55 protein-coding genes, 1 tRNA gene and 1 riboswitch (2 of these 57 only partly in view) are annotated in these 55227 nt (G+C 61.0%); of the genes, 28 read left to right on the top strand and 28 right to left on the bottom strand.

Translation table 11 applies throughout. From position 1 onward, the window contains the following. A protein-coding gene (locus HZC36_14090; GenBank protein MBI5708107.1) for a carbohydrate ABC transporter substrate-binding protein crosses the window boundary here: on the bottom strand, positions 1 to 360 show its beginning. Its footprint begins 1191 nt before the window's first position; the window shows 360 of its 1551 coding nt (coding positions 1–360); the start codon lies at positions 358 to 360; its stop codon lies beyond the left edge, outside the window. A gap of 54 nt (positions 361 to 414) precedes the next feature. Further along, positions 415 to 765, bottom strand: coding sequence for a PEP-CTERM sorting domain-containing protein (locus HZC36_14085; protein MBI5708106.1), 351 nt, complete (start codon positions 763 to 765; stop codon positions 415 to 417). A 266-nt stretch (positions 766 to 1031) separates the two neighbouring features. On the opposite strand from HZC36_14085, the gene HZC36_14080 reads away from it, so the two are divergent. Then, positions 1032 to 1523: a hypothetical protein gene (locus tag HZC36_14080; GenBank protein MBI5708105.1), complete on the top strand. Its 492-nt coding sequence runs from the start codon at positions 1032 to 1034 to the stop codon at positions 1521 to 1523. A 22-nt stretch (positions 1524 to 1545) separates the two neighbouring features. Here the strand turns inward: HZC36_14080 and nadE are convergent, their stop codons facing one another. Further along, positions 1546 to 2406, bottom strand: a complete 861-nt coding sequence (nadE, locus tag HZC36_14075) for an NAD(+) synthase (protein MBI5708104.1) — start codon at positions 2404 to 2406, stop codon at positions 1546 to 1548. Between the two features lie 60 nt (positions 2407 to 2466). On the opposite strand from nadE, the gene HZC36_14070 reads away from it, so the two are divergent. From HZC36_14070 to HZC36_14050, 5 genes are all read left to right on the top strand, one after another. After that, positions 2467 to 3402 (top strand): ParB/RepB/Spo0J family partition protein, encoded by a 936-nt coding sequence (locus HZC36_14070; GenBank protein ID MBI5708103.1) that lies wholly within the window; start codon positions 2467 to 2469, stop codon positions 3400 to 3402. Between the two features lie 4 nt (positions 3403 to 3406). Further along, positions 3407 to 4060 (top strand): GNAT family N-acetyltransferase, encoded by a 654-nt coding sequence (locus tag HZC36_14065; protein MBI5708102.1) that lies wholly within the window; start codon positions 3407 to 3409, stop codon positions 4058 to 4060. Positions 4061 to 4120: 60 nt separating this feature from the next. After that, on the top strand, positions 4121 to 4999 hold the full coding sequence (locus HZC36_14060; protein ID MBI5708101.1) for a hypothetical protein: 879 nt from the start codon (positions 4121 to 4123) through the stop codon (positions 4997 to 4999). Positions 5000 to 5070: 71 nt separating this feature from the next. Continuing rightward, positions 5071 to 6558 (top strand): Asp-tRNA(Asn)/Glu-tRNA(Gln) amidotransferase subunit GatB, encoded by a 1488-nt coding sequence (gene gatB / locus HZC36_14055; GenBank protein MBI5708100.1) that lies wholly within the window; start codon positions 5071 to 5073, stop codon positions 6556 to 6558. Between the two features lie 62 nt (positions 6559 to 6620). Then, positions 6621 to 7193, top strand: coding sequence for a tetratricopeptide repeat protein (locus tag HZC36_14050; protein MBI5708099.1), 573 nt, complete (start codon positions 6621 to 6623; stop codon positions 7191 to 7193). Between the two features lie 111 nt (positions 7194 to 7304). Here the strand turns inward: HZC36_14050 and HZC36_14045 are convergent, their stop codons facing one another. Then, the gene (locus HZC36_14045) at positions 7305 to 8804 is read right to left on the bottom strand and encodes a proteasome accessory factor PafA2 family protein (protein MBI5708098.1); all 1500 of its coding nucleotides are present in this window, start codon (positions 8802 to 8804) and stop codon (positions 7305 to 7307) included. Positions 8805 to 8916: 112 nt separating this feature from the next. On the opposite strand from HZC36_14045, the gene HZC36_14040 reads away from it, so the two are divergent. Both HZC36_14040 and HZC36_14035 read left to right on the top strand, forming a co-directional pair. After that, positions 8917 to 9702: an acetyl-CoA carboxylase carboxyl transferase subunit beta gene (locus HZC36_14040; protein MBI5708097.1), complete on the top strand. Its 786-nt coding sequence runs from the start codon at positions 8917 to 8919 to the stop codon at positions 9700 to 9702. After that, positions 9692 to 10684, top strand: coding sequence for an acetyl-CoA carboxylase carboxyltransferase subunit alpha (locus HZC36_14035; protein MBI5708096.1), 993 nt, complete (start codon positions 9692 to 9694; stop codon positions 10682 to 10684). The genes HZC36_14040 and HZC36_14035 overlap by 11 nt, the downstream gene beginning before the upstream one ends. Before the next feature lie 219 nt (positions 10685 to 10903). Here the strand turns inward: HZC36_14035 and prmA are convergent, their stop codons facing one another. From prmA to rpoZ, 3 genes are read right to left on the bottom strand one after another with little or no spacing between them, the layout of a single operon-like run. Next, the gene (prmA, locus tag HZC36_14030) at positions 10904 to 11770 is read right to left on the bottom strand and encodes a 50S ribosomal protein L11 methyltransferase (protein ID MBI5708095.1); all 867 of its coding nucleotides are present in this window, start codon (positions 11768 to 11770) and stop codon (positions 10904 to 10906) included. Then, positions 11767 to 12876, bottom strand: coding sequence for a molecular chaperone DnaJ (dnaJ, locus tag HZC36_14025; GenBank protein MBI5708094.1), 1110 nt, complete (start codon positions 12874 to 12876; stop codon positions 11767 to 11769). The genes prmA and dnaJ overlap by 4 nt, the downstream gene beginning before the upstream one ends. Positions 12877 to 12927: 51 nt before the next feature. Further along, the gene (gene rpoZ, locus HZC36_14020; GenBank protein ID MBI5708093.1) at positions 12928 to 13440 is read right to left on the bottom strand and encodes a DNA-directed RNA polymerase subunit omega; all 513 of its coding nucleotides are present in this window, start codon (positions 13438 to 13440) and stop codon (positions 12928 to 12930) included. Positions 13441 to 13559: 119 nt separating this feature from the next. Here rpoZ and HZC36_14015 point away from each other — a divergent pair, with 119 nt between their 5' ends. Together HZC36_14015 and HZC36_14010 are read left to right on the top strand one after the other, a co-directional pair. After that, the gene (locus tag HZC36_14015; GenBank protein MBI5708092.1) at positions 13560 to 14741 is read left to right on the top strand and encodes an aminotransferase class I/II-fold pyridoxal phosphate-dependent enzyme; all 1182 of its coding nucleotides are present in this window, start codon (positions 13560 to 13562) and stop codon (positions 14739 to 14741) included. 221 nt (positions 14742 to 14962) lie between these two features. Continuing rightward, a tRNA-Pro gene (locus HZC36_14010) sits at positions 14963 to 15039 on the top strand. A gap of 139 nt (positions 15040 to 15178) precedes the next feature. On the opposite strand, the gene HZC36_14005 is transcribed toward HZC36_14010, so the two are convergent. Next, positions 15179 to 15943 (bottom strand): prepilin-type N-terminal cleavage/methylation domain-containing protein, encoded by a 765-nt coding sequence (locus HZC36_14005; protein MBI5708091.1) that lies wholly within the window; start codon positions 15941 to 15943, stop codon positions 15179 to 15181. Positions 15944 to 16012: 69 nt separating this feature from the next. Beyond that, positions 16013 to 16116: riboswitch (TPP riboswitch) on the bottom strand. 174 nt (positions 16117 to 16290) lie between these two features. Beyond that, the gene (locus HZC36_14000) at positions 16291 to 17922 is read right to left on the bottom strand and encodes an NFACT family protein (protein MBI5708090.1); all 1632 of its coding nucleotides are present in this window, start codon (positions 17920 to 17922) and stop codon (positions 16291 to 16293) included. A gap of 39 nt (positions 17923 to 17961) precedes the next feature. Between HZC36_14000 and HZC36_13995 the strand changes: the two genes are divergently transcribed. After that, positions 17962 to 18939 (top strand): hypothetical protein, encoded by a 978-nt coding sequence (locus HZC36_13995; GenBank protein ID MBI5708089.1) that lies wholly within the window; start codon positions 17962 to 17964, stop codon positions 18937 to 18939. Between the two features lie 62 nt (positions 18940 to 19001). On the opposite strand, the gene HZC36_13990 is transcribed toward HZC36_13995, so the two are convergent. Further along, positions 19002 to 20117, bottom strand: coding sequence for a hypothetical protein (locus HZC36_13990; protein MBI5708088.1), 1116 nt, complete (start codon positions 20115 to 20117; stop codon positions 19002 to 19004). A gap of 542 nt (positions 20118 to 20659) precedes the next feature. On the opposite strand from HZC36_13990, the gene rfbD reads away from it, so the two are divergent. After that, positions 20660 to 21535 (top strand): dTDP-4-dehydrorhamnose reductase, encoded by an 876-nt coding sequence (gene rfbD / locus HZC36_13985; GenBank protein MBI5708087.1) that lies wholly within the window; start codon positions 20660 to 20662, stop codon positions 21533 to 21535. Positions 21536 to 21638: 103 nt separating this feature from the next. Here rfbD and HZC36_13980 read toward each other — a convergent pair whose 3' ends face one another. The 3 genes from HZC36_13980 to HZC36_13970 all read right to left on the bottom strand — a co-directional run bounded on the left by HZC36_13980 (position 21639) and on the right by HZC36_13970 (position 28142). Then, positions 21639 to 22364 (bottom strand): hypothetical protein, encoded by a 726-nt coding sequence (locus tag HZC36_13980; GenBank protein ID MBI5708086.1) that lies wholly within the window; start codon positions 22362 to 22364, stop codon positions 21639 to 21641. A 67-nt stretch (positions 22365 to 22431) separates the two neighbouring features. After that, positions 22432 to 25905: a DNA polymerase III subunit alpha gene (locus HZC36_13975; protein ID MBI5708085.1), complete on the bottom strand. Its 3474-nt coding sequence runs from the start codon at positions 25903 to 25905 to the stop codon at positions 22432 to 22434. A gap of 209 nt (positions 25906 to 26114) precedes the next feature. After that, the gene (locus tag HZC36_13970; protein ID MBI5708084.1) at positions 26115 to 28142 is read right to left on the bottom strand and encodes a glycogen debranching enzyme N-terminal domain-containing protein; all 2028 of its coding nucleotides are present in this window, start codon (positions 28140 to 28142) and stop codon (positions 26115 to 26117) included. 163 nt (positions 28143 to 28305) lie between these two features. On the opposite strand from HZC36_13970, the gene HZC36_13965 reads away from it, so the two are divergent. Further along, a complete protein-coding gene (locus HZC36_13965) occupies positions 28306 to 28512 on the top strand; it encodes a hypothetical protein (GenBank protein ID MBI5708083.1) in 207 nt (68 codons plus the stop codon). Here HZC36_13965 and HZC36_13960 read toward each other — a convergent pair. Continuing rightward, a complete protein-coding gene (locus tag HZC36_13960) occupies positions 28509 to 30152 on the bottom strand; it encodes a hypothetical protein (protein MBI5708082.1) in 1644 nt (547 codons plus the stop codon). The genes HZC36_13965 and HZC36_13960 overlap by 4 nt on opposite strands. 116 nt (positions 30153 to 30268) lie before the next feature. On the opposite strand from HZC36_13960, the gene HZC36_13955 reads away from it, so the two are divergent. From HZC36_13955 to HZC36_13940, 4 genes are read left to right on the top strand one after another with little or no spacing between them, the layout of a single operon-like run. Beyond that, entirely contained in the window at positions 30269 to 30829 is a 561-nt protein-coding gene (locus HZC36_13955) for a sigma-70 family RNA polymerase sigma factor (protein MBI5708081.1), read from the top strand. Then, entirely contained in the window at positions 30826 to 31275 is a 450-nt protein-coding gene (locus HZC36_13950) for a hypothetical protein (protein ID MBI5708080.1), read from the top strand. The genes HZC36_13955 and HZC36_13950 overlap by 4 nt, the downstream gene beginning before the upstream one ends. Continuing rightward, a complete protein-coding gene (locus tag HZC36_13945) occupies positions 31272 to 32825 on the top strand; it encodes a hypothetical protein (protein MBI5708079.1) in 1554 nt (517 codons plus the stop codon). Before HZC36_13950 ends, HZC36_13945 begins: the two co-directional genes overlap by 4 nt. After that, on the top strand, positions 32822 to 35203 hold the full coding sequence (locus HZC36_13940) for an HD domain-containing protein (protein ID MBI5708078.1): 2382 nt from the start codon (positions 32822 to 32824) through the stop codon (positions 35201 to 35203). Before HZC36_13945 ends, HZC36_13940 begins: the two co-directional genes overlap by 4 nt. A gap of 13 nt (positions 35204 to 35216) precedes the next feature. On the opposite strand, the gene HZC36_13935 is transcribed toward HZC36_13940, so the two are convergent. Beyond that, positions 35217 to 37061 carry a hypothetical protein gene (locus tag HZC36_13935; protein MBI5708077.1) on the bottom strand — a complete coding sequence of 615 codons (1845 nt, stop codon included), beginning with the start codon at positions 37059 to 37061 and terminating at the stop codon, positions 35217 to 35219. 84 nt (positions 37062 to 37145) lie between these two features. On the opposite strand from HZC36_13935, the gene hrcA reads away from it, so the two are divergent. Continuing rightward, positions 37146 to 38174, top strand: coding sequence for a heat-inducible transcription repressor HrcA (gene hrcA, locus HZC36_13930; protein MBI5708076.1), 1029 nt, complete (start codon positions 37146 to 37148; stop codon positions 38172 to 38174). Positions 38175 to 38192: 18 nt separating this feature from the next. On the opposite strand, the gene HZC36_13925 is transcribed toward hrcA, so the two are convergent. The 3 genes from HZC36_13925 to HZC36_13915 all read right to left on the bottom strand — a co-directional run bounded on the left by HZC36_13925 (position 38193) and on the right by HZC36_13915 (position 41112). Then, positions 38193 to 38795 carry a phosphatase PAP2 family protein gene (locus tag HZC36_13925; GenBank protein MBI5708075.1) on the bottom strand — a complete coding sequence of 201 codons (603 nt, stop codon included), beginning with the start codon at positions 38793 to 38795 and terminating at the stop codon, positions 38193 to 38195. Positions 38796 to 39005: 210 nt separating this feature from the next. After that, a complete protein-coding gene (locus HZC36_13920) occupies positions 39006 to 40040 on the bottom strand; it encodes an ABC transporter permease (protein ID MBI5708074.1) in 1035 nt (344 codons plus the stop codon). Positions 40041 to 40074: 34 nt separating this feature from the next. Continuing rightward, positions 40075 to 41112, bottom strand: coding sequence for a substrate-binding domain-containing protein (locus tag HZC36_13915; protein ID MBI5708073.1), 1038 nt, complete (start codon positions 41110 to 41112; stop codon positions 40075 to 40077). A gap of 173 nt (positions 41113 to 41285) precedes the next feature. Here HZC36_13915 and HZC36_13910 point away from each other — a divergent pair, with 173 nt between their 5' ends. Beyond that, a complete protein-coding gene (locus HZC36_13910; protein ID MBI5708072.1) occupies positions 41286 to 41969 on the top strand; it encodes a PEP-CTERM sorting domain-containing protein in 684 nt (227 codons plus the stop codon). A gap of 81 nt (positions 41970 to 42050) precedes the next feature. Here the strand turns inward: HZC36_13910 and HZC36_13905 are convergent, their stop codons facing one another. Then, positions 42051 to 42872: an MBL fold metallo-hydrolase gene (locus HZC36_13905; GenBank protein MBI5708071.1), complete on the bottom strand. Its 822-nt coding sequence runs from the start codon at positions 42870 to 42872 to the stop codon at positions 42051 to 42053. Between the two features lie 111 nt (positions 42873 to 42983). On the opposite strand from HZC36_13905, the gene HZC36_13900 reads away from it, so the two are divergent. Further along, positions 42984 to 44006 carry an arabinose ABC transporter substrate-binding protein gene (locus tag HZC36_13900; GenBank protein ID MBI5708070.1) on the top strand — a complete coding sequence of 341 codons (1023 nt, stop codon included), beginning with the start codon at positions 42984 to 42986 and terminating at the stop codon, positions 44004 to 44006. A 25-nt stretch (positions 44007 to 44031) separates the two neighbouring features. Continuing rightward, positions 44032 to 44982, top strand: coding sequence for an L-arabinose ABC transporter permease AraH (gene araH, locus HZC36_13895; GenBank protein MBI5708069.1), 951 nt, complete (start codon positions 44032 to 44034; stop codon positions 44980 to 44982). A gap of 444 nt (positions 44983 to 45426) precedes the next feature. Here araH and HZC36_13890 read toward each other — a convergent pair whose 3' ends face one another. From HZC36_13890 to HZC36_13880, 3 genes are all read right to left on the bottom strand, one after another. Continuing rightward, positions 45427 to 46182, bottom strand: coding sequence for a hypothetical protein (locus HZC36_13890; protein MBI5708068.1), 756 nt, complete (start codon positions 46180 to 46182; stop codon positions 45427 to 45429). Positions 46183 to 46341: 159 nt separating this feature from the next. Next, positions 46342 to 46680: a hypothetical protein gene (locus HZC36_13885; GenBank protein ID MBI5708067.1), complete on the bottom strand. Its 339-nt coding sequence runs from the start codon at positions 46678 to 46680 to the stop codon at positions 46342 to 46344. Positions 46681 to 46700: 20 nt separating this feature from the next. Beyond that, positions 46701 to 47039, bottom strand: coding sequence for a hypothetical protein (locus HZC36_13880; protein ID MBI5708066.1), 339 nt, complete (start codon positions 47037 to 47039; stop codon positions 46701 to 46703). Between the two features lie 295 nt (positions 47040 to 47334). Between HZC36_13880 and HZC36_13875 the strand changes: the two genes are divergently transcribed. Together HZC36_13875 and HZC36_13870 are read left to right on the top strand one after the other, a co-directional pair. Beyond that, positions 47335 to 47688, top strand: coding sequence for a helix-turn-helix transcriptional regulator (locus HZC36_13875; protein MBI5708065.1), 354 nt, complete (start codon positions 47335 to 47337; stop codon positions 47686 to 47688). 221 nt (positions 47689 to 47909) lie between these two features. Continuing rightward, complete coding sequence (locus tag HZC36_13870; GenBank protein ID MBI5708064.1) at positions 47910 to 48947, top strand: HlyD family efflux transporter periplasmic adaptor subunit; 1038 nt, start codon at positions 47910 to 47912, stop codon at positions 48945 to 48947. Here HZC36_13870 and HZC36_13865 read toward each other — a convergent pair. Then, on the bottom strand, positions 48934 to 49506 hold the full coding sequence (locus tag HZC36_13865) for an RNA polymerase sigma factor (GenBank protein ID MBI5708063.1): 573 nt from the start codon (positions 49504 to 49506) through the stop codon (positions 48934 to 48936). The two genes, HZC36_13870 and HZC36_13865, sit on opposite strands and share 14 nt — an antisense overlap. 364 nt (positions 49507 to 49870) lie before the next feature. On the opposite strand from HZC36_13865, the gene HZC36_13860 reads away from it, so the two are divergent. The 3 genes from HZC36_13860 (at position 49871) to HZC36_13850 (ending at position 51403) form a co-directional block, all read left to right on the top strand. Further along, positions 49871 to 50269: a hypothetical protein gene (locus tag HZC36_13860; protein MBI5708062.1), complete on the top strand. Its 399-nt coding sequence runs from the start codon at positions 49871 to 49873 to the stop codon at positions 50267 to 50269. A 23-nt stretch (positions 50270 to 50292) separates the two neighbouring features. After that, the gene (locus HZC36_13855; protein MBI5708061.1) at positions 50293 to 50901 is read left to right on the top strand and encodes a hypothetical protein; all 609 of its coding nucleotides are present in this window, start codon (positions 50293 to 50295) and stop codon (positions 50899 to 50901) included. 121 nt (positions 50902 to 51022) lie between these two features. Next, positions 51023 to 51403, top strand: a complete 381-nt coding sequence (locus HZC36_13850) for a hypothetical protein (protein ID MBI5708060.1) — start codon at positions 51023 to 51025, stop codon at positions 51401 to 51403. A 63-nt stretch (positions 51404 to 51466) separates the two neighbouring features. Here HZC36_13850 and HZC36_13845 read toward each other — a convergent pair whose 3' ends face one another. Both HZC36_13845 and HZC36_13840 read right to left on the bottom strand, forming a co-directional pair. Then, positions 51467 to 51724, bottom strand: coding sequence for a hypothetical protein (locus tag HZC36_13845; GenBank protein ID MBI5708059.1), 258 nt, complete (start codon positions 51722 to 51724; stop codon positions 51467 to 51469). An 88-nt stretch (positions 51725 to 51812) separates the two neighbouring features. After that, the gene (locus tag HZC36_13840; protein MBI5708058.1) at positions 51813 to 52433 is read right to left on the bottom strand and encodes a helix-turn-helix transcriptional regulator; all 621 of its coding nucleotides are present in this window, start codon (positions 52431 to 52433) and stop codon (positions 51813 to 51815) included. Positions 52434 to 52676: 243 nt separating this feature from the next. Here HZC36_13840 and HZC36_13835 point away from each other — a divergent pair, with 243 nt between their 5' ends. Beyond that, complete coding sequence (locus tag HZC36_13835; GenBank protein ID MBI5708057.1) at positions 52677 to 53096, top strand: helix-turn-helix transcriptional regulator; 420 nt, start codon at positions 52677 to 52679, stop codon at positions 53094 to 53096. A 172-nt stretch (positions 53097 to 53268) separates the two neighbouring features. On the opposite strand, the gene HZC36_13830 is transcribed toward HZC36_13835, so the two are convergent. The 3 genes from HZC36_13830 to HZC36_13820 are packed head-to-tail and all read right to left on the bottom strand — an operon-like array spanning position 53269 to position 54579. After that, positions 53269 to 53745: a hypothetical protein gene (locus HZC36_13830; GenBank protein ID MBI5708056.1), complete on the bottom strand. Its 477-nt coding sequence runs from the start codon at positions 53743 to 53745 to the stop codon at positions 53269 to 53271. Between the two features lie 42 nt (positions 53746 to 53787). After that, positions 53788 to 54408, bottom strand: coding sequence for a helix-turn-helix transcriptional regulator (locus HZC36_13825; GenBank protein ID MBI5708055.1), 621 nt, complete (start codon positions 54406 to 54408; stop codon positions 53788 to 53790). Positions 54409 to 54423: 15 nt separating this feature from the next. Further along, positions 54424 to 54579 (bottom strand): lmo0937 family membrane protein, encoded by a 156-nt coding sequence (locus HZC36_13820; protein MBI5708054.1) that lies wholly within the window; start codon positions 54577 to 54579, stop codon positions 54424 to 54426. Positions 54580 to 55141: 562 nt separating this feature from the next. Here HZC36_13820 and HZC36_13815 point away from each other — a divergent pair. Further along, on the top strand, positions 55142 to 55227 hold the 5' portion of the coding sequence (locus tag HZC36_13815) for a PEP-CTERM sorting domain-containing protein (GenBank protein MBI5708053.1). 592 nt of this gene lie beyond the right edge of the window; only the first 86 of its 678 coding nucleotides appear in the window; it begins with the start codon at positions 55142 to 55144; its stop codon lies beyond the right edge, outside the window.

The raw sequence follows: 55227 nt of genomic DNA, 5'->3' as shown, positions 1-55227 counted from the left end.
CCAGACGTCCTCGACGTTGACGTTCAATATCTCGGGCGCGGTTCCAGCGGCCAGCTGCGTGACGAGGTATTCCCTCTGCCCCACTGGGGCTTCAGTGAACTCAATCGCGGTATCGGGGAACTGCTTCTCAAATGCGCGAGCAAGGTCGGTGAGCGCCTTTAGAGGCTCGCCGAGATCCATCGGGCGGCGGCCCGGCATATAGAGCCCCGGCGCCATGCGGATGAGGTAGCGTTTTTTTGCGCTTGAGGCGCCGGCGCTTCCCGGGCTGGGATTCGCCTCCGACCCTCGCGGCCAGAGCGCCCAAGCCGCCAAGCAGAGAATGGCCAGCAGGGACAGGCGCCGGAACATGCCTGCAAGCATACAACGATTGGAGCACTCACTCACCCAAAAGTGAAGATCGCGCTTCTCCTCACCCTATCGGCGAGGCTTACGCCGGCAGAACAGGGCCAGCCCAAGCCCGAGAGTAGCGACCCCGCTCGGTTCAGGCACCGGTGCAATACGGCCGGCGTCCTCGAGCGCCCTCCTGCGGTACTCCATCCCTTCCTGGAAGTTGGGAAGGTGCTGGCCCCACGTTTGCGTCGGGGCCGATCGCAGGACCATCGCGGAGTCGAGGGCTTGGGCGATTTCCCTTTCGGCGGCCTTCGAGACCAGCAAGTCCTTCTGGGCGATTCCCTGTGAGGGCCTGTGAGAAAGGGCGAGGACGAGGCCAATGGTGGCGACCGACAACGCGCCTGAGGCGAGGTATCCGACAGTTCTTATGTTCATAGAGCGACCTCCCCTGATGTCGCCACGTTCAATCAAAACAAAACAGCTCTACCTGGTAATTGTCACAGGGTCCGCGTTTTGTGACATGTATTTTCGGACAGTGGCCGAAATTCTGGAATTCGGGTTCAGACGGAGTAAGAGCACGCTGCAAGATCGCCGAAAATGAAGGTCTCGGATAGGGGAACGGCATACCGTTGGGGCGACAGACCTATGGCGCCGAGACGATCCTGGGGATTCCCGCGTCTATCCGCCTGGAGAAACACAGCATGACGAAATCGACGATGGCCTTCTTGAGCGGCGCAGCCCTCGCAACCCTGTTCGGCGCTTCTTCGGCGCTCGCGCCGCAAGGCGAGGAAAAACCCCTGGACAGCCAAGAGCTGAAGTCGATGATCGTCAACCTCGGCTATGCGGCCAAGGACCTGGGTACGGACCCTGCAAAGCCGAAGTTCGAACTCACGATCACTCAAGGCGGATTCGACATTCCGATCGCCGCCGAGGTGACCGCCAGCAAACGCTTCATTTGGCTCACAGCGTTTCTGGGTGAGAAGTCCAAGATCGCTGATTTCGATTCCCGGGCAACCAAGTTCCTTGACAGCAACTACTCCATCCAGCCTTCGCAGTGGTACACCACGAGCAAGGGCAACCTGATGATCGGCATCGCGATCGAGAACCGCAACGTAACTCCCGCGCACCTCAAGTGGCGCATCGAGAAGATTGCGGGCGACGTGGTGAACACCAAGGACCTCTGGAACAGGTAAACCTGCTGCCTCGGGGTGCGGACTAATAGTCTACGGGTCGCAGGTAGCTCTCCCCAATAGCCGTTGGGCTGATCATCGCGACCGTGGGCAGGCGGCGCTTCCAGTGGGTGGACTGCACTCGCCGATAAACAAGGTCCACCTTCGCAGAATCAAATCCCATCTCCTTCAGCTTCCCCGCTTCGAAGCCCTGAAGCAGTAAGTGGAGGATCCGGTCGGCCTCTCTGTAGCTGATCCCGAAGTCGCCTTCATCGGTCTGGCCGTGGACCAAGTCCGCCGTGGGGGGTTTGCTTCGCACCACTGCGGGTACCTGGAGGTACTCAGCAAGCTGCCAAATCTGGGATTTCAGCAGGTCCCCTAGCGGGTTTATCGGCGGCGCGTCATCGGCATGCCAGGTGTAGTAGCCGAACAATCGCTCGGTCTTGTTCCCGGTTCCGATGGGCAGGGCGCCTAGCTTGGCAGACTGGTCAAAGAGCACGATCATGCGGCAGCGGGCGCAGACGTTTCCCAGCCGCAATGGCGAGATGCCAGGTTCAAGGGCGGCGTACCCATCGGCCATGGCGGAGATGTCGATCGTCTGTCCCTGGATGCCAAAAGCGTCGATGACCAACTGTCCATGAGCCAGCGATTCCGGCGAAGAGGAGCGGTGCGGTAGGCGAAACCCGTGGACATTCTCAGAGCCAAACGCCTTGGCGCAGAGCGCGACGGAAACCGCTGAATCCACCCCTCCGGACACCCCAATAACCGCCCTTCGGATGCCGCGACGGCTGATGCACTCGTCTTGGAGAAACGCCACGAGCCAACGGGCCACCAACTCCGGATCGCACCGAATGGCCTCATCGGACTGCGGATCAAACGGCGCGCCACGCAGGATCGGGATCCCCATTGCTTCATTTTAGCGTGCCGCACACGCGCCCAGCCACTCGCCAAACCGGCATAATGGGCCATGCGCCGCTCGCTCGCCAGAGGCCTGTCCCAATTCCTAGGCCCCTCTACGACACCAGATCCCCCATCCGCTAGGCTGCCTAAGCAGCCCAAAGTACGGAAGGCGAACCCCGGACCCTCACGGACCAGGGAACCTGAAGTTCACGCCGAATCCGGGGCAGCGCGGCTGCTCCCTCTTGCTGCAATACGTCCCAACGCCACACAGCCCCGGAGGCACTTTGAGGCCGGGTCGCTCGCGGAACTTGCCGCGTCGATTCAGGAGTCGGGCATTCTGCAACCTGTGCTTGTTCGGCCCAAGGCTGGCACCTACGAGCTCATTGCCGGGGAGCGGCGCTATCGTGCGGCGGCGATCGCGGGGCTGAAGGAGATTCCGGCGATCATCCGTCAGGAGGGCGAGCGCGAGAGCCTTGAGTTGGCTCTCATCGAGAACCTGCAGCGCGAAGACATCTCCCCGCTGGAAGCCGCGAGAGCGTTCCAGAGGCTCCTGGATGAGTTCAAACTCACCCAAGAGGCCGTCGCCAAGAGGGTCGGCAAATCGCGCCCGGCGGTGGCCAACACGCTGCGCCTGCTCCGGTTGCCGCCGCGCATTCAGGAAGGGCTCCAGAAAGGCGCGATTTCGGAGGGCCATGCCCGCGCCCTGCTCTCGGTGAGCGATCCGGCGGTGCAGCTTGCCCTGTTCGAGCGGATCGTTGCGAAAGGGCTTTCCGTCCGCGAGGTTGAAGAAGCCGTACAAGCTCAAGGCAGCGAACGCCCGGCGCCAAACGCCCGACGGAAGCCAGAAGACCCGCATTGGGAGGCGATCAGGACCTCGCTCTCCGAACGCTTCGGGTCTCCGGTCAAGCTCCAACGCAAGGGTGAGAAGGGCCGGCTGGTGATCGAGTTCTTCTCCGACGACGACCTCGACCGGATTCTGGAGTCCCTGGAGATCAGGCTCTAGCCCGATGTTTCGCTACGAAGCGCGCCCAATGACCGCCGGCGATATCCGAAGCGCCATCGGACTGCAGCACCTCTGCTTTCCACCTCCTTTCCCTGCGGAGCAGCTTTTCAGGGCAGAACACCTGGAGCGGCATCTGGACATCTTCCCTGAGGGACAATTCGTGGTCACCGCAAGGAACGATGCGCTGCTTGGCAACCCAAAGAAGCAGTCGGTCCTCGGGAGCGCCAGCACCCTCATCCTTTCAGAGGAGACCTGGCTCGCTCACGATGATTGGGAGACAAGGTGTGGGGGCTTTACGTTCAAACGCCACGACCCTCACGGCACGACGCTCTTCGGCGCCGACATCAGTGTGCACCCGGGACATCGCGGCCGAGGAGTGGGCCGGATGCTCTATGAAGCCCGGTTTGACCTTGTTCGCAGGCTTGGGCTGAAGCGCTTTGGAACGGCATGCCGCATCCCCGGCTTTGGGGAGTGGTCTGCCGCAAACCCTGGCTATCGCCAGGATGACTACTGCCGCCTGGTAGAAGAGGGCGAGATCAGCGACCGCACCCTTACGCCGCTGCTCCGGTACGGGCTTCAACTCACCGGCGTCGTAGAAAACCACATGCACGACGAGGAATCGGGCGACGCCGCGGCGATCCTGGAGTGGGTACCCTAACCTGCCGAATGCCCCCTTGCGGAGCGAGCCGCAACCGGATCTGAGCCGGGACACAACGACATGATTGCCGCCACCGTAAATTGGAAAATCCGTGATATCGCCACGGAAGATGGCTTCTTTCTCCATCTACGCGAGTTGGCCACGCAGGCTCGGGACCGGGGAGCGGAGCTCATCGTCTTCCCGGAGCTTCCGGTCCTGGAGCTACTGGCGCTACGTCCCGAACTGACTGGCCCGGCTGTCGGCGAATACCTCGCCGAATTCGAGGAGCCCTACGAAGACGCCCTCTACGCCCTTGCCGAGGAGACGGGAGCGGTCATCGTCGGGGGTTCCCACGTCATTACCGAATCCGACGGCAAGCGCAACGCTTGCCTCTCGGCCTATCCGACCGACGCAAGATTCCACCTTGGCGGCGATGACTACACTGCCGGCGACTACCAGCGTAAGGTCGTGCTCACCGTCTCCGAGCGAGATGAAATGGGACTTCTGCCGGGCGCGGGACTGATGCCTTTGCATGACCGAAGAATTGGTGTGACCCTCTGCTACGACTCGGAGTTCCCCGAGTCCGGGCGGGCATTGGCGGCGGCTGGCTGTCTGGTTCAGTGTGTGCCCGCATGGACGGAAACGACCCAGGGTTTCCAGAGAGTGCGGTGGTGCTGCAAGGCGCGTGCGGTCGAGAACCAGGTCTTTGTGGTCCACGCCTCGATCGTGGGAGGTCTTGGGCGCGAGCCGATTCCGATCTGTGTGGGTTCGTCAGCCATCCTCACACCCAGCGCAGAACCGTTTCCAGAGATCGCCGTATTGGCTGAGACGCCGATGAACGAGGAGGGCATCGCCATCGCAGAGCTCGATTTCGAGGCGCTGGCGGAATGCCGCTCCACCGGAGACGTCCGCAACTGGAACGATCGAAGTTCCGGCGACTGGAGGATTCTGCGCGCCTGACGATACCACTCGCGCGGCCCAACGCCTCGCGCTTTCCTTTGGACCCTGGGCCGGCAAGTACAATGGATCCCATGTCCGACTGGGTCGTCAGCGTGGGGATGGAGGTCCACGTCGAACTGAACACGCGATCGAAGATGTTCTGCCGATGCGAGGTGGCCTTCGCCGGCGCGCCCAATACCCGCGTTTGCCCGGTCTGCCTCGGCCTGCCTGGCGCTTTGCCCGTTGCCAACCGCGAGGCCGTCCGCAAGGTGATCCAGACCGCTCTGGCGCTCAACTGCAAGATCGCTGAGAACCCGCTGGAGGTCGATGTCGCCTCAGGCACAGAAATTCACGGCTCCGAGTTTCACCGCAAGAACTACTTCTATCCCGACCTTCCCAAGGGCTACCAGATCAGCCAGTACGGCGAGACCAACCCGATCGGGTTTGACGGATACCTGGAGATTCCAGCGAAAAGCGGCCTCAAGAAAGTGCATATCCGGCGCGTCCATCTGGAAGAGGACACCGGCAAGCTGATCCACCTTCCTGGCGGCAGGTCGGGGGTGGACTACAATCGGTCCGGCGTTCCCTTGATGGAGATCGTCACCGATTTTCCGCCAGACATCACTACTGCGGAGGAGGCCAAGGAGTATCTGGTCCAGCTCAGGGCGATTCTCCGGTACCTGGACGTCAGCGACTGCCGCCTTGAAGAGGGCTCCATGCGCTGCGAGCCCAACATAAGCATCCGACAGGCGGATTCCGCCGACTACGGAACCAAAACGGAGCTAAAGAACCTCAACAGTTTCCGCGCCGTGCAGCTTGGGGTCGAACATGAAGCGGAAAGGCAGGCCGGCATTCTGGATTCGGGCGGCAAGGTGCGTCAGGAGACGCGGGGGTGGAACGAGAGCCGCCTGGAGAGCTTTTCGCAGCGCGTCAAAGAGGGGGAGGCCGATTATCGCTACTTCCCTGACCCAGACCTTCCACCCATGCGCCTCGAGGGACAGGACATCGAGGAGCTGAGACTGGCCCTGCCGGAGCTCCCGCTAGCCAAGAGCCGCCGCTTCCAGGAGGCCTTTGGGCTCTCCGACTACGACGCGGGGCTGCTCGTTCCTGAAAAGGACTGGGCCGCGTTCTTCGAGGAGGCCGTGGCCTTAGGGGGCGATCCCAAGGCAGTCTGCAACTGGATGAACGCCGAACTGGCCATGTTCCTCAACGCCGATGGGCTGGAAGCCCGCGATTCAAACGTCACGCCCCATCATCTCGTCGAGTTGACGAAGCTGATCGCTTCTGGCCAGATCAGCGGCAAGATGGCGAAGGACGTCTTCCGGAAGGTCTTTGAGACAGGCGATTCACCGGACCGCATCGTGCGTGAATCCGGGCTTGTCCAGCTCACCGACCCTGCCGAAATCGAGAAACTCTGCCGAGAAGTGATCATAAGCAATCGCGAGAACGTCCAAAAGGTCAAGGACGGGCAAACCGGAGTTCTGGGGTTCCTGATCGGCCAGGTCATGAAGCTAAGCCAAGGGCGAGCCAATCCGCAGATCGTGCAAAGCGAAATGCGGCGTCTGATAGAGAGCGAATGAACCATCCAACCCCTCAAGAGCCACCCCTCCAGTCCGCCACTCCCAAACGCACAAGCTTCCTGATGAGAGGACTTGTGCAGGCGTTCGCCCTGTTCGCGCTGCTCACGTCTGCAGCCGCAAGCCCGGGCCAGCAGACCGATCGAATGAAGCAGGTCTGGGAGGGCATCTATAACCGGATGACCCACCAATCGGACCAATGGTACGAGGACGGCGACTTTCCCCGGTGCATCCAGAACCTGAAGATGATGCACCAGCTCTTTCCAGATGACTACGAGGCTGCCACGAACCTGGGATGGATGCTTGAGAACGTCCATGAATGGGATGCGGCGCTGAGCGTCTACGTGGATTTTCGCAAGCACAATTCGAAGAGCCCCGACGCTGCGTGGCCGGAAGCGAACTACCACTACATGAAGAAGAACTTCGCTAAGGTGCCTGCGATCCTCGAGCCCACGCTGGCCGCCACGCCAGCACCCCATCCGAACACCTATCGAACGCTTGCCCACTCCTATGAGAAGCTGGGCCGCTTCAAGGATGCGGCGAGGGTTTGGGAAGCCCTGCTCAAGATCACTCCCGATGACGAGGCCGCAAAGGTGAACCTGAAGAAGATGCGGGACCGGATCGGCTCGGACGGGTAGACGTCAAGTGGTAGTTCCCTGATTTGGTGTCGCAGGCTAAAGACCTGCGGCTACAGTCCATTCGTCCCTGGGTACCTGCAATTCTCCCCCTGCCCGCCCATACGCCAAGCCCTATTTCCTGGCATAGGTCTCATAAGGATCGGGCATTTCGATGTAGGTGTTCCTATCGATCGCGACCCCGCTCCAATCGAACATGTAGTACTTGGGTCCCCTGGCTTTCAGGACCTCGCGCACGAGTTGGGAGCGGCCCAGGGCGCGGGTGTCTTGAGGCGGCTCGGTCATGGCGTCCACGATGGCCAGGTCGGTTACCGCTCGCTCTGTCTCGCCCATCTGCTGAAGCCCAAAGAAGAGCCCCTTCGCCGGATCGATGTTGTGGTACTCCAGGTCCACCGAATGAAGCGCGTCGTCGCCTGCATGCTTTGACTCTCGAATGTCTATGAGCCTCTGTGTGGGCGAAGGACTCTGCTCGAGTTCCGACCGGATGTACTCTTCGACCACTTTCTTCTTGGCCACCCAGTCGAGCTTGTCGGCAAGGGCGAGCGGGTCCTGCTCCAAAGCGTCGAGTGTGCTCTCCCATTCTCCGAGGATCCAATCGGTCTGCGGGCTCCTTCCGCGATAGCGCTGAGCGGCCTTCAGATACGCCCGATGAAGGTCCACCGAGGAAATGGTGCGGCCGTCTTCAAGCTCGACCTGCCATCGGTAGGACTGATCGCGGCTGACCTCTCGCAGCGCCGTCAGCGGATTGCTGAGCGCCATTTCGGGGGCAAGGCCGTCTTCGATGAGGTCGAGCACCAGGCACGTCGTCCCGACCTTCAAGGCATAGGCATATTCGTTCTGGTTGCTCTCTCCAAACAGCAGATGCAGCCTTGTCATGCCGTCGTGACTGTAGAAATGCTCCCATTTCGGGTTGATCAGGGCGCGGTTGAATCGGACCCGGCTGGCGATGGTCTTGAGGATGTGGTCGGCGCGCTGGCTGAGTTGGAAAGGCACGGAGTTGTCCTCGATGACACCGTACACCTGGCTCACCCAGATGTAGTCGATCGGGTTTTCCATGACCTCCTGGTAGTTGGGCCGAAGGCCGCCGGTCAGGATATGCCCGCCTACTCTGCCGACGCCGGCGTAGATTTGGCGCGTGACCAGAAACGGGTAGAGGAGCGAAGCAGAATCGTTGAGCAGGTCGCCATCGGCACGCACGAGGTAGTTCTCGTGGCACCCAAAGGTGTGGCCGCCGAAGTGGTCCACGGAGTTGTTGTAGACGTCGATCTCGTCGCTCATCCCAAGGTGCTCGATGGCCGAGACGATCAGGCGCTGGCCCGCGCGATCGTTGGCGATCAGGTCCTGCAGGCTGCGGCATTCGGCGGTCGCGTACTCCAGGTGAGAGCCTACGGCGTCAATGTAGAGCCGTCCCCCATTCAGCAGGAAACCGCCGCATTGGGCGGGCTCAAAGACCTCGTCGCGCGAGTGCAAGTCGAGGGCGCCTTGTTTGAGGTCATAGAAAATGCAGTCCTTGATGAGTTCGACGGCGTCTTCGGATGAGCCCAGGGTATCGGCGGCGAGGCAGCCGAACTCAGTCTCGACACCAAAGATCCTGTCGCCATCGTGGATGGGCATAAGCATTAGGACGCTTGCGGCCGCTGGGTGTGCTTCACTTTAGCAAGCCTCCTTGGGGAAAACCCAGGTTCCCGGCGCGACATACCGGCGGGTATCCTCGTATTCCCTTCCGATGGATGCGTTTCTGCAATGCGCGGGCTGCAAGAAGATCCTCTTCTCCCTAGAGTTTGAGCAGGCGCTCAGAGTGTGCCCCCACTGTGGCCACCACCATCGCCTGACCACCCAGCAGCGAATCGAGGCCACGTTTGACCCGGGAAGCTTTGTCGAAACGGATGCGGAGCTGACCTCGGGCGATCCACTGGGCTTCCCTGAGTACGCCGAAAAGCTCGCAATCGCCGTGCAGAAGACCGGCCGGAACGACAGTATGGTCGCCGGAATCGCGGCGCTCGGGGGCCACAAGGTGAGCGTCGGCGTTTCCGATTTCTCTTTCATGGGCGGTTCGATGGGCAGCGTCAACGGGGAAAAGGTGGTGCGCATCTTCGAGCGAGCGATCGAGAACGCGTGCCCCGTGATCGTCTTTGGCGCCTCCGGCGGGGCCAGGATGCAAGAGGGGCTGCTCTCCCTGATGCAGATGGCGCGCACCACGGCTGCCGTCGATCAGCTCCGCGAGGCGCGGCTTCCCTTCATCTCCGTATTCACCGACCCGACCATGGCTGGAGTGCTGGCCAGCTATGCAAGCATCGCCGACGTCATCCTCTCCGAGCCTGGCGCGCTCGTTGGGTTCGCCGGCGCCAGGGTCAGTGCGCAGGCGCAAGTGCAGAAGGTGCCCGACGATTTCCAGAAGGCCGAGTTCTGCTTCAGAAGCGGCATGGTGGACCGCATCGTCAAGCGCCGCGAGATGCGCAGCACTCTCATCCTGCTGGTCCAGATGCTGATGGGAGGCCGCCGTGCAGCCTAAGACTTGGAAAGAGTGGGAGAAACCCAAGCCGGTTGTCGAGCTGGAAGCCGGCATCGAGAAGCTTCGGCAAAAGCTGCCCGCTGCGCCAACAAAGGAAGCGCGCGATGCGCTCGAAGCCCAGATTCGAGAGTATGAAGGGGCGCTGGAGCAGTTCACCAATCACCTCTATGCCCATCTCGGCCCGTGGGAAGAGGTTTTGGTGGCTCGGGCCGATGCTAGGCCCTACTCCCTCGACTACATCGGCCAGATCTTCTCGAATTTCGTAGAGTTGCAAGGCGATCGCTGTGGGAACGTGGACAACGCCATTATCGGGGGTCCGGCGCTCATGGACGGGCGGCCGGTCATGGTCCTTGGCCATCAGAAGGGCAGAAACGCCACTGAGCGAGTCTATCGGAACTTCGGGATGGCCAAGCCAGAGGGCTACCGTAAAGCGATCCGGCTCATGGAGATGGCGGACCGATTCGGCCTGCCCGTAGTGACGTTCGTGGATACTCCGGCGGCCGATCCTGGCGTCGCGAGCGAACAGCGCGGGATTTCCGAAGCCATTGCCGCCGCGATGCTGGCCATGTTTGGGCTACGGGTTCCTGTTGTGTCGGTAGTGATCGGCGAGGGCGGGAGCGGTGGCGCCATTGGCATCGCCTGCGGGAACAGGGTCCTGATGCTTGAGCACGCGATCTATAGCGTGATCCCGCCGGAAGGTTGCGCAGCGATCCTCTGGCGCGACCCGGAAAAGGGCCCCCAAGCGGCCCAGGCGCTTAGACTTACCGCCAAGGACGCCGATCGCCTCGGGCTGATCGACGAAATCCTCCCCGAACCTCTGGGAGGCGCCCACCGCAACCCCGGAGAGGCGGCACAAACCGTCAAGGAAGCGATCGCCAGACATCTGGCGGAGCTGGAGAAGCTCTCTCCCGAGGAGCTCCATGCGGATAGGCAGAAGAAGTTCCGTGACATGGGGTTGGCGCTGGCGTCAGCGCGGCCCTAATCTCACACGTTAAGCCCTATGGGGGGGGGCAAACCCGCGGCTCTTCCCCTTGCACCCCTTCGGCGATTGTTGAGACAGGTGTAGCCCATGCGTCCCGCCTGGGTGATTTTGGCCGGCGACTGTACCCTCCGAGGGCCACCTCAGCATTTGTCAACAGTCCCCTTCAGGGGCTGTCGAGGGTGCGAAGATTGCCGGACCGAACCGTAGTGATAGAGCCTTTCAGGGGCCACACCTCACCAACGCTGCAGCCACCCAGTCATCCTCAAACCTCTCCGATTTCAGCTCGTAGCCCGCTCTTGCCGCAGCCTTTTGGACGTCCTCCCAGTTCTGACGGATGATCCCGGACACGATCCAGACGCCACCAGAAGCCTGTCGCTGGGCGACTTTCGGGGCGAGCCGGATCAAGGTGGCGCTGATGATGTTGCTGACAACCAGATCGAACGGGCCGTGTAGCTTCGCGTCGGCAAATCCATCGGCGCAAAGGAACTCGACCTGGACGCCGTTCAATTCCGCGTTCTGTCTCGCGACCTCGACGCTGACAGCCTCGATGTCCACGCCAAGAACATCTCTCGCGCCGAGCAAAGAGGCGCCGATGCTCAAGATGCCGCTCCCGCAGCCCAGATCGAGCACGGAATCCGGACGGCGAGCTTCGAAGGCTTCCTCCATCAACTCGAGGCACAGCCGAGTCGTCGGATGGTCGCCGGTGCCAAAGGCCTGTCCAGGATCGAGAACGATCTCCAAATCGTCTGGCCCTGCCTCGAACTCTTCCCAGGTCGGCCGGATCACAAACCGCTTCCCTATTCTCCTCGGCTTGAAGAACTTGCGCCAGGACTCCGCCCAATCCTCTTCCGGCACCTCTTGTGTCTCAACCGAGGCAGCGCCCAATCGGAGCAGCTCCGCACGCAGCTCCTCGACCTTAGCGCGCGCCGCCGGAACGTCCACGAGGTACCCGCTGATCGAGGGCGGCCGTTCGCCTATCAAGGAGCCAGGACACCCATGCCTGTCGAAGGCGTCGGCAAGAGGGGACCAATCCTCTGGCGCCTCGGGAAAGGTGGCGCGGACCTCGATCCAGACCGTGCCGTTCACTTGCGCTTGCCCTTGCCGAAAAGCCCGCCCAGGAGCCCGCCGCCGCTACCCTTCGGTTCATCCTCGCCCCGGAGTTCGGCGAACTGCCTCACAAGCGACTCCTGTGCTTCGGTCAATTGGGTTGGGACTTCAACCTGGACCTGGAGCAACAGGTCGCCGCGACGCCCTCCATGAAGCGGGGGAAGCCCTGCGCCCTCGATTTTGAGCACGGAGCCTGGCTGCGTGCCTCTTGGAATCTCGACATCATAGTCGGCGTCCACCCCTTCCACAGAGATTTCGTCTCCGAGGGTTGCCTGGGCAAAGGTCAAGGAGATGCTTGTGATCAGGTTGCCGCCGCTTCGCTCGAAGCGGGGATCCGGCGTCACGTGAAGCACGACATACAGGTCGCCGGAGCGTCCACGTCCCAGGCCGTGGCTTCCCTGCCCGGGCGCATGGACCGTCAGCCCATCACCCACGCCCGGTGGAATCTTGACCGTCGTCACCGTTTCCTCCACCTGGAGGCCCTGCCCGTGGCAGGACTTGCACGGGTTCGTTACGACCACTCCCGCGCCACCACACGTACCACAAGTGACCGAGGTTCGCATCGAGCCTATAAAGGTCTGGCGAACTTGCACCACAACCCCTTGGCCGTTGCATTTGGTGCACCGCTGGGGCGGCGATCCCCCTTCGCTCCCGTTGCCACCGCATTCTTGGCAGCGCATGTGTCGACCATAGCGCACTTCCTTTTCGACGCCCGTGATGACCTCGTGAAGGGTGATCTCCACGTCTGCCCGAACGTCGTCTCCGTCGCGGTCTCCGTTCCGGCGGGCGCGGCCGCCCATGTCGCCGCCGCCAAAGAACATGTCGAAGAGGTCTTGAAATCCGCCCTCGAAATGGACTCCGCCTTGGGGTTCGTCGACGGTCCCAAAGCGGTCGAATCGCGCACGCTTGTCAGGGTCTGAAAGGACGGAATAGGCTTGACCGATCTCCTTGAACTTCTCTTCAGCCTCGTGGTCGCCGGGATTGACGTCCGGGTGGTAGCGACGTGCAAGTCGGCGATAAGCCGACTTCAATTCGTCGGGCGAAGCCTCCCTTGAGACTCCAAGTACCTCGTATGGATCACGCATAGGATAGCTCTTCCTGTCCCTACGCTAGGTCGAGGAGGCGCGTGGCAGGCCCTATTCCTCGGCGTCTTCGCCTTCGAGGCTGGTTTCCTGCTCAGCGATATCCGAGAGCGAGAGCGTGTCGTCCTCTCCAACCACGGGGGCTTCTTCGACGACGTCGTCCTCTTCCGTCACGAGGTCGGAAAGGGACAAGACGTCCGTGGTCTCCCCTTCGTGATCGCCTTCGGTGTCGTGCTCTTCGTCTACGCCAAGCGTCTCGATGAGGGCGGCGTCGGTGGATTCGTCGAGCGCGGGAAGCAGCATTCCGAGCTCGGCGGGCAGCGGCTCCTCGGAGATTCGCTCAAAGTCGCCGGTCTCGATCATCTGCGGCTCTTCCACAGCTTGCATGATCGGTTTGATCTTGCCTGCTGCGATCTCAGCCAGCGCGATCGTCAGGGGGTGCATGGAGTCCACGGCGACGAGCGGGGGCGCTCCCTCCTTGATCTGCTTGGCGCGCTTGGCGGCCAGATTGCTCAACGCATATTTTCCGTACTCTTCGTTGTTCAGCTTGTCTGGCGAGGGCAGCATATTGCTCATAAGGTGGAACTCCGGGAAGCGAGGATTATACCAGAAACCCATTAGTGGAGCTGAAAGATCGGGACCTGTCAGCAGACACCAGGGTGATTCTGCTAAAACCTAAGCTCGATATGCACCGAGAGCCCTATCTCGCCGGATTCGATACCGACCTGCAGCACTTCGGCGAGGACGGGCAGCCCTATGGCGCGGTCACCCCGCCCATCTTTCAGTCTTCCCTTTTCAGCTTCGACACCTACGAGGCTTTCATGGGGGCCATGCAGCAGAACCCGGACGCACCACGCTATCAGTACAGCCGCGTGACCAACCCCACCCTGGACGCCGCCGAGCAGAAGATCGCCAGGCTCGAGCGATCGGACCGATGCAAGGTCTTCTCAAGTGGCATGGCGGCTATCACGTCGGCGCTCATGAGCGTTCTGGAACCGGGCGCCCACGTGGTCGCGATCGATACATGCTACGGGCCGACACGTCAGTTCCTTGCCGAATACATGAGCCGTTTTGGGATCACGGCGAGCTTCGTCGATGGGCGAGACCCCGCTACGGTGCTCGATGCCCTCAAGCCGGAGACCACAGCAGTCTATCTGGAATCCCCCGCGAGCGTGCTCTTCCGCCTGCAAGACCTCGAAGCCATCACCAAGGTCTGTCGGGAAAAGGGGATTACCACCATCTTCGACAACTCCTACAGCACGCCAGTCTTTCAGACACCTACCCAGTGGGGAGTCGATATGGTGGTCCACAGCGCCACGAAGTACCTCGCCGGTCACAGCGACCTCACTGCAGGTGTGGTTTGCCTCTCTGAAGATCGTTACGACTCGTTCCTGAAGCGTGAGTTCTCGCTGTTTGGCGCGGCGTTGGGCCCGTTTCAGGCTTGGCTGCTTCTGCGCGGCCTGCGGACGCTTTCCATTAGGTTGAAGCACCAGGAGCAGACCGGGAACGCGATCGCCCAGTGGCTGCAGGATCGCCCCGAAGTGGAGCTGGTGCACCATGCGGGGGCGCCATGGCACCCGCAGCGCGCCCTCTTCGAGAAGCAGATGCGCGGTTCGAGCAGCCTGCTCTCCTTCCGGCCCAAATGGCAGACCCAGGCGCCGATCAAGCGGTTTGTGGAGAGCTTGGAGATCTTCAAGCTGGGTGTGAGTTGGGGCGGGTTCGAGAGCCTGGTGGTCATGATCCCCGCCGAGGCGTTTCCCGATCCTGAAGTCGGGTGGATCGTGCGGCTTTATCTTGGTCTGGAAGATCCCAAGGATCTGACGGCAGACCTCGATCAAGCCTTTCGCAAAGCGGCGGAAGTGGCCTAAAGCCTCTCAGAAAGAACCCGCGCCGTAATTCGCTCGTCGGGTATCTTGGACTCCTCTGTCGGGGCGTGGCGCAGCTTGGTAGCGCGTCCCGACGATCGGGAAGGTCGCACCTTGGGTGGGGGCCTTCGACAAAAACTGGCCGGGGCGTGGCGCAGCTTGGTAGCGCGTCCCGACGATCGGGAAGGTCGCACCTTGGGTGGGGGCCTTCGACAAAAACTGGCCGGGGCGTGGCGCAGCTTGGTAGCGCGGATGCTTTGGGAGCATCAGGTCGCAGGTTCGAATCCTGTCGCCCCGACCAGATTCCCCTCTATGCGGCGGACCTTCAGTGACTGAGGCGAAGTGTAAAGGGCGAAGGGCGAGGGATGCTCCCGATCACCTCATGCAGACCCTTGGACCTGAGACCTCGGACCTCGGACCTCGTCCCTTTGTCCCTTTCCCTAGTCACACGTCCCGTACCACGTGCCGCTCCAGGAGGTAGGGTCAGCTTCCCCAGAAAAGTGGCCGTGCGCGTCGACCCTCGTTTTGTCGAATTGACCCGCCGAGACGAGGGATTTGGCGTGGCCATCCACAAACACGACCCTCCCTCCGACCGGGTCCCACATCCTGAAGTAGTTATATGGCGGGTCGCAGTCGTAGCCGAAGCGCGCGCAGCCAGGATCGTCCTTTCGGCTGAAGAACGCCATCATCTCAAGACGCATAGCGCGGGTCTCGGCTGGATACTCGATCTGCGTTTCGCTCACCGAACGGCTGAAGGTGTAGGGCGTGTTGTTGCCGGACGATTCGCCCGCCACCATTGTGAAGAGGCATTGGGTGTACCGGTAGGACGTTCCGTAGGCGTTGGCATAGGAGCCCGCCCCTGGAACGTCGACGTCTGTAAAGGGTCCGCCAACATCAAAGGGGCTCTTGAAGACTTCGCGGTTCTTCACATAAGGATACAGCGCCACCTCGATGCCTTTGTGGCCATCCTGCCAGGCCGGCGGCTGGCTGTTGTAGGCATAGTAGATCGGCATTTGATCGTCATAATCGCTCAAGTACATCTTTAGCGCCAGGCCGCTCTGTCTTGCGCCGTTCATGCAGACCACGCGCTTGGCAGCCGCTTTGGCCTGGGCAAACACGGGAAACAGGATTGCGGCCAAGATGGCGATGATCGCGATGACGACCAACAGCTCGATGAGTGTGAACGCTCGCCTGATTGGGTTCATTTTCGTTCTCCTAAAGCGGCAAGGACTGCCGTCGCGATTGCTCCGGCAGTCCTGTTAGGAGAGACCCTATCGAGGCTGCTTCCGCAATCCCTACGCCGGTACGAACCGGATCAGGTTCCTGGGGTCTCCCATCGGGTGGGACTCTCAGCCTTGCGGCTCCCCCTGCGGCACCTTGCCATAGGTTTCTACGCCCATAGGATTCGGCCCGTTTCGGATCACGGCGATCACAATCCGGCTTGCCCCTGCGGGGAATGTTGAAAAACAGTGTTCCGGCGCTCGGAGACTCCAGTCGCTGAACATTGATCACCCAGGCGGGACGCCCGGGCTACACCATTCTCAAAAGTTCCCTAAGGGCTCACATGCAAGGTCCTTTCGCGTTCGATGAGCACCGAGCCCGGCGCCGCGCCCCGCGGCTTTCGCACGTATTTCTTGAGCGTGTAGTCCACAGCCACGAGCGACGAATGCTTGGCGGCGCTCTGCTTCGCCGCCAGGACCGCCGCGAACTCAAGGGTCGTCCGAGGGACCCGATCCGGTTGGTTGTCGGTCCGCACGACAACGTGGGCCGACGGCGCTCCACGGACATGCAGCCACCAGTCATTGGGCTTGGCTACCTTGGTAGTCAAATAGTCGTTCGAAGTAGCGTTTTCGCCGAAGAGGACCTTGTGGCCCGATGGGGCCAGAACTTCTCGGATCTTGTAGCCCTGAAACGGCCTATCCTCCTTCTCCTGGATCGAGGCGGTATGCAGCCACCCGCGCCTGCGCGCTTCCGCTTCTAGCTTTGCTAGGCTTGAGGCCTCGGTCGCCGCTCGAACTGCGTTCAGCGTCTCGTCGATGACGGCAAGGTCGGCCTGCAATTTGGCAAGTCTCACCGCCATTTCGGGACCTTTCAGGCGGCTCTTCTTGGCACGCCGGAAGTACTTCTGGGCATTTTCAACGGCGCCCAGGTCAGGATCGAGCGGCATCGACACACGATTCCCTTCGTAATCTTGAGTCTCAAACGAAGAGTCTCCCGCAACGATCTGATGCTGATAGGCCAGGATGAGCTCGCCGCAGAGCTGATCCTGGACGGCCCGATCACCATGTTCGAGGGCCACCTCCAAAGAAGTGATCGCCCTGCGCCGTGCTGTCTCGACCCGTTTGAGCTGACCCTCCAGGGTGGATCGCAGCCGATGGACCTCGAGCGACCCCGCGAGCAAGGCATAGTGGCGCTCCAGGGACAACGACAGCGATTCGGCCGGCTTCCCAGTCTCCGCAAGCTTGCCAAGCGGCAAGGGGTAAACGCCACTCGTCTCGCTTTCATAGGGCCGAAAGCTGCCGCTCGCCACGGCTTCGCGGATCTGGACGAGGCGCTTTCGGCTATCGGCAGAAAGTGTTCCTTCAGTTTCCCCTTCCGCACCGACACTGGCCAACAAATAGGGTGAAGCCCCTTCAGCTTTTCGGAGCTCCTCGTAAGTCTCGGCTTCCCAGGGCTTGCGCCTGAAGCTTGAGGGTGGAGAGGCGTAGGATTTTCCAGGCAAGACGGGCCGAACCGACTTCGACGGGCCCAATTGCTTGGCTGCCGTCGTGACGTTGCCGTCAGGACCGATAAGGACCACGTTGGTGTGCTTTCCCATCAGCTCCAAGACCAAAGTCTGCGTCTTATCTCCCTTGCGAAATGCGAGCCGAAGGATGCGGTCAAAGCCGACTTGGCTCGCGTCTTCCAGATCGGACCCGTCCAGCGATTGCCGAACCGAAAGGGCAAAGCCGCCGAGTGGTCCAGCGGATCTGGGCAATGCAGATGCAAGGTGAACCCGGTAGAGATCCGGATGCCAGCAAATCAACAGATTGCGTTTTGACCCGGAATCATAGGTCTCGATGACGATCGTCGTTTCGTTGGGCTGTACGACCTTCTGCACCCGGGCGCCAACAAGCACCTGGAGCTCTGCGGTCACGGCTGCCAGGGTCAGGCTGTCGAACGTGGGTCGGGGTTCTCGGGCCATTCGAAAGGACAAGCTACCCGGATTCTCGAATCGGGTCCTATGGCGCGCTGGATCAGCCTCCTCATGGACGTCGAGGACCCCATCAACCAAGCTTCCGACGACGCGGCTCTGGATTGCGCCCGCATCCTCACCGAGGAAGGGGCCACCGGCTCGCTGTGTATCACCGGCGAGAAGGTCCGGCGGCTGCACCGGCTCGGGCGGCTCGACGTGCTCTCGGCGCTCAGGCCCCACGCTTTTGGGCTTCACACCAACACCCATTCTTACCACCCCACCACGATGGAACTGCTCGAACACCGGGGCTGGGAGGAGGGGTGCCAGACGTTTGTGTCAGACACCGCGCCCGGGCTCGAGGCCTTCCGGTCCGCCTTTGGCAAGTCGCCCGTGTTCTGGGGAGGAGCGGGCAACACGTGGGGGCCCCAGGTCGCCGGCGGTCTTCGCGATCTGGGGATTCCAGCTTACGTCTACGCGCTTCCGTCGCCTCGCTTTGGACGGCCCTATCGCTTCGCCGGGACGCGTGCCTTTCCCGGAGGCATCGGGATCGGTGAAGGCAACTACGAAGACGAGGGACGGTTTCAGGCGGCCATGGAGCGGGCGCTTGCGAGGGTGCGTTCGGCGCGAACCCCTTGGATCGAGGTGTTCATCGGCCACCCGACGCGCATCCGGCACAAGCAGTTTTGGGACGTGGGTTTCTTTGGCGGGCAGACACCCAGCGCACCGGTCTTGGTGGAACCCTACCCCGAGCGAACCTACCGGCAGATGCTCGAACGGTTCCGCCGGGCGATCGTGATGCTGCGGGACCTGCGGCCGGTACTGTCCTTGCAGGAGGTTCTGGAGCTTCCATGGGAGTATCGGCCAGCATCAGAGTCTGAAAAGGGCTCCGTTAGCCGGAAGTGGCGCAAGCAGCTGAAAGCAATGGCTGGATGGCCGGTTCACAAGCCGGGCCTGGATACGGCAGGCATCATCGCATTGACGATGGAGCGCTTGGACAGCTTGGAGATCGCCGACCTACCCTCATAGCTACCCCAGAGCCAAGAGGCCCGGCGACGGCAGGTACCGTCCCCGGGCCAAGGTCCGAGAGACTACCAGCGGCCGTCGCTGGTACCGAAGTCGCGGACGACGTAGCCGTCGCGCTCGCGCTCAAGGCGATACCAGTGATACACGGTCACTCGGCGATCCCAAGGGTCGAGATAGGTGTGCCGCGCCTGCACCTCTGCAGAACCTCTTGAGGTTCTGACCGAAATGATCTCGTACTGCTTCGTCTGTGTGGAGAAAACGTTGTCCTCCATCAGGTCATAGTAGGCGTCGGCAGTGATGGTGTACTGGTATCGTCCGTCCGCCCAGATGTTAACGTCACCTCGGCGGGGCATGACGCGCCCGAGGGCCCGCTCATCATTGCGCTCAAAGGCTCTTTCAATGTCGTCGACCGCATAGTCGAGTTCGGAGTAGCGGTTCGAATAGTCGTTGTAGCCGTATCCGCCGTTGTAGCCGTAGGGGCGGGTCCAGCGGTAGTCCACCCAGTGGAAGGGTCCGAAGTTGATCTGAATCACCCGAACGCAGGAGTAATTTAGGTATCCCGGAAGGTGCGGATAGTAGTACCAAGGCGACGCCACGCAACGGTAGTTGCTGTAGGGATCGAAGACGTAGTTTCGGAAGCAGAACAGGTCATCGTTCCACCCGTTCGAGTAGCCCCAGTAGCCGACGCGATAGCCTCGGTTGTGGATCTCTCGGGTCCGGTCTTCCCGACGAACTTGATGCTCGAGCGTTCCGCCGAGAACGCTGGTCGGAGCCTTGCCGATGTTGATCGGCGAGCGGTCTCGCGATTGCCCGCGCTGGTTGTTGTTGGTGCCGTAAGGCTTGTCTCCCGGCCGGCTGCGGCCCAGCGCGCCCTGGCCCTCTCGGCGAACGCCGTTGATCTCGGAGTTTCCGCCGCCAATGCGGTCGTTGCCGCCGCGTTGAGGGTTGTCAATTCGGCCAAGAGGCGGCCGATTCTGGTCGCCGCTATTTCTGTCGTTGCCTCCAGAGTTGCGATCGTTGCCGCCGGAATTCCGTGCGGGCGGATCGTTGCGTCCCTGGTTGCCGCCGGAGCTGCCTCCAGAATTGCCGTTGCCACGGCCCTTGCCAAGCGATCCTTGGCCAGGGTCGGGAGGGATGTTTTCCCGAATCGGGGGCCGTTCGCGCTGCGATGGCGGAGGCACGGTTTCCCGAATGGGCGGACGCTCACGCTCGGTTGGCGGAGGGTTGTTCTCGCGGATCGGAGGCCTCTCTCGTTGGGTTGGGGGAGGCGTGGATTCGCGCACTGGGGGCCGCTCCCTTTGAGTCGGGGGAGGCGCGGATTCGCGCACTGGAGGCCTTTCGCGCTGAGAAGGCGGAGGCGAGTCGCGCACCGGCGGAGACTCCCTTCGAGGAGGGTCCTCCTTTGCCGGCGGACGGCTTCGTTCGTTCTGCGAGCCGCCGGACGACGAACCGCCAGAACTGTTTCCTCTCTCCTTCTTTCCGAGGCCACCCTGGGAAAGGGCCAAGCCGGAAAACGACAGGAGCGCCATTGCTACGATTGCCATGCGAAAGATCTTCATCGAATGAACTCCTCCGGAGCGGACACCACGTCGTGCCACGCTCACCATTACTTTACTATGGAAAGGACGTGTTCCCGGGGTTGCCGTTACCGTTTCGGAACATTCCGCGGCCAATTGAGGCTTGCAGAAGATATGTCGAGCCGAGAACGGGTATCCGTAACGGGATGAAAGTCCTGGTTACGGGCGCGGCGGGCATGTTGGGCCGCGACCTGCAAATGGCCCTGGCGGAGCGAGGCGCGGAGGCCGTGGCGACGGACGTTGCCGAACTGGACATCGCAGACCCCGGTTCGGTCGCCAAAGTCGTCGCATCGGACCTGGCCGAAGGATGCGCCTGGTGCGTCAACTGCGCCGCCTATACCGCTGTGGACCGGGCGGAAAGCGAGCCTGACGCCGCCCGCAGGATCAACGCACTGGGCCCGGGCTACCTTGCCGAGGTCTGCCGGATGGGCGGGATGCGTCTTATCCACCTCTCAACCGACTTTGTTTTCGATGGAGCGAAACGCGTGCCTTATGTGGAAGGTGACGTCACAGGGCCGCTGGGTCTCTATGGGCAGACCAAGCTCGAAGGAGAGCACGCTATTCTCGAAAGGCTGCCGGGCGCTCTCATCGTGAGGACGGCTTGGCTCTACGGTCCTCACGGTCTGAGCTTTCCCAGGACGATCCTGAAGGCGTTTCGGGAGGGACGGGCGCTTCGGGTCGTGGACGACCAATGGGGTACGCCGACCTACACGCTCGACCTTGCGCGGACGCTTTGCACCCTGATGGAGCGCGATGTGCCGGGAGGGGTCTATCATGCCGCGGGCCCGGAGTGTGTGTCCAGGTTGGAGTGGGCGGAGAGGCTGCTGCAAATCGTAGCTGCGCGAGATGGAAAGGAGCCGCCTCAACTAGAGACGGCGAAGACCAGCGACTTCCCTGCCCCCGCTGCACGGCCGGCGTATAGCTGCCTGTCAAGCTTGAAGCTGCAGCAGGCAGGAATTCAGTCGATGAGACCGCTTGATGAGGCGCTGGCAGAGTTTGCGGAGAGGTTGGACTCCCTGTAGATGGCCGGAGCGTCGCCCTTTCAGGGCTCGGCCGACAACCCGCCCTGGGCTCCAGCGCTTCGGCCTTCGCCAAAGGGGGTCGGCCCTTAGGGCCCATTCCACCCTACTTCGGCTTTTTCTGCATCGTGTCGGGAAAGGCGTACTTCTTCCCTTGCATTGCTGTGTATTTGGTCTTCTGGGCCGGAGTCAGCACAGCCAGCATCTGGGTTTCGGTCTTTTTCTTCGCCGCTTCAAAGAGTTTCCGATCGCCGGGGCCATACTTTTTCACGAGAGCCTGAACCTTCTTCTGGTACGCCTCGACCGCCTTCTTGTCCTTGGGGTTCTTCGGCTGCGGGATCGCGCGAAGCTCCTTCATCCGGACTTCCGTGACCTTGGCGCCCTCCTTTTGAAACTGGGTGTACACGGATTTGAGTTTGGATACTTGCGCAGGCGTCAGGCCGACCTCAGAAGCGGCTTCCTCCTGAATCAGGATCGGCACCCCCACGAACTGCACCCAAAGCTGCCGCAGCCGGTCTTTCTGGGGTCTATCAAGCGTGTCGATGATGAAGTTTCGCAGGCGCGTCAACTGCGCGGCATCGACGGCCTTCACCGCAGCGACATTCTTGGTGGCCTTGTTCTTCTCGATTGCCTCCTGAAGGGCCTTACGATAGCGGCCAAAGGCATCCTCGATCGCTTTCATTTGGCTCGGGGTGACCTTGACCTCCTTTTGAATCTGCTCCGCTCGCAGGATCTCCAGGCTTTGCTCAAGGAGCGTCAGCTTCTGCTGGCCTAGCGCCACCGCCGCAGCCACCGCAAATAGAAACACCGAAACAACACGAAGGGCTCTCATGGCTTGTTGGACCGCCACCGGCGTGGAATTTCTCCTTGCCGGTGCTTTTGGCCCACCGCAAGGTACCTCACGCGGCCGCCTCGTGATCGTCGCCCTCGCCGTCCAGCATAACGCTCGCCCCAGGGACGGCCGCCTTCACAGCCTCGATAAGCCGGCCAGTGGGCTGCACCGTGATGGGCAGGTAGACCGGGGCGAAGCCGTCCTTTAGGCCCAGCTCCAAACGCACTTCATGTGCCCCCGGCAGCGACTCCAGGACGTGCCGCAGCTTCTGAAGCTGTGCTTTGGTGGCCTTCCAGATGCGGATCGTCACCGAGCCGGCCGTCGCATCCGAACGTGTCGCTGAAAACTCCAGTCCTGGTTCGATCGGCTCGATGTCTTCCAGGCGGACCTCGATCGTCTTGTCCCCGTTCTGCCGGGACTCGCGGTGGATGACGGTCCCAACGACCTTGACGATGGTGTCCTTGACCAGAGTCTCCTGGACCCTCGCGTAGGTCTTCGGGAACACGGTGACGCCCGCTTGGCCGGAGAAATCCTCAATCGTCAGCGTCGCCATCTTTTCTCCTCGCTGCTTGGTGATCATGGTCCGGAGCCCCGCAAGAACTCCCGCCAGCTTCACCTGGGTGCCCTCTTCAAGCTCGGCAACCATCGCACAGGCATGCGTGGCGTTCTTGGAGATCACGCGCTCGTAGCCACGGAGAGGGTGGTCCGAAAGGTAGACCCCCATGACCTCCTTTTCCATCGCGAGGAGCTCGCTTCGGCTGAGCTTCTCTGCCTGCGGGAGCTCGGGATAGATCGGGTGCTCTTCGGCGCCGCCAGCTTCACCAAAGAGCGAGACTTGCCCCGCGACCCGGTCCTTGGCGGCCATGTCGGCAAAGGCCAGCGCCGCGTCCACCTGGCTGAGCAGCGTGTTGCGGTTGGTGTCGACCTGATCGAGCGCTCCGGCTTTGATAAGGGCTTCGAGGGCAGTCCGGTTCATTCCGTGCGGTTTCATCCGCTCGGAGAACTCGTAAAGGTGCTTGAAGGCTCCATTCTCTTCGCGTTCCGTGATCACCGCTCCCGCCAGCCCTTCTCCAACTCCCTTGATCGCCACCATGCCAAAACGAATCGTCTTGCCCTCGATGGAGAACTCGGTCAGCGAGCGATTGACGCAGGGACTCAGAACCGGGATCTTGTTCTTTCGGCATTCCTCGATGCACGAGACGATCTTGTCTTCCTTGTCCTTGTAGGCCGCCATCAGCGCCGACATGTACTCGACTGGAAAGTTGGCTTTCAGGTAGGCCGTCTGGTACGCCAGCAACGCGTAGCACACCGAGTGCGCCTTGTTGAATGCATAACCCGCGAACGGTTCCAGCAGCTCCCAGACCTTCTTGATCGTGCCCTTCGCCACCCCGTGCTCTTCGCATCCGGCCTCAAACTCCTTGTACATCGAGGCCATAGCGTCCTTGTCCTTCTTTCCCATCGCGCGTCGGAGCACGTCCGCTTTGCCGAGAGAGAAGCCCGCCAGGGCTTGGACGAGTTTGAGCACCTGGTCTTGATAGACGATGACGCCGTAAGTCTCCGAGAGAATCGGCTCCATTCTTTGATCAAGGTAGCTTGGCTTGCTGCGCCCATGCCGCCGGTCGATGAAGGTTGGAATATGCTGCATCGGTCCGGGCCGATAAAGCGCCACCATCGCAGCCAGTTCACGTACGCTCTGAGGCTTCAGCTCCTGGATGTAACGCCTCATACCGGCGGATTCCAACTGAAACACGCCCGTCGTTTCCCCTCGTCCCAGCATGTCGAAGGTAGCCTTGTCTTCCAGCGGCAGGTTGTTCAGGTCCAGATCGATTCCTCGGGTCCGCTTGACGTTTTCCGCCGCTCTGCCCACCACCGTGAGGTTGGAGAGGCCAAGAAAGTCCATCTTGAGCAGCCCGATTTTTTCGAGGATGCCCATCTCGAATGCTGTGACCGCCTGCCCATCGTTCCCTCGGTAAAGGGGAAGGTGCTCTACCAGCGGATCGCGGCTGATGACGATGCCCGCCGCATGCACCCCCGAATGCCTGGATATGCCTTCGACCGACCGTGCCACGCGCAAGAGGTCTCGGACCTTCGGCTCGTTCTCCGACATCGCGCGAAATTCAGGGGCTTCCTGGAGCGCGCGCTCAAGGGTCATTCCGGGCACGTTCGGGATCGTCTTGCAGATGCGGTCGGTCTCTTGCGGGGTGTAGTTGAGCACCCGCCCGCAATCCTTGATCGCCGCCTTAGCGCCCAGGGTCCCAAAAGTGACGATTTGAGCCACGTGATCCTGCCCAAAGCGGTTCGTCACGTACTGGATGATCTCGTCGCGGCGGGCGTCCTCGAAATCCATGTCGATATCTGGCATGGAGAGACGCTCGGGGTTCAAGAAGCGCTCGAACGTGAGGTCGTATTCAAGGGGGTCGACGTCGGTGATGCCGATGGCGTAGCTGACCAGGGAGCCTGCCGCAGACCCGCGAACGCCGTAATTAATGCCCTGTTGGCGCGCATAATTCGCAAACTCCCTGACCAACAAGAAATAGGATTCAAACCCTGTCTTCTCGATGACCCCCAGTTCAAAGTGGAGCCGCTCGAGGGCTTGGTCGTCGGCGCCAGGAATCCGTTTGGGAAGCTGCTCCACGGCGAGCTTGCGCAGGTAGGACGTCGACGTTTCACCCGCGGGAAGCTCGGGGTTGGGCATGTCGGCGCGCTGCTTGCCGAGCTCGACGTCGCACATTTCCGCGACCCTCAGCGTGTTCTCAAGGGCTTCAGGGGTCTCGCGGAAGAGCTCTGCCATTTCGTCCGGCGACTTGAGATAGAACTCTTCGGTCTCAAAGCGCAGCCGCTTGGGATCTTCGAACTGCGAGCCGGTTTGGATGCAGAGCAAGACGTCATGAGGCTGATGGTCGGCCTTACAAAGGTAGTGGGCGTCGTTGGTGGCGATCAGGGGCAGTTTGAGCTCGCGAGAGATTCGCAGCAGGCCCTCCCGAATCTCCGCTTGTTCTTTCAGCCGGTGGTCCTGCAGTTCGATGAAGTAGTTGCCTTCCCCAAAGATCTCCTTGTACATTCCTGCAAGGTATTGAGCCTTGTCGTAGGTTCCTTTGAGGAGCTCCTGGTCGATCTCGCTCCCAAGGCAGGTGCTGGTTCCAATCAGCCCTTTGCTGTACTGCTTGAGCAGCTCGTGGTCGATCCGCGGCTTGTAATAATAGCCCTCGAGCGCGGCGATGGTCGTCAGGCGGCAGAGGTTTCGGTAGCCCTCGAGGTCCTTGGCGAGCAGGAGCAGGTGGTAGGTCTCATTTTCCTCCCGGCCCGTCTTCTTCCGGTGGCCGTTGGGGGCCACATAGGCCTCGACCCCCAGGATCGGCTTGATGCCCTTCTTCTTGCACTCGAAGTAGAAATCCATGACCCCGAACATGACGCCATGGTCGCTGATCGCAAGGGAGTCCATCCCCAACTCGCCCGCACGCGACACCATTTCCGGGATTCTGTTCGCCCCGTCGAGAAGGCTGTACTCCGTGTGGTTATGGAGGTGGACGAAGCGGCTCATGAGTCAAGTGATGCAGGCGCGTCGGCATGGGTGCAGAAGGACCCAACGAACGGCCCAGGCCGCAGATCGAGTGGATCTGGAGGTGTGGCTGTTCCCAAACCGGTTCGTCGCCTTCCTGATTCCTGCTCTGATTCTGACGTAGCCGCGGCGCCCTTTGGAGCCGCCATTTTGTCCGATATTCCACACAGAGGGACGCTTTGGCGTTCAAGCTAATGGGCGGTCTTGAGCCAGGCCCTGAGAATCTCCGAAACGCTCCAAGCCTGCCAGGGGCATCCATTCGGCCGATGTGGCGAATCGCCGTCGTAGACCTCTGCGATTCCACCCAGCCCCCGTTCCGAGAGCATCTCGGGCGCCCGGGCCAGCGCCTTCCTGGCCCGTTCCCAATCTCCGGTAACCCGCAGCACCGCGTCCACGTAAGGTCCCAGCAGCCAGGGCCAAACCGTGCCTTGGTGGTACGCCGAGTCCAGCTCGCTCAGGGGCCCCTCGAATCGGCCCCGATACCCCGGCTCATCCGGACCAAGCGTCCGCAGACCATAGGGAGTCAGGAGGTGCTTCTCGACGGCGTCGAGCGCGAGGGTGGCGTGATCCCCGGTTGCTGGCCCAAACAGAAGCCCCATGGCAATCACCTGGTTGGGCCGAAGCGCGCTGTCCTGGGGGTGGGCGATGTCGCGATACCATCCGACTGCAGGGTCCCAAAACGCCGCGTCGAAGCTCGCTTCAGCCTTCTCGGCGAGCATGCGATAGCCAGAAGCGTTCTGGCCAAGCCGACCCGCAATCCACTCGGCTGATCGCAAGAAGTTGATCCAGAGCCCGTTTATCTCGACTGCCTTGCCGTGCCTCGGCGTGACCACCCAGGAGCCTATCTTGGCGTCCATCCAGGTGAGCTGAAGGCCCGGGACACCCTGAGTCAGGAGCCCATCTTCGGGGTCCGCCATGATCCCAAAATGGGTCCCCTCCAGGTGGTGGTCCACGATGCCCTCTAGCAACGCGAGCATCTCGACGGCAAACGGCTCATCCCACTCTGCGTCGAGGGTCTGCTGAATCGCGTACCCAAACCAAAGCGTGGCGTCGGCGGTGTTGTAATCCGCGCCTCCCTCCTCCGGGAAGCGGTTGGGGATCAGCCCATCCTTGACATGCCTGGCATAGGACCTTAGGATTTCCCTTGCGGTCTCGATTCGTCCGGTGCAAAGGCAGACCCCGGGGAGCGCGATCATCGTGTCCCTGCCCCAATCGGTGAACCACGGGTAGCCAGCGATGATGGAGGTCCGCCCTGAGGCGGCGACCAAGAACTTGGAGGCCGCCTGGATCAAGCTTTCCGCCACCGGGTCGGAGCCCGCAGGGGAGTCTTGGGAAAGGCTGACGCGGCGCTCTGAGTCTCCAGTCGTCGAACCTAAGGCGCTCAGGCGAGACGCCTGGGCTGCTTCGTCTTCAATTGTCTCCAAACCGCCGCGATCTTTCGCTGGGTCTCTCTGCGCGGCGAGAAGGCCGCTTGCCGGCGAGCCCTCGCTCTCCGCTAAAGACGCCGACGTTACAATCTGTGCCTCGTCGCCCGGTTTGAGCACGTAGGCAAGCTCGCACGGGCAGAACAGGTCGTCGCTGGGATCGAGGCCCCGGTCGGCCTCACGGGCGTGGTGAAACCGGTAGTACCAGCCCTGCACGGCCGTTCGGTCCGCGCCGCAGTGCCCGAGCAGCACCACCGTCCCGGCGTGTTCGATGGCTGTCGCATCGTCGAGGAATTGTGTCTGGTCGGGGAAGGATCCTGAGAAGGTTGAGTTCCCATGGTAGTCGCGCACAGCCACCAATGGCCGCAGAACAAGGCGAATCGTGGTCTTGCCCCGGTTCCGAAAGCTCACCGCGACCTGATTGACGCCTTGGCCAATCCGCGTGGCTCTTTCAAGGCGGTCTCTCCCGACGGCGTATTGCCAGACCGCCTCTCCATCCACTTCGAAAGACTCGATGTGGCGGTACCCCTCGGGGTGAATCACCCCAGGGTATTCGTTGGCGGAGATCCAGACCGTCTCGTTGTCCCTCTGGATTCCGGCCTCTAGTCCAGCCAGAGCGAGGATCCTTTCGGCGGGCGGGCGGGTCGCGGCCACCAGAAGCCCGTGATAGCGGCGCGTGTTGATGCCTGATACGGTCCCCATGGCGAAGCCGCCCATGCCGTTGGCCAGCAGCCACTCCAGATGTCGGCCCCGGTCTAGGTCCCTGCACTCCCCTCTAGCGATCCGATAGGTCATTCCAGAAGGTGAGAGTATCACCTTTCGGCGCCGGCCCGCGCTACGCATGCGGTCCGCCAATTCCAGCGGAATTGCGGGGCTCCTTCGCTCCCGGAATATGGAATCCCTCACGCGGGGATTGGGATTTCACGGCATATGTGGAATCAAAGCTGTAGGGGGAACTATGGATATCGGCGAAGCAAAGCAGTTTGCGAACACGTCGGTTGAGCTGATCTGGGCCGACCGTAATGGCCGAGACATTGCCGACACCGTGTTTGTGTTCGACGTCGAGTTCCTGCCCCTATACGGGCCCTGCTTGATCACGAGCCAGGGCGAAATCCGCCTGGACCGGGTCATCCAGTGCCAACTCGCGGCCAAGATTGCCGCCTAATCTCCTTTCTTTCCTGACTTCAGGCGCTTGGCGATGCGTTCCAGCACGTCCAGAGTGCGCAATTCCACACCCACCACGAACCGGCTGGGGTGCTCCCTCCACACGAGGTAGGGTTCAAGGCTCCCCGCAACCTGCCGAAAGGCGATCTCTCGGTCCAATACCCGCCCGCTTCGCGGGTCCGTCTTGTAGAGCAGGCTCAGTTTCCTGGGCCCGAGGCCGAAATCCGCGCGCCAGTGAAGCGCTCGCTTCGGCCAGGGCTCGTCAAAGCTGAAAGCCGGCGTGCCGGACTCCAAGGTCGTGGACAGCCCGACGCCAAGCTTCAACCATGGAGCAACCTCGGCCTGCAAGCCGGTCAGACTGCGGAACCAGCCGTAGCTTCCCTTGACGCCATCGGACATCGAGCCGTCCAGGCGCGCAAGCACAGAAACGCCTCCTCCAAGATCGATCGGCGCAACAGCAAGGGAGCCCGAAAGGCCCCAGCGGCCCTTCTCTGAGTGGGCCTCCTGCTGAATCCGTTCCTGGCGAAGCTGAAATCGATAAGCCGCCATCCGGCTGCTTCTGCCGAAGTCGAAGCCGATTTCGAGCGGTTTGGAGGCGTATTCCAGATCCTCACGACCCGCGATCCGCTGGCGATAGGCGTTGCTGACGTATAGGACCTCATGTTCAAGACCTGTGGCCGCGAACTCCCTCAAGGGATTGCGGACACTGACGTTGTCGAAGAACCCAAATGGAAACGGATCGGCGAACGAGGATCGCGGTATGGCCGTGAGCTGGCCCCTTGGGAGTTCGGCGAGGCTGTAGGCGAAGGTCAGCGACGTCCGCGGTCTGCCGCCTTGGAGGAACTCGGCATTGGCGAACGCCGACACCCGGTTTGAGAGAACGAAGTCGCTGTCCCAGGTCAGACCAAATTCTCCGGACTCTTGTCTGGAGATTCCGGGAAGCCTCACGCCCTCGGACCCACCTCGAAGAGAGAAGCCATAGCGCGGCAGGATGAGGACACGCTTGCCGAAAAGCGAAACGCCGAGCCTTTTGGCGATTCCGTTGGAGCCTGGCCAAAGCTCAACCTGCTTGGCAGACAGACCATAGACCTTCGGACCATCGGCATCCGGGTCGATTCTCACTCCGATAAGCAGCCAGCGGTCCGGATAGAGCCGAACTTGGTCGCACACGGCGCGCATGGCGCCAATGCGGATGCCCGCGCGCTCGCATTCGCCTGTGCGTGCCTTCCAGTCGAAGCGAAACGACGCGCACCGGAGTTCCCCGTCGGGATCGGCCAACACGACCTCACCCTCGGCGATCGCCACTCCCGCAAGAGCGTCCTCTCGGATCTCCAGCGCGGCGCACCGCAGAATGCTGGTCCCGAACCTGGCTTCCGTCCCTCCGGTAAACCGCAGAACGCGAACCTCGACCTCTTGCGTCTTGCCGTCTGGGAACACGGCCATTCGGGTTTCGATCCAAGCTTCTTTGTGCTTCCAGAGCACCGTAAGGCCACCCTCGAAGACGTCTTGCTGCGGCCAGCTGGGCGGGGATTTCGGGACGGGCGCCGTCCGAACCAACCTGGAGCGCCACTTCTCGGGCTTCAATGCAGGAGCCCATCCCATTTCGGGGGTCGAGAAGTTGGGCGACCAGACTGGAAGCATCAAGGCGAGGAGTTTACCGTTCTGCCAGAATGCGCCCTCCGCCAAAATGCCGGCAAACAATCCGCGAACCTTGGGCTAGCCCACCGTTGTCTTGTATAGTAGGAGGTGCTCGTGGCATGGCGATGATGGAATTTGCGGTACCGCTTGGCAGATCGGAAGCGATCCTGGAAGAAGCCCAGTGCGTCGCGCGTTGCCGTGCGGGAGACGAAATTGCGTTGGCGATGCTGATCGACCGCCATCGGAACAGGCTCATTCGGACGGCCTCCAACCTCCTGCGCGACCGCCACGAGGCCGAAGACGTGGCGCAAGAGGCGTTTCTCAAGGCGTTTCGCGAGATTCACCGGCTGCGCGAAGATCGCGCATTCGCGGGCTTTCTCTATCGCATCTGCGTGCGGCTTTGCATGGACCGGCTGCGGCTCAAGCGCGCCGAGCCGACCGAGTTCGACACCGTGCAGCCCTCCGACGGCGCGGCGATCGAGAACCGAGTGGTCATCGAAAAGCTGCTCACGCTGATGCCGGCCGACCTCCGAACGACGCTCGTCCTGCGCGAGATCGAGCAGCTCAGCTATGAAGAGGTCGCCGAGGCCATGCACGTCCCGATTGGAACGGTCCGGTCACGGCTTCACACGGCTCGCGAGCGCTTCCGTAAGCTCTGGATGGAGGCTGTCGGCGAATGAAGTTTCGCCTGTTCGGCTGCGGCAAGTTCCAGTGGCTCAGCTCCGAGTCGGAAGACCGCGAGCTATCGGAGCACGAGGTCAGCTTCCTCGAAAGGCACAAGCGGGTTTGTCGCGACTGCGCGAAGAAAGAGGACCAGCGCGTGATGGCGCTAAACATGCTGCGCAACGCTGCCTTTTCGGTCGACGTGCCGACTCGCTTCAATGAAAGGGTGTTGAGGCGGCACCGTGTCGAGAGCGTCCGCGCAGGGCTCACGTACTGGTCGCCTGCACTGGTGGGCGGCGCCATCGCCTTCGTGGCCATGCTTGCGGCGCTCCAATTGATCGCAAGCCCCAGCAACCTGCCAACCTTTCGCTCGGTGGGCGCAGAGTCCCACCGAGCAAGGCTTGAGGCGCCGGCCATTCCGAACCTTGACAGGTCCGACCTTAATCGCGCGAATGCCGAATGAGCCTTTATGGCAGAATCCTGGCCAGCGCGCTGTTCTTCGGCCTGATCGCGCTTCTCGTCCACCCCGTTTCCCGGCCCTATTACGCGGTCTACCTGGCGGGTGGAGGGCCGAGCCGCGCGCTCGACACGACCGCTGAGCTTCCGCGCAACCTCTCCACGCTTCCGGTTCCAAAGACCCTGAGTGACGCTGCGACATGGGTCTTGGTGGGCGTTTCCTCAAGGTGGACCGGAAAGTCGGAGCAAAGGGCCTCGCTCAGAAGCATGAGCCTCGTTGCGCAGCACTTTGCCGAGGAGGACCCGGACAATGCGTTCTGGCTTCAATCAGCGGCCTATTTTCAAGTGCTGATGGGTGACGGCACAGGGGCGCAGAACTCCTGGATTCGGGCCTCGAACAAGGTCCGTTGGCAGGACTACCAGAGCGTCAAGCTCCTTTCCATCGCACGCGAGCTGCAGCAGGAGTACCGGGGTCCGTTTGCGTGGCACTACGCAAGCCTCTTGACCCTAAGGCCCACAAGACCGGCGTTTGCCTCGGAATGGCTGGCGAAGTACCTGCTTACCCGCAGCAGTCTTCCTGAAAAGGCAAACCTGGGCCTCAGGATGGCGACCCTTCGAAACGGGGTGCTCATTCGGGACGGCGCGACGAGCCTGGAATCGGCAAATTCAGGCGTGCGGATGATCGAATACGCATCGATGTCGGCGCCCGTGCTCACAACCTACTCGCCCAAGCGGCTCGCTTTGGCAAGGTTCGATCTCATCAATCGCCTGCGGGACGCCGGGCTCCCGGACGAAGCCAACTTGGCCAACTCGGAGTTCCTGAAAAACGAGGCCTGGTCGGCGATCATTCAGCAGGACGATCCCAGGCTGGAAGAGGAGTCCCTGGTCGCCAAGTCCGTTCTTGCCGCGACGGCGCCGGGCGCCGGGGTGCTGCTGGCCATTCTGGGCTTGGCGATCGCCCTTCTGGGAAGGGTGTTTGCGCGCTCCGAGTGGGTAGCGCAGAACTACCGCAGGCCAGTCCCCGAGGCCATCGGGCTTGTCGTGGGCCTGAGCGCGCAGTTAGCGACCGGCTACTGGTTGCTGAGCCTGGCTCTGACCCTTTGCTTCGCGTTCTCGGGCCTGCGCCCCAAACGCGTTCGCAGCAAGCCTCCCAAGTACCTGGGGCCCTTCTTCCGATTCACCGTCATGATGCTAGGCGTGGCAGCTTCGCTCCTGACAGGGCTCTTCGTGGGTGGAATGACCGCCCCTGCCTACGACGCCTTGGGTTCTGGGACGTTCGCGTTCGAGGTGCTCCGCGGGCAGACCCTTCCCCTTTGGCTGGCGGCGCTGACGGCTTCGGTGCTCCTCTTAGTGGCGGCCACCTGGGCGATCGTGATGCGAATTCCCACCCACGTGGTCCTTGGAACCTCGGTGTTCGAGTTCGGCGCGACGGTACTCTGCGTGGGTGCGCTCTTCGGCGTGGTGCTCGCACCCGTGGCCGTGAGCGTCGATAGGGACTCGGAACGGGCCCTGCGAAAGATCGTCCTCAATGAGCCGAACTACTATCTGCTGAAATGACGGAAGCCCAAGAACAGCACCTGCACGAGTTTTCCAGCCGGCGGACACAACTGATCGCCGCACTGCCCGAGGCTCTGGGCGGCCTCGATTGGAGCCGCAAGTATTCCCAGTTGGCGGACGACCTCGTGAGGTGGGTCTACAGCCAGGCCACAACCCGGACCGAAGCACAGCCAGCGCTAGCGATCGTAGCGACGGGAGGCTATGGGCGCCAGGAGCTCTCGCCACATTCGGACCTTGACCTCGCGGTCATCCCTCTCCATGAGCAGTCGCCGGGCCTGGACGCCCTCGTTCGAGAGACTTACCGCTTGCTCCACCTGGCTCTCGACCGTGTGTTCGGGGCCGAAGTCGGCTATTCCTACCGGCTCATCGGGGATGCCCCGTCCCTCGACGGAAAGTCCAGGTCGGGGCTGCTCGACGCGCGGCTGGTCGCGGGCTCTATGGCGCCGCTCGAAGCGTTCAACCAGGTTTTTCAGGAGACGTTTCCTGTGGGCGACTTTCTGCTGGACAAGGTGACGGAGCGCCGAGAACGAATGCGCCGGACGCATGACACGCCGCTGGTCGTTGAGCCTCACCTCAAAGAGGGCGCGGGCGGGTTGCGCAGCTACCACACAGCGCTGTGGATTCGTAAGGTCTTGAAGGCTGAGCAGCCAACCGGCCTGGAGGCGTATTCCCAAATCCTGCGGACGCGCAACCTGCTCCACTACGTCTCGGAGAAGCAGGTCGACCTCCTCAGCCGGTCCAGGCAGGCGCAGATCGCCGAGGTGCTTGGCGTGGAGCTTGCCCCCTGGCTCTCAGGCGTTGCTGAGCACTTGGTGATCCTGACAGAAGCCTATGAGGACGCTGAGAGGCTGATTCTCCAGGCAAGCTACCCGATCTCACGCGGAGTCGTTACCAAGGACGGGACCGTTCACTTTGAGGCTGGCGCCACTCCAAGCGACGCGGCCATCGGCATCTCATTGGCCTCGGGCTTGGGTCTGGTTATCGAGCGGGAACCGCTGGACCTGTCCGATGAGCTCGATGGCGGAGAAGTGCTTCATGCGCTTTCTTCCGGCGAAACCACGCTTCGAAGCTTGGACCGGTGCGGCTTGCTGGCTACCATCCTGCCGGAGCTTTCCCGATGCCGAACCCTCATGCCCGAGGATGCGACCCATACCTACACGGTATTCGAGCACACCATGCGGGCCCTGCGCAACGTCGAGAGCTTCGCCGAAGGCTCATTCCTCGGGGACTTGCGAAGCGGCATTTCAAGTCCCGACGTGTTGGTCCTCGCCATCCTGCTGCACGACTCGGGCAAGGGAGTCGATGGCAGACCGCACAGCGAGGTCGGGGCGGAGATTGCCGACGCTGTTTGCCGGCGATGGGGCCTCTCCGACAGCGTTCGCGAACCGGTCCGCTGGCTCGTGGCGGAGCACCTCTCCATGGCCCGCTTCATCCGCATGCGGGACATCCAGAATCCAGGCACGGCGGATGAGTTCGCCAAGATGGTGAAAGACCGCGAGCGGCTGGACATGCTCACCGTGCTGACGGCGGCCGACATCATGGCGGTTTCCTCGGCCGCGTGGACCCAATCCCAAGAGAGCCTCCTTCGTGAGCTCTGGGAGCGAACGGCGGCCATTCTGGAGGCCGATATCCCACCCGAGCACGATCCCGCGATCTACCGTCGCCGACTGCACCGCGCCCTTGCCAAGGACCAAGAGGTGTCCGAAGAGGCACTTCAAGCCTTCTTGGACAGCCTTCCGGCGCACTACGTCCTCAGCACGCCACCGCAGGTGGTCAAACTGCATTTTGGTTTCTGCGCGCGGGCGCGAAACGGCAAACCCACGATCGAGGTCGCGCATCAGCCAGGCGCCGGCAACACTGAGATCACCGTGTGCTGCCCAGACCGGCCCGGCCTCCTGAGCCGCCTGTTAGGTGTGCTTTATGCCTGGGACCTTACCGTGGAGTCCATCCGGGTCAGCACGTCCCTCGGCGCTCAGAACATCGCGCTTGACAGCTTTGTCGTCAGCTTTCACGGCCAGCCTCTGCCGAGCGCAACTTGCCAGCACGCGACGAGTGATCTATTGAAGGTTATCGAGGAGCGTGCCACCGTCGAGGATATTCTGATTCGGCACGGCAAAGATCCGAGCCGGCGACAATCCCATTTCAGGTCCGCCTATGTGGCCGGGACTCCGGGAATCCTCGAAGTCCAAGCACCAAGGGGTAGGGGCATGGCGTTTCGGCTAGCCAGGTTCATCGCCGAACAAGGTTGGGACGTCTGTTCCGCCCGGATCGGCCAATGGGCGGGGCAAGGTACAGCCGCCTTTTACGTCACTGGACCCCAGGGCGAGGCTCTCGACCCCGCCGAGGTGGCGCAAGCGATGCAGAGCAGCCGCACCTGAATCAGGCCACAACTTACTTTTTCGGCTCGACGGCCGGGCCCACGGTGGCCATCGTAAACTCAAACGGGTCCAGCTCGACCTTCGTGGGAACGAACGGGGTGTCGACGCGGAACGTACCTTTGACCTCGCTCAGCACCACCTCCGTGACCTTCTCCGCCCCCTGAGCCGATGCCTTGATCTTGAGCCTCAAGCGGTAGGGCTTCTTCGTTCCCGACTGAACCAGAGTTACCCATGTCGTCGTCGGATTTCCCTGAATGAGCTGAGCGTCCGCGATGTCCACTTTCGGATATACCGCGTTCTCGACCCACTGATCCCAGAACCAGCCAAGGTCCTGGCCAGAGGCTTTCTCGAAATACGGCCTCAGTTCGGGCCAGGTGGTGTCGACGCCTGCCCGCTCCTTGACGATCGCCTTCATACCCGCGATGACGCGGTCCAAGCCAATCTCGTGGCCGAGCATCGTCATCACGTAGGCGCCCCTGAAGTACGACGCCGAGCCAAAGAGCCCGGGGCGGCTCATCGCCGTCATGGGTACCGGGATCTTGTTGGTCTCGTACCCCTTCTCCAGCGATTTGTCCGCGTTCTTTGAGAACAGCACGCTCTCGACATATTGCGTGAGGCTTTCGTTCCAGCAGTCTCGCGTGTAGCTGTTGGGCACGATGCCGCCAAAGTAGGTGTGTCCCATTTCGTGCGCGACGAAACGCGTGGTGTTCTGGGTGAGCAGAATCGTGTAGCTATAGCTCTCGATGCCGTAGTACCCCTCCCCATCGAAGCAGGCATACCCGGGGAACGGCCAGGGCCCGAGGGTGTCCTCATAGAACGCGGTGGCCCTCTTCATTAGGTCCACGTCCTTGTCGGCGCGGGCCCGGTTAATCGGCTCAAGCTGGTATGACCGGAACACCCTTCCCTTCCCGTCCTTGCCCTCGGCGGCAAGCTTGTATTCCCCGCCAATGACCTTCGGGAAGGTGATCTTGATGTCGCACTTGAAAGTGCGTACCGAGTTGCCAGGGGATGCCGTCATCGCTGCAAATCCGACTGCTTCCGGCTGCGCCTCCACACCTTCTGAAACGATGACCCAAGGCTCTGGCGCTTCGATTCGCGTTGCCGTGGTGTAGGGCTGCCTGGCGATGGTGGGAGTCCACCACGCCGTCAGATAGCAGAGCCTGTTGGTGACGCGGTCTCCGCCCTGGTTCCCCGCTTCCCCCGGGTTGCCTCTGTAGCGCAGGGTCAGCGTGTTTGGTGCGGATGTCCCCCAATAAACGAGAATGCCTCCCGCGCGCACTAGGTCGCCTTGGGCCGGGGTCGGAACGGCGCGGTCGTAGGCTTCGACGACCTTGATCGCCCTGCTTGCGGAAGAGGCGGAAGAGACGGTGAACGGGTCTCCAAGCCGCATCATGAGAGCCCTTGGCTCGCCTTTGTGCGTGAGCCTCAGCGTCGTCTCGACCTCTGCCGCCGATTGGCTCGGCAGCACTTTAACGTCAAAGCGGCCGGTTTCCACGGTCCAGCCGCCGGTCTGCGTTTCGGGCACTTCCCTGCCGACGAGCAGCCGTTCGGGGGTCACTGCGACGTTGAAAACCATGTCGTGGAAGGATTCAATCCCTTGGCGCTTGTGAAAGATCGCCCAATAGGAGCCCGGAGCGCCCCAACCCGGAGGAGTGGGGATCAGCTTCACCTTAAGTGACTTCGGGCCCGATCTGCCCGCCATTTCGAGCACCGACTCAGCGTCCGCCTGCCGCACGAAGAGCTTCTGCAGCTTCTCCGGCTGCCCGCTGTCGATCGAGAGCCTAAGGTCGTCAAGGAGCGCTTGAGGGGCTCCTCCTTGAAACGTAAGCAAAATCCAGCAAAGCAGAGGTGCATTCATTGCGTCACTTGATATTGAGACGCTCCGAGTCTCCATCCCGTAGCATCCCCGTCTCCAAGTAAACTCCAACTTGGCCCTCGCACCATGGAAGACCTTCAGCCGCGACAGAGAATCCTCCTCCGCGCCGTCATTCTCGAGTACATCGATACCGCCGAGCCAATCGCCTCGGAACAACTCGTTCACCGGTTCGACCTCGGCGTGAGCTCAGCCACGGTGCGCAACGAGATGGCCGAAATGGCCCATCGCGGGTTTCTTGAGCAGCCGCATACCAGTGCCGGAAGGATCCCAAGCGACCTTGGCTACCGCTATTTCGTGGACCGGCTGATTCAGTCCTCTGCGCCGTCTGCGGAGAACAAGCAGGCCCTTCGCACGGTAACCGCCGATGGCGGGTTCTTGCAGAGCCTGGTCAGCGAAACCACGGCCGCCTTGAGCCGCTTGACCCACCTCCTCAGCGCGGCAGCGATTACCAAGGACGCTTCGCTCAGGTTCCGGTCGGCCATTCTGAGCGCTATTGGCCCGCATCAAGCGCTTCTGGTCTTGGTGCTTTCGAACGGCTCTGTCGAGAGCAAGATGGTGGAGTGCCCGGCTCAGCTCACCCTTGAGCAAATCGGCGAGGCGAACGCCGAGCTTGCAAGCATGGTGGTTGGCAAGACTATGCGGGAGGGCTCCAAGTATCGGTCATCCCAGAAGGGGCCGCAGCAGCCGTATGACAAGCTGATGGCGTTGGTCGCGGGACATGTACGGTCGGTCGCCAAGGAGCGCTCGAAGGGCGCAGTGGTCACTCACGGAGAGGAGTTCCTGTTCGGGCAGCCTGAATTCACGAGGGACGCCCAGCGCCTGAGCTCGCTGCTGGACGACCTCAAGCGGTCGGAGGCTCTGTACGACGCGGTCCACTCCCCCGACGCCACCGGAACGGTGACCATCGGCAAAGAAAACCGTGCCGAACAGATGCGCGAGTTGGCTGTAGTGCGACAGACCTTCTCGGTCGGCGGCCATGAAGTGGGCAGCATCGCCATCATCGGCCCGACACGCCTCCCGTATGAGGAGCACATCCCCCTGGTCAACTTCACCGCAACGGCGCTGACCGACGCCTTGACGAAGTACTTCGGCTAGCCCGCTCCCAATTTCGGCTCAAGACGGCTCTGAGGGATCGGGAGCCCTCTTTCGGTCGCTCAAGACCCACATCACAAGACATCCCGAAAAAACTCCAACCGCCGCCCCTGCCAAGACGTCGGTGGGCCAGTGGACGCCACGATAGACACGGCTGAACCCGACAAGACAGGCCCAGAGCAACGCAACCCATCCAAAGAGGGGTTTTTCGGTTCTGCAAGTAAGCCAGACGACCATTGCCACGGCGAATGCGCTCGCCGTGTGCCCACTGGGAAAGGCGCTGTGAAAGAAAGTCTCTTGCGGGTTAGCAATCGCTAGCTGGCTCGGCCGGTCCCGGCTTACCCACTGCTTAAGGTACAGGCTTGAGAGAATCCCCGACACCGCCCAAGCCGCGACATAGGGCAAAGCGATCCGCGTGAACAGCACGCCTGCTTTCCCCTGGACCGCATCCCCCCCTTTTTTGTGGACGAGTGCGCCGCCATAGGCGATCCCCACAACGAGCAGCTGCACCCATCCCAAACCCGAGGTGCTGATGACCCAGAAGAAGGGATCGAGCCATTCGCGATGCCACCCGATGTGGATGGCCCGAAAGAGCTCTTGGTCCAGACCCCAGATTCGCTGCACCCGTCAAGTGTACTTGGCGGCTAGCCAACTCCCTCCCAATAGTGATGATCGAGCTATGGCCCAAACGGGGTCAGCAGAGAGTAGCCAGGGGGTTGAGGCCTCCGGGCCGACACCCCTGGAAGAATGCCATCCAATGCTCCCGCACCCCGAAAGGGGTGCCACAAACCTAGCGCTACCTTCCCCAACTGCGCTCCATTCGGCCCCGCCTCTCTACTTCTTGCGCAGCCGGTCGAGTCCCACGGCGATCACGATGATCGCGCCGGTGACGATGCCCTGCACCCAGTTCGGGAGCCCGTAGCGGTCGCACCCAACGCCGATCGTGCCCATGATGAGCGCGCCCAAGAGGGTCCCGGGAATGGAGCCGAGCCCTCCAGAGAGGCTGGCCCCTCCGATGACGACGGCGGCGATCACGTCCAACTCCAGACCGACCGCCACGGTGGGATCGCCAACCGTTAGGCGCGAAAATTGCATGACGCCGGCCAACCCCGCAAACAGCCCCATGAGCGCGAAGACCCAGATGCGGGTTCGGTCCACCTGGATACCCGAGTAGTGCGCGGCCTGCTCATTGCCCCCCAAAGCGACCACCTGCCTGCCAAAACGGCTATTTCGAAGCAGAAGGCTGGCCGCCACCGCCATGAGCAGCATCAGCCAAACCCCGGGCGGAAACCGCATCCACTGACGGTCCGGCGGGAGCTTCGCGAGCAGAGAGCTGACCCAGGTCGAGGGTGCATCGATCTTCTGTTCGGCGGCGAATCCCGTCGCGAGCCCGCGAATGATGCCCATAGTGCCGAGGGTGACGATGAACGCCCCCACCTTGAGCTTGGTGATCAGCAGACCGTTGAGGAAGCCACAGGCCACCGCCGCCAGGATGCCCGCCAAGATCGCGAGCAAGGGTGAAAACGCCGGCTGCAGGTTGGCGACATCCATGGCCGCCGCATCGCCAGGTACCCCGTGAAAGGCCCGGTACGCGGGGTGCAGCATGTAGCCGATCACGACGGTAACGAACGCCACCATCGACCCGACCGAGAGGTCGATCCCGCCGCTGATGATCACGAACGTCATCCCTAGAGCGGCGAGCGCAACGATCGTCGTCTGCCGTGCGATGGTCTCAAAGGTGCCCTGGGTCCAGAAGCCTTCGCCGATCAGGAACCGGAACAGAACGATGATCGCCAGCCACGAAAGGGCGAGGCTGAGCACTTCGGCGTAGCGCCGAAGCGTGGACTTCCCTTTGGAAGCGTCGAGCATGGCCATCGTCGTCGAGTCTGCTCAGTCTGGCTGATTACTTTGGCTGGGGCGGGAACAGCAGCTTTTGGCTCTCAGGGCTGGCCATGTTTTCGGGCGTGATAACCGAAACGCCGGTGTCGACACGCTTCTCCACCTTCTCGCCCTTGATGGCAGCCACGATGGTCTTAACCCCCTCATAGCCCATCTTGTAAGGGTTTTGAAGCACCAAACCCATGACCTGCCCTCCCTTCATGCCGTCCACCAGTTTTGCGGAGCTGTCGAACCCGACGAACTTCACCTTGCCTGCGAGCCCAGCATCCTGAAGCGCGCGCAGCATCCCGAAAGTTGTGGATTCATTAGGGCAGAAGATGCCGTCGATGGAGAGCGAGCCGTCCGGCTTTTTGAACCTGCCGATGAGGTTTTCGCTGGCGGCCATGGCGCTCTCCGTCGTGGCGCCGCCCTGCTGTTCTTCGCTGGCAACGGTGATGCCCGGGCTGGCTTTCATCGCCTCCAAGAAGCCCGCCTCACGGTTCATGGTACTGGCAGAACCTGTCTGGTAGCGAAGCATGACCACCTTCCCCTTGCCGCCGAGGAGCTGGGCCAAGTGCTCGCCGCCCATCTGCCCGCCCTTCTTGTTGTCGGTCGCCACAAAGCTCGCGTACTTGTCGGTCTTCACATCGGAGTCGATGATCACCACCGGGATGCCGGCATCGGCCGCGGCGTCCACCGGCGCGCGCAGCGCGGTGTCGTCCAGCGGGGCCAGCACGATCCCGCTCACCTTCTCGTCGATGAACGACTCCACGACCTTGATCTGGCCGTCCTTGTCGTCTTCCTTGACCGGGCCCTTCCAGATGATCTCGACCCCAAGCTCCTTCGCTGCGTCCTCGGCCCCTGCGTGAATGGCCTTCCAGAACTCGTGGGTGGTGCCCTTGGGGATGACGGCGATCCTCAGCTTGTCTGCTGCGCCGGCCTGGCTCCCGGACGTGTTGCCCGCGCCCGAGCCATCTGCACTGCCCGATCCTCCAGACCCCGAGCACCCCGCCAACAGCAGCAAGGCACAGGCAGCGACGAAACTGGTGAATGAGTACTTCATGGGATCAAGAACCCTCCGGATTGGTTAGCATTCTGCACCACCCGTACTTTCCCCTGCAAAACCGGCAATTCTTCTAGGGGCAATCTGATAGTGAATACGTATTCTCGTTGTATCCTGAATGTGACGTCTGTCTATTTGGCGCCCACACGGGCGTGATTCGAGGAGGAATCTGTATGAAAAAGGGTCTATGGACCACGGTGTTCTTGGTAACTGGCGCCTCATTGGCGCTGGGCCAAACCTACTATCTTCGAGGCGAGTTCAACGGTTGGGGAACGTCCGATCCCCTGAATGGCATGGGCGGCGGGCATTACATGCTCACCATGGGCGGCCTGACTCCGGGCTCTCTCTACAACTTCAAAGTCGCCAATGGCGACTGGTCGGAAAACGCTCCTGGAACGGACTGCCGTACAGCGGCCGATGCCGCCGGCAACTTAACCGTCCACATGTTCAAGAGCTATCCGTTTGCCGATGGTTGGAACCCGGACGGCTGGTGGCGGCTCGGCTACGACGATCCTGGCCAGTTCGGTTGGGAAGTGGTGGGCAGTATGAGCGGCTGGGGATCCGGCGGCTTTGACCTGGCCAATATGGGCGGCGGCCTCTACTCGGGCGACTTCGCTTTCGCGGCGGGAGACTACGAGTGGAAGTTCCGCAAGTCGGGCGACTGGGCTGTAAGCATCGGCGGAGACTTCGGCAACGGCGCCGGAAACAACACGCTCCATGTGAATGACGGCGACGTGATCCGCTTCGAGCTCGACCTGCCCAACGGGCGATGGCGAACCACCCTTGTGCCCGAACCGGCATCGCTGGCCGGAATCGCACTGGGCTTCGGCATACTGCTCCGACGCAGAACGCGATAGGCGCTTCATTTAGGGAAACGGAGCCCGTTTGGTCGTTCCAAGTGGACGGCGAGGCGGGCTTCCTGCTTGGGTCCCATCGCTTTACGCCTCGGGCATTTCGAAAGGCTCGGAAATGAACGCCCTTCCCCGCTCGTCGAAGCCCAGCTTCCCAGCGGCGAGTTTGGGATCGTGTTCAAAGACCACGGTCCAGCGCTCCCCGACGGCTTGCCTGATGAAGGCATCCTTTTCCGCCATGCAGGTCTGCGCGCACATGTCGTAGCCCATCACGTACATCATGGGCGCGTGCGCCGAGGTGGGCATCAGGTCCGCCGGATAAACCGCCGTGTTCGTTCCATCCGTAACCTTGATCCATTGCAGCCCCCGGGTGTGCCCGTGGACTTGATGAACGCTCACGCCCGGCAGAACCTCTTGGCCATCCTCGGTATGGATCGTCTCAACCTGCTCCAGCACCTGCAGGTCCTCTATCAGGTAGCTCGCCCGCTCGCGCGGGTGGGGGCTTCGGGCGTTTCGCACGTTCTCAGCGCTCACCCAATGCCGCGCGCCGGGATAGTTGGGGGTTGCAACGCCATTCTCGATCTGTGTGATCCCACTGGCGTGATCGAAATGCAGATGGGTGAGGAGAACGTCGGTCACGCCGGGGATGGGAGAATAGGCCTCATCGGCCAGGGCGAAGATCGCTCGTTGCTTTTCGCTCCATCGGTCGCCGCATCCCGCGTCGATCATCACCTTGCGGCCCTCTCCCTCCAGGATCAATGAACGCGTCGCCAAGAGGATGCGGTTGCTCTCGTCGGCGGGCGCAGACAGATCCCAGAGGTTCTTTGGTATTGAGCCAAACATCGCGCCGCCGTCGAGCCGAAAGAAACCGTGATTGTGGACCGAGAGCATGTAGGGGCCGATGCGCATGGTTGCTGCATTGTGGACCATTTCCGTGTGACAACCGGCCCCTCCACGAGCCCGGCTGTGCGGGCCCGGCAGACTGCGGTACGCTTGAACGGTCCGCCTTGGAGGTTCCAAATGGTTCGCTGGTACAAGCTCCTGCTTCTCGCCTTCTTGTCCATGCTCTTGTTCGGCTGCAGCGGAGGGGCTCCGGCGGAGAAACAAGCGTCGGACCAGCCCGCCGAAGGATCGAAGATCAAGATCGCATTCATCGTCAAGCAGCCGGAAGAACCCTGGTTTCAGCTTGAATGGCGGTTCGCGGATGAGGCGGCCAAGGAACTGGGCTTCGAGCTGATCAAAATCGCGGCGACCGATAGTGAGCAGGTCCTAAGCAAGATCGAGAATGCGGCCGCTCAAGGCGCTCAAGGGCTGATCATCTGCACCCCCGACGTCCGCCTGGGACCGGCAATCGTCTCAAAATGCCAACAAAGGAACCTCAAGCTCCTGACGGTTGACGATCAGCTTTTGGGAGCGGACGGCAAGTTCCTCGACGTCCACCACCTCGGGATCAGCGCGAAGAAGATAGGCATCTCGCTGGGCGAGTCCCTGATTGCCGAGATGGGCGCACGCGGCTGGAAGCCTGAGGAAACCGGGATGCTCGTGGTCACTCGCAAAGAACTTGACACGGCGCGGGAAAGGACGGACGGCGCCATCGAGGGCGCCAAGGCCAAGGGCTTCCCGGCCGGACAGATCTACGAGACCCCCCAGAAAACGACCGACGTACCTGGCGGGCGCGATGCGGCAACCGTCGTTTTGACCCAGCACCCTAACGTCAAGTACTGGCTCATCGCAGGCATGAACGACTCTGCCTCGATGGGTGCGGTTCGGGCCACGGAGGCCTTCAACATCCCGGCGGAACGCGTAATAGGAATTGGGATCAACGGCGACTCGGCGCTGGAGGACCTGAAGAAGGAGAAGCCAACGGGCCTTTTTGGGTCGATCCTCCTACAAGCGAAACGGCACGGCCACGACACCTGCGAGATGATGTTCAAGTGGCTCAAAGAGGGGGTCGAGCCCCCCAGAATCACTTACACCGACGGGATCCTGATCACCCGGGACAACTACAAAAAGGTCCTTGAAGAGCAGGGCCTGATCCCCTAAATCAGCCCGAGGACGGCTATTCCCCATGGGCAAGAACCTGCGCATCCTCTGGGACCGGGCCGGAATTGGCCTTGTGCTTGTGGGCTTGCTCATCTACGCGGCAACCGTCCCCAACTTCGCCACCGCCACCAACCTTGTCTACTCGCTCGGGCTCAGCCTCACCACCACGGGCATCGTGGCTTGCGGGATGCTGTTCTGCCTGGCATCGGGCGATTTCGACCTTTCCGTGGGCTCTGTGGCAGCGTTTGCGGGCACTCTGACGGCGGTGCTTCTCGCCAAGGGCCTGGGAGCCGTTCCATCCCTCTTCATTGCCTTGTTGGCGAGCATGGCGATAGGCGCTGTGAACGGGGCAATTATCGCGGTGGTGGGCATCAACGCCCTGATCACCACCCTGGCGACCATGCAGATCGTGCGCGGGACCGCCTACCTTTTGAACGATGGCAACTCGCTCGGAATTGGGGACGAAACGGTGGCCAAGATTGGAACGGGCAACCTCGCCGGCATCCCAATGCCCATCTGGATCCTCGTGCTCTGTTTGGTGGTGTTTGGCCTGCTTCTTCATCGCACGGTTTTCGGAAGGCACACGCTCGCCATCGGGGGCAACAAGGAAGCGACGTTCTACGCCGGCGTGCCGCTATCGAGGGTCAAGATTACGATCTTCGCCCTCCAGGCCCTGCTGGCGGGGCTCGCGGGGGTAGTGAGCTCGGCGCAGCAGCAGCTCGGCGACCCAAAAAGCATGATGGGCCTAGAGCTCAGGGTCATTAGTGCCTGTGTGCTTGGCGGTGTGTCTTTGACGGGTGGGCTCGGGTCGATCTTTCACGTCGTGGTCGGGGTGCTCATCATGGGCACCGTTCAGAACGTGATGGACCTGAAGAGCGTGCCGACCTTCTATCAGTACTTGATCTCAGGGGCGATTCTGCTGGCAGCCGTCATGCTGGACCGCCTCAAAACTCGGAGCAAGCCTGGCAAGGCCTGAGCCGAGTGAAAATGGGCGGGCCGATCGCTTTCTTGATAAGGACTTCCTGCCGCAACCCCGCGCGAGACTCCCTCGGCACAAAGGAGCAACCGTTCGGGGAAAACCCTGGTGGACCGCGAAGGACTCGAACCTTCGACCCGCTGATTGAGAGAATCGGCCTGGCAACCGATGCGCCCTCTTTCCGCCAAGCCCCAAGACGGTCCATTTCATGCCGCTGCGCGGGTTCGAGGCCAAAGACGCGCCTCGCCGTGCTGGAAACAATGCCCTCATTCCGGAGGGCTTCCGGGATTGAGAGCTATCAGAAATGTCTCAAGGCTTCGCCGAGATTGGGGCCATCACGCCCGCGGTGTGAAAACCATTCCGCGCCGTTTTGAAGGGCGTTCTAGTTTCAAAGCGAACATGCGCTCGCTCACTACATAGGCTCCGCAGACCTGGCGGGCAGCCTCACCAGCCCCCATGGCCCTTCGCCTTTCCCTTACCATTGCCTTTGGACTTGCCGTTGCCAGCCCCTTTCTTGGAGGAGGCGTTGTCATGTCCAAAGGCCCTTCCAGATGACTTGCTTGACTTATGCTTGTTGTTCATGTGGGCGGGATAGGGCAAGCTCTTGGCTTTGACGGCGACCTTTCCGATCGTCTTCCATTCGTCGAAATCTACGTTGTGCCTTCTCAGCATAGGCTCCCAATTGTGGGAACGCCTGTATTCCGAGAAGACCCGTTCCGGGGTTCGATTGGATCTCCTCGCGACCAAGATCGATCCAATGGCATCTTCAGGGCTCGCCCCGCGCCGATAGATTCTTAATACGCGGTATGTGGGCACCCCGAATCGGCTTCCAAGCGCGCTGCTCCAGATTCTCCCTGAGTCAAATGCACCGGCCCGGCGAAGCTTGTTGAAGCGGCCTGGCTGCATTCCAATCCGGTGGGCGACCTGGCCCCAGCCAAGACCCTCTTGCCTTAACCTCCATACGGTCTCAGCCTTCGTATTGCCTTTCGCGCTCATGGAGTAGATGGGTGCGAGATTGGCCATGGAAAGGCCGCTCGACGCGCCGAGGTTGAGGACATCCGGAAGCTGGGCTCCGAACTTCGCCGCTAAAATCTCAGCGGCGATTTTGTACAGCGCCGATTGCGCCCTTGCGGGTCCGACAAGGCACGAGAATAGGAGTCCAAGTGCGGCTCCGTAACGAAGAAATCGCTGTCTGTTCATTTCCTGTTTTCCTGGGTCTGGCGAAGACATTCGCTGAACCGTTTCCGATCGGAAAGCCAATCCGATTCCGGACAAACCTTTGTTTGTCGTTGAGTGGGGCGTATCAGCTTGGCGCCACTCGGTGCATTGGTCTTGTGAAGCACTAGATGAGGAGGTCTGCTATCCTCCGCCCGAGCTGCCTCCCGTTGTGTTGCCACCAGTTGTTCCGCCGCCCGTTGTCTGCCCAGTCGATCCGGCTGCGCCCGCTGCTCCTGCGGCACCGGCAGCGCCTTGCGCTCCTTGGGCGCCAGCGGCTCCGGGAGCACCAGTTGCGCCGGCGGCTCCGGGTGCACCGGCCGCGCCTTGTGTAGGAGGTGTCACGATTATCGTGTCCGGGTTCGAGCGCGATGGCGACCACCAGGCAAAATAGAGGACGGCGGCGATCACGGCGACGCCCAGCAAGACGAGAACGACGGATGTGAGCGAACGTGAGTCGGCTCGATCTTCTGTGTAAGACATTGTTTGCTCCTTTAGGTGAGCTACTTGCTCTTCGGGTCTCCGGGGAGCGTGTCGCTCGAGATTTCGACGCTGTTTTTGGCCCCGTCCTTGTCGGAGTCCAGACCTTCGATCTTCTTGAGAACGCTGCCGGTAAGGACCTTGGTGTTCTCCTGCGTCATGGCTTTCTTCAGGTCGGCGCCATAGGGATTGAGCTTCGCCGCCTTTGTCGTATGGCAGAATCCACACCCAGCCTTGGCGATCCTGCTTTCGGGCTTAATCCCGTATGTGCTGCGAAAGTCCTTGATAAACGCAGGCACAGCCAGCGCCACGGCCCAAAAGCCAACGGCGAAGGCAAAGAGCAGAATTCTGTAGACAGGCATGCACTCAGTGTCCCTAGTCACACCCTGAGCGCACAAGTCCGCTCTTCCTTGTCTATAGAAGCACTGACAGAAAATTCACGACTTGCCCGGCAGGTGCCCCTACGTGAAGAATGAATGTTGTGGAGCGGTTGGCCGGTGAACTCTGCGAAGCAGGGAGGGGCGTCTTGGCTCATTCGCTATGGGATAGATCGAGATGCGCCGCGAAGGGATGCCTCATCTTGTGACGGATGAACGCCCGGTCGCTCTGATACCGCTGGCCGGGCGGTTCTATGAACCGCAGTAAGTTGCGTGCCCTATGTTCAGAGATGCCCGACGAACGAAAGCACGCCAATCAGGGAGAGTAGTAACCATGGCACCTGCAACTGGCGAAGAATTATCTGGAATCGACGAAAGAACGAGCCTCTCGAGCCGTGAGGTTGAGATCCTCACCCTCCTGGCCAACGGGAGCTCCAGCAAAGAAGTAGCCAGCGCGCTATATCTATCAAAGCGAACCGTCGACTTCCATCTCGGAAACGCCTACCAAAAACTCGGAGTGGGCAATCGTGTGCAGGCCATCCTGGCGATTGGGCGAATGAACCTCGTTCCTGATGAGCCGGCTTTCGAGTACGTCGCAAAAGTGGTAGACGATATCTGCGCGGAGGCACGATAACTGTTCGCACCCCGGAGTCCGGAGCGTCGCCACTAGAAGAAAGGGCAGATTGCCTTCAGTAGCTTCGCGTCTGTAAACGATTCCAGTAAGGACGGACACATCAAATGACTATTTCACAGATACCCTACCTCGTTCTAGCCCTTCTGATCGCTGGATGCGCTTCACCGACCGCGGTGAGCCCCAACACGATCGGGAAGAAGCCAGTAGTTACAACAGACGTTGTGAAACGCCAGGACCTCGTCGGCTACAGCTTCTTTGATGGCAGGCTCCTTGTTCCTGAGGGCGCTCGCGCGACGGCCTACGCTCCTTACGACACGAAGGTTGCCTCCCTCGTTACAGGCATTGGAAAGCTTGTTCGCAGGGGCGATCCCATTATCAGGCTCGAAGTCCCTGGCGCAGACGCCGCTACGACTGCCGCCAAGTCGAATGTCGATGCCGCGCGCGCCGACTACTCGGCGCAGAAGGGCTCAAGTTCAGATCCGCTTCACGAGGCTCAGCGCGCATTGGCCGAGGCGCAAGCATCAGAAAAGGCAGCCCGCGACACCGTTGCCAATGGCGGCCAAGCCGACATCGAATACGCTGCCCAAGTTAGAATGGATGCCCAAGCTGTGCTCAAACAGGTTCAGCAAGAGCTTCGCGACACGCTGCAACCTTCGAAGGACGCCTTGCGCCGAGCCTCTGAAACCCTCGTTTCTGCGAGAGCCGACGCCGCTAAGGGAGTCGTTCGCGCACCCATTTCAGGGACCGTTGTGTGGCTCGAAGCTCAGCCCGGAATGGCCGTAACAGGTAAGCAGCTTCTGGCAACGGTCATCAACTTCGACGTTGTACGCGTGCAAGGCTTGGTGCCGGCCGAGCTCAAGGACCTCGTCGCCAAGAACTCTCGCGTGATCATTGCCATGAGTGGTCCCAATTCGGATCCCTTCGACGGTGTCGTCCTCGACGTCACTGTCGTACCGCCAGTCGAGGGAAAGACGGGGCCCGGATATCTGGCATCGATCCGGTTCCTCGCTCCGCGCGCGATCGCCCAGCCCGTTTTGTCGGTCAAGCGCATCGGCGTCAGAACAGGCTCCCTCAAAGGAGTCCTCGTCGTGCCCGTGGGAGCCTTGACCACGAAGGATGGGAAGTCCACCGTAAACGTTCAAAGCGGGGAAACGTGGGTGGTAACGGAGGTCCAAACCGGCATGACCGATGGCGCGCTCGTGGAAATAAAGTCCGGGCTCGCTGAGGGCGCGGTTGTAAGAGTGATCAGTGAAGAGTGAGTCTGGCTAGCTTGCAGCGCGCTCGAAAGATGCTGCTCTTTACTGTCCCAATGGGTATTCCCAGAAGCCGTGCCGTCTCCCTATAGGACCGCATCTCTAAGAAATGGGTGCGAAGCAGCTCCTCCTGGTGGCGCGGCAATCGCCGGAATGCCCTTAGGAGGGTTTGAAGCTCGTCATTCGTGGCGGCCACGTCGAACGGGGAAAGGCCCTTATCCTCGATCCGGAGTTCTGACTCACCGTCGTCTTCCACCTTGAGCACGTTTAGGCTTGTCTCTTTTCTCATCCTCTCCTTCCGTTTCATGGTAAGGAAGCAGTTGGAGGTGATACGGTGCAGCCATGTCGAGAAAGACCCTTGGCCGCTGTAGCTTGTGATTCCCCTTTGAACGCGGATCAACGTTTCCGAGACGATGTCCGCTGCATCGTCAAGATCGTGCGTCCAGTGCAGAGCATACTTGAAGGCAAGCTGTCTATGATCCCTTAAGAGAATGTCTAGCGCATCCTGGTCTCCATTCCGTGCCCGGTCAATCAAAATGTCCTGATTAATTGCAGATTGATTCATTTTCCACTTCACTTATGGGCTAGAGGCTGGGCTCTGACTATCAAGGCCAATTGCGAGAGCTCAAGAGAGTTGAACTGTTCAACTCGGCTCTTAGCTACGTTGGCCCTGCCATACAATATCCACTTCTCCCGGCTGAAGATAGTCACGGAATCTCTGTCTACAATTCATTGGACAAGCGCGTGTCCCCCACTTTACTGACAGCGCATTTCCGGACTGGTAGACACTCGAGGCATTGGTCAACAATGGGTTTGGATCAAGTGCTGTCGAACCGGAAGAAGGCCGCTGCAAAGAAGAAGATGCCGCTACAGAACAAGTTCTTTGCCGAGGGTCCCCGCTACAAGCGCGAGATCATGGAGCAACCAAAGTGGATCTAAACCAAACAAAGCACGAACTTCTCAACAATGACGGCGTTCGATTCGGCGGCGAGGAGTCTGATTACGTAGCATCAGCGTTCGGGTCCAGCTATGTGGCTCCTCATCATAGCCGCGGGCCCAACGAAGGGCGCCAGGTCGCAGAAAGCGCTATCCACTTCATGATGGCCTCTCCAGATCAAAATGCCATCCTTCTTGATCGCGAGTGGCACGTTCCCGGCGTGCCCTTCTCCTTTGCAAACATGTTCCTCTACCTGAAGATCGCCGAAGAGGCGCATTGTTGTATTAGAACTCTCTACATGCCTGCCGCCGAAGGCTTCGACCACATGCTCTTCGCAACTCGAGACCCCAGCGTTTCCGACCAGGAGTGCCTGGCCACTGTTGGGTTCTAAGGGCCATCAAGGCTTATACAAAGATGTTTCAACCTACAGGAATTCAGCTCCACCTCATCACGGGTCGTAAGCATATGTTCTATCAGGACAAGCCAGAGCTTGTTGCGGCCATCTGCAACGACCTGGATGGCCAGATATTCGCAAGATCGAGCTTGATCCTGGATAGCGCAGACGATGTGACCGCCTTTCCGGGCCAGGCGCTCATCGGCATCACGATCATGACCGATCCGCTTCCAGAGTTCTTCTTCGAAAGGGAAAGGAGTGCCAAGACGATCATCACGCAGATTAGCCAGGAGACCTTCCAATACCGAAGGCTGCAGATCATTTCAAAGGTCGAGGGCCGCATGGGGGTCATCCTTTCCGAGCTGGAGTTTGCCAGCGGCGAACGGCTCTTTCTCGAAGGCACAGCCATCGCTGCCAGCGGAATGAGCGAGAGAAGCGCATTGAGCCACCTGTTTGCGGGGCCATCCCTGTGGTGCCGACGCCTGGAGGGAGGTTTCAGTATCTGGAACACGGCCCACATCGTGTCTTGGTCGCACTATCCCAAGCTTGAGGCCCCCGCAAACGCATGGCCGGCAGAGTCGCTTCCCGAGCATGTGCTGAGCGACGCAAGAGTCGTCAGCATGCTGTGATCATAGAGCGCTCAGTGCCTGCGTGCGACGCCGAAAGCGCCGAGACAGGTGCTTCTGGGCTGCCTCCTGAGCTTTCTACGGCTCGGGCTCGTGCGAACCACGGTTTCAGGAGAAGAAAACAATGAAGCTATTCAACGGAATTCTAGTGTCGGCTGCTCTATTCGGCCTGGTGGGGGCGCCCATGCTCGTCCAGGCCCAGACGGACGCACAGATCAAGCACCGCCAGAAGACGAAGAACGACTGGCGCGATCTCGGGTACCTGTCAGGGGCCGCCGGACTGTTTGGCTTGCTAAAGGGTGACAAAACCCTGGTGTTCGTGGGCACTGCGGGAGCGCTGTATTCGGCATCGCGATATGAGCACGACCGCAAGAGCCAAAGCAAGATGAAGCGAGCACGCGCAACCCTGTTCAGCAGGAAGAGCTTCACCCGAAACGGCGTCCGGTACGTACGCCACACGACCACCAAGAACGGGAAGAAGTACTACTACTTCGCAAAGGCATAGGCCAAGATCTCGACTGAACCCAACCGACTCCCCTGGCCGTAGCACGGCCAGGGGAGTCTTGACCTACGACTTCGCCTGGCGCTCCATGTCCAGCAGCCGCGTGTAGTAGTCTGGGATCTCGTTCAGGTGCGCCCAGGCGATCTTGCCTGTCAATAGAGGGTCGTCACCCGTCACGTTTGTCCGGGGGTCGGCGTTGCCGTGCTCTAACTCCACACCCAGACCCATTTTGAACTGTTCGAGATCTGTCGCAGACCAGTCCACGCCTATCTTGTCGCCGATTGCCTTAGCCTGCACATCGGTAAAAGTTTGCTTTGCCATAATTCGACTCCTATCGCCCTTAGCGGGCGCAATTCCGGCCAAAGTGCACGCGCCACGGACGTCTGTGGACGGCGCGGCCATTCGGCACGTCTCACTCCTCCACGTAGTTCATGATGCCGATCGTGCCCATGATCTCATGGGCCTCGTCCAGAAGCGGCATGGCCCGCAATACCATCTTGCTGAACTCGCCTTTCAGCCTGAGGGTGGTTTCCAAGCCTTTCAAGGCTTCTAAATGCGCGGCGACGGGCGGAAAGGCGGGGTCCGTCGATTTGAATTTCTCGTAAACCGTCTTGCCTGTCTGCCAAACCACACCACAGTGGCTGGTCGGCATCTCGCCGTTCGCGATGATGGAAAGCGTCAGGCTCTTGTCGGTCGCCCAGCAGGCGGACTTGATCTGCTCCATCGCGAGCTCGAGCAGCGAGTGCGAGGCCCGCAGCTCCAGGAGCGTGTGCTCCCTTTCCGCTACGTGGTCGGTGAGATTGTCCCGGTCGACGTTTGCGGCGCGCAACGCCACGTCTGCACGGTCCTTGATGACTTTGGCCACCGAATCCGTGCGGCCAACCCCGCCCACCTTCATGCGGATGCGAAGCCAATACGTGTTCACTGTGCCCACGCTCAGATCGAGCTTGTGGGCGATTCCCTCGTTGGTGAGCCCTTGGATCGCGAGTTCGACGATCTGGGATTCACGCGGCGATAGTTCATGCGTGCTCATATTGTCGGCCTCCTCCGATATCCTGATGGGCCCCTGCCGAAGGGCCCGAGCCGAGAGAGGGCTTGTCTACATGTTGCTGTAATCGCAGACGAGTTTACAATCTTCAAATCCAAGGAAGCAATCGTAGGTACGTCGTCTTGACGGCACACCCGGCTGTACCCTGATGTCTGCGCTCAGAAGTTTCGACATGAAATGTTGCGCGCTCTACCATGTCCTCAGAAATGAGTGCATAATGTTGGTGGGATGAGCAACTTATCAGATCGAGAGGGCCAGGTGCTCTCCATGGCTGCGAAGGGCTATACCGATGACAGGATCGCCGCCGAACTTGATATCTCGGTCGCGACGGTTCGAGGCTATTGGCTTCGTGTTCGCGGCAAGCTGGGAGGCAAGACCCGCACCGAACTCGTTGCGAGGTGGCTTTTGGAGAGGTCGAGCGTGGAAGGCGACCGAGTTGCGCAGGCGCATCGAGACCAGACCCATCACCAACTCCAGGAGTTCAAGAGGCTTCTTGCCGACGAGCGGTCCTCCGTCGACCGGCTTCTGAAGGGCGGCACGGACGGCCAGCGCAAACGCGTGGGCGATATTCGGCGTAGTTCGGACCAGTCGATGCGTGAGGCCGACGGCGCTATGCCCGGCCATGCGGGGCAAGGGGAGCTTGAATAGCCCCGAAACGGGCGTGTTCTCTTTCAACCCCATTGGGATTGTGGGAATACACAGGGATAGTCTTATCCCTCAACCCTCGGAGGGTTAAGGGTCTCCTGCTTCAAGCCAAGTCCAACTCACAACGCGGGATCACTTCTCCCGCCCTTGAATGCCATCGAAGTTCGTGCGATACTCATTCGAGACCAGACTCAGCGGATAGGGCGGCTCCTCTCTCACGAACAAGGCCCCCCAAAACCAGTGCGGCGCCGATAATCACCAAGTTCTTCACGATGTACTGGCCCTCAAGCGTCAGATTCCAAAGCGCACCGTTGAAGCACCGAGCGGGCTGCAAGATCAGAGGAAGAAAGGTCCCAGGCAGCTGCAATGTCAGCAGCAGTAGACCCGCGCGATTCAGGACCGGGACCGCGAGGCATACGCCGATAGCCGCTTCCCACCAACCCAGAATCGGCACGAAAATATCCGGATCGAACCAATACACGGTCTTGACAACCAAGTCCGTGGCCGGACTGATGCCAAGCACTTTCAGCAAGCCGAACCAGACAAACACAACGCCGAGCCCAATGCGAAGGAACGGAACCCCGGTCCGCCAAAGCAGATGAGACAGCCACTTATCGAACCGGTCGAGGTCTGTTGGCACGATATCTAGTATTCCTCAACCCTGCGGGGGTTGACGGATATCTCCTGCCCCGGCCTACTCTCCGACGTAATTCATGATGCCGATGCAGCCCATGATCATCTGGGTCTCATCGCGCAGGGGGAGCGCCCGCAGCACCATCTTGTGGAACTCGCCTTCTAGCCTGATCATGGATTCGATACCCTTCAAGGCGTCCAAGTGAGCGGCGATGGCCGGAGATTTGGGGTCGTCGGTCTTGAAGATCTGGTAGACCGTCTTGCCCACCTCCCACACGACGCCAAGGTGGCTTTTTGGCATGGCGCCGTTGGCGATGATGCAGAGCGTCAACTCCTTGTCGGTGGCCCACACGGCCGAGAGGATTTGCTCCATGGCAAGGTGCAGAAGCGCGACCGATGCTCGCAACTCCAAGAGCGAGCGCTCGCTTCTCGCAACGTGGTCGCTAAGGTTGGCCATATCCACGTTTGCCGCACGGAGCGCCCTTTCCGCGCGCTCTTTGATGAGGTGTGCCACCGAGACCGTAGGCCCGACCCCACCTACTTTCATGCGAATTCGCAGCCAGTAGGCGTTCACCGATCCGATGCTGAGGCCGAGATTCTCAGCGATCGCTTCGTTGGTAAGGCCCTGGATCGCCAGTTCGACGATCTCGGCTTCGCGCGGGGAGAGGTTTTTGTCGGTCATGGTTGTGGGTAGCCGCTAGAGGCTCGATGAGCGACGGCCGCGGATCAACTCCAGCACCACCGCCACAACAGCAATGATGAGCAGGATGTGCAATAGGCCACCCATTGTCGTAGAGGTAAGCACTCCCAGAAGCCAGAGAACGCCGAGGATCAAAACGATTGTCCAAACCATAGTGCGGCCAGAGTACGTGGTTTGAAAATCACTTCACAAGTCCGCTGTTTCTTGTATGGGGATCCATGACATGGAATCTATGACTGGCACTGGGGGATCAATCCAATGTACCTTGCTTTCGATGGCTGCCGTCTCTCTAGGAAAGGAAGCACATGCTGGTGTTCTCGGAGAACGTGGCGCCGCAACATTCAGTGGAAGCGAGCCGTCGCACTGACAACAACTGAATATAACTGAATCAACTGCGGCCAATCCTCCCCTCGGCCGCGCCGGCCCCTCTACCTTTGGGGGGGCCGTTTTTTTATGGTCGTGATGTGGGTATCCGCATGAGCGTGCTGCAGCACCCAAGAGCAATGACGTCGCTGAGCCGAGAAACCTTGCAGAAGCCGTAAGTAAGGAGTCCGAAACAAAGGCACAACGAAGCCCATGTCACACCCCCGATGGTGCTCCCAAGGCCTAATTGAACAGCAAGCGGAAATGTGTATAGCCTTTGAAGGACGCTAAACGGGCGACTTGTGACAGTTCTGGCTACCCATGTAAGTTGCTGTCGATGGATACTTTCACTTTGAAACCTGAAAAGTTGGCTGCTGTTTTGGCTGCAGCTCTTTGCGTTGGCGTAGCTCAGGCTGATGTCTTGATTGACAACTTCAG

The organism is Armatimonadota bacterium (genome assembly GCA_016223145.1).
Taxonomy (GTDB): domain Bacteria; phylum Armatimonadota; class Fimbriimonadia; order Fimbriimonadales; family Fimbriimonadaceae; genus Nitrosymbiomonas.
This window is presented reverse-complemented; position numbering and strand designations above follow the sequence as displayed.

What these genes read in the sequence shown, in the direction of transcription:
- HZC36_14085 (MBI5708106.1), bottom strand. Translation starts at nt 765, where the DNA reads ATGAACATAAGAACTGTCGGATACCTCGCCTCAGGCGCGTTGTCGGTC.
- HZC36_14080 (MBI5708105.1), top strand. Translation starts at nt 1,032, where the DNA reads ATGACGAAATCGACGATGGCCTTCTTGAGCGGCGCAGCCCTCGCAACC.
- nadE (MBI5708104.1), bottom strand. Translation starts at nt 2,406, where the DNA reads ATGGGGATCCCGATCCTGCGTGGCGCGCCGTTTGATCCGCAGTCCGAT.
- HZC36_14070 (MBI5708103.1), top strand. Translation starts at nt 2,467, where the DNA reads ATGCGCCGCTCGCTCGCCAGAGGCCTGTCCCAATTCCTAGGCCCCTCT.
- HZC36_14065 (MBI5708102.1), top strand. Translation starts at nt 3,407, where the DNA reads ATGTTTCGCTACGAAGCGCGCCCAATGACCGCCGGCGATATCCGAAGC.
- HZC36_14060 (MBI5708101.1), top strand. Translation starts at nt 4,121, where the DNA reads ATGATTGCCGCCACCGTAAATTGGAAAATCCGTGATATCGCCACGGAA.
- gatB (MBI5708100.1), top strand. Translation starts at nt 5,071, where the DNA reads ATGTCCGACTGGGTCGTCAGCGTGGGGATGGAGGTCCACGTCGAACTG.
- HZC36_14050 (MBI5708099.1), top strand. Translation starts at nt 6,621, where the DNA reads ATGAGAGGACTTGTGCAGGCGTTCGCCCTGTTCGCGCTGCTCACGTCT.
- HZC36_14045 (MBI5708098.1), bottom strand. Translation starts at nt 8,804, where the DNA reads ATGCCCATCCACGATGGCGACAGGATCTTTGGTGTCGAGACTGAGTTC.
- HZC36_14040 (MBI5708097.1), top strand. Translation starts at nt 8,917, where the DNA reads ATGGATGCGTTTCTGCAATGCGCGGGCTGCAAGAAGATCCTCTTCTCC.
- dnaJ (MBI5708094.1), bottom strand. Translation starts at nt 12,876, where the DNA reads ATGCGTGATCCATACGAGGTACTTGGAGTCTCAAGGGAGGCTTCGCCC.
- rpoZ (MBI5708093.1), bottom strand. Translation starts at nt 13,440, where the DNA reads ATGCTGCCCTCGCCAGACAAGCTGAACAACGAAGAGTACGGAAAATAT.
- HZC36_14015 (MBI5708092.1), top strand. Translation starts at nt 13,560, where the DNA reads ATGCACCGAGAGCCCTATCTCGCCGGATTCGATACCGACCTGCAGCAC.
- HZC36_14005 (MBI5708091.1), bottom strand. Translation starts at nt 15,943, where the DNA reads ATGAACCCAATCAGGCGAGCGTTCACACTCATCGAGCTGTTGGTCGTC.
- HZC36_14000 (MBI5708090.1), bottom strand. Translation starts at nt 17,922, where the DNA reads ATGGCCCGAGAACCCCGACCCACGTTCGACAGCCTGACCCTGGCAGCC.
- HZC36_13995 (MBI5708089.1), top strand. Translation starts at nt 17,962, where the DNA reads ATGGCGCGCTGGATCAGCCTCCTCATGGACGTCGAGGACCCCATCAAC.
- rfbD (MBI5708087.1), top strand. Translation starts at nt 20,660, where the DNA reads ATGAAAGTCCTGGTTACGGGCGCGGCGGGCATGTTGGGCCGCGACCTG.
- HZC36_13980 (MBI5708086.1), bottom strand. Translation starts at nt 22,364, where the DNA reads ATGAGAGCCCTTCGTGTTGTTTCGGTGTTTCTATTTGCGGTGGCTGCG.
- HZC36_13975 (MBI5708085.1), bottom strand. Translation starts at nt 25,905, where the DNA reads ATGAGCCGCTTCGTCCACCTCCATAACCACACGGAGTACAGCCTTCTC.
- HZC36_13970 (MBI5708084.1), bottom strand. Translation starts at nt 28,142, where the DNA reads ATGACCTATCGGATCGCTAGAGGGGAGTGCAGGGACCTAGACCGGGGC.
- HZC36_13965 (MBI5708083.1), top strand. Translation starts at nt 28,306, where the DNA reads ATGGATATCGGCGAAGCAAAGCAGTTTGCGAACACGTCGGTTGAGCTG.
- HZC36_13960 (MBI5708082.1), bottom strand. Translation starts at nt 30,152, where the DNA reads ATGCTTCCAGTCTGGTCGCCCAACTTCTCGACCCCCGAAATGGGATGG.
- HZC36_13955 (MBI5708081.1), top strand. Translation starts at nt 30,269, where the DNA reads ATGGCGATGATGGAATTTGCGGTACCGCTTGGCAGATCGGAAGCGATC.
- HZC36_13950 (MBI5708080.1), top strand. Translation starts at nt 30,826, where the DNA reads ATGAAGTTTCGCCTGTTCGGCTGCGGCAAGTTCCAGTGGCTCAGCTCC.
- HZC36_13945 (MBI5708079.1), top strand. Translation starts at nt 31,272, where the DNA reads ATGAGCCTTTATGGCAGAATCCTGGCCAGCGCGCTGTTCTTCGGCCTG.
- HZC36_13940 (MBI5708078.1), top strand. Translation starts at nt 32,822, where the DNA reads ATGACGGAAGCCCAAGAACAGCACCTGCACGAGTTTTCCAGCCGGCGG.
- HZC36_13935 (MBI5708077.1), bottom strand. Translation starts at nt 37,061, where the DNA reads ATGAATGCACCTCTGCTTTGCTGGATTTTGCTTACGTTTCAAGGAGGA.
- hrcA (MBI5708076.1), top strand. Translation starts at nt 37,146, where the DNA reads ATGGAAGACCTTCAGCCGCGACAGAGAATCCTCCTCCGCGCCGTCATT.
- HZC36_13920 (MBI5708074.1), bottom strand. Translation starts at nt 40,040, where the DNA reads ATGCTCGACGCTTCCAAAGGGAAGTCCACGCTTCGGCGCTACGCCGAA.
- HZC36_13915 (MBI5708073.1), bottom strand. Translation starts at nt 41,112, where the DNA reads ATGAAGTACTCATTCACCAGTTTCGTCGCTGCCTGTGCCTTGCTGCTG.
- HZC36_13910 (MBI5708072.1), top strand. Translation starts at nt 41,286, where the DNA reads ATGAAAAAGGGTCTATGGACCACGGTGTTCTTGGTAACTGGCGCCTCA.
- HZC36_13905 (MBI5708071.1), bottom strand. Translation starts at nt 42,872, where the DNA reads ATGCGCATCGGCCCCTACATGCTCTCGGTCCACAATCACGGTTTCTTT.
- HZC36_13900 (MBI5708070.1), top strand. Translation starts at nt 42,984, where the DNA reads ATGGTTCGCTGGTACAAGCTCCTGCTTCTCGCCTTCTTGTCCATGCTC.
- araH (MBI5708069.1), top strand. Translation starts at nt 44,032, where the DNA reads ATGGGCAAGAACCTGCGCATCCTCTGGGACCGGGCCGGAATTGGCCTT.
- HZC36_13890 (MBI5708068.1), bottom strand. Translation starts at nt 46,182, where the DNA reads ATGAACAGACAGCGATTTCTTCGTTACGGAGCCGCACTTGGACTCCTA.
- HZC36_13885 (MBI5708067.1), bottom strand. Translation starts at nt 46,680, where the DNA reads ATGTCTTACACAGAAGATCGAGCCGACTCACGTTCGCTCACATCCGTC.
- HZC36_13880 (MBI5708066.1), bottom strand. Translation starts at nt 47,039, where the DNA reads ATGCCTGTCTACAGAATTCTGCTCTTTGCCTTCGCCGTTGGCTTTTGG.
- HZC36_13875 (MBI5708065.1), top strand. Translation starts at nt 47,335, where the DNA reads ATGTTCAGAGATGCCCGACGAACGAAAGCACGCCAATCAGGGAGAGTA.
- HZC36_13865 (MBI5708063.1), bottom strand. Translation starts at nt 49,506, where the DNA reads ATGAATCAATCTGCAATTAATCAGGACATTTTGATTGACCGGGCACGG.
- HZC36_13855 (MBI5708061.1), top strand. Translation starts at nt 50,293, where the DNA reads ATGTTTCAACCTACAGGAATTCAGCTCCACCTCATCACGGGTCGTAAG.
- HZC36_13850 (MBI5708060.1), top strand. Translation starts at nt 51,023, where the DNA reads ATGAAGCTATTCAACGGAATTCTAGTGTCGGCTGCTCTATTCGGCCTG.
- HZC36_13840 (MBI5708058.1), bottom strand. Translation starts at nt 52,433, where the DNA reads ATGAGCACGCATGAACTATCGCCGCGTGAATCCCAGATCGTCGAACTC.
- HZC36_13835 (MBI5708057.1), top strand. Translation starts at nt 52,677, where the DNA reads ATGAGCAACTTATCAGATCGAGAGGGCCAGGTGCTCTCCATGGCTGCG.
- HZC36_13825 (MBI5708055.1), bottom strand. Translation starts at nt 54,408, where the DNA reads ATGACCGACAAAAACCTCTCCCCGCGCGAAGCCGAGATCGTCGAACTG.
- HZC36_13820 (MBI5708054.1), bottom strand. Translation starts at nt 54,579, where the DNA reads ATGGTTTGGACAATCGTTTTGATCCTCGGCGTTCTCTGGCTTCTGGGA.